Below are 57,671 nucleotides of genomic sequence, written 5' to 3' on the forward strand. Positions count from 1 at the left end.
ACCATTTCCTACCTTATTAAAAATGGTGCGCATATTGCCGAGGCACCGGTAAGCATCCATGAGAGGCAGGCAGGCGAATCCTATCTCCGCCCCATGAACGCAATCCGCTATATGCTGCGGATGCTTGTATCCATACTGTTTATACAAAATTTCAGACATGAATAAACAAAACCATATCAGACAGGATGTGATCTGGAATGCAGCCGGAAGCCTGATTTACGCGCTGGCGTCCATGGTGCTGGCATTTTCTGTGATCCGGCTTGCAGGTCCTCGGGATGGAGGAATCTTTGGATTTGGATTTTCCACGCTGGGGCAGCAGATGTTTATCATTGCCTACTTTGGCATACGGCCGTTCCACATCACCGATATGAAAAAAGAATACAGCTTTGGAGATTATCTCCTGGCACGGAGATGCACATCGCTGCTGGCAGCCGCGGCTTCCCTTTGCTTTGTCCTTATCATGCATCAGCTTGGACAGTATGAGAACGACAAGGCATGGGTACTGTTTCTTTTATGTGTGTATAAAATCATCGACGGATATGCGGATGTCTATGAATCAGAGCTGCAGCGGCAGGACCTTCTTTACCGTACCGGTCAGTCACTTGCGTTCCGGACAACCGCGTCTGTAGCAGCGCTGCTGATCACACTGGCGCTTACACATAACCTGCTCACGGCAGTGCTGGTGACCGATGGCATGCAGCTTTTAGGCACCTGGCTTTTTGCGGTCCGGATCCTTAAAGAGACCGATGCAGACTACACGGTGCACCCGGGAGCCTGGCAGAGGCTGATCCAAAATACCGGGCTTCTGTTTTTATCGGTATTTCTGGATTTTTATGTTTTTTCAGCATCCAAATATGCCGTCGACGGGAAACTGGGCTCGGAATTTTCCGGATTTTTTAATATCCTCTTTATGCCGACCTCCTTTATCTATCTGATTGCCAACTTCCTGATCCGTCCGCTCCTTACACGACTCGCGCTGGAGTATCAGAAGCCGGATCCTGACGACTTTCATAAAACCTGCCGGAGCATGCTGCTCTCGGTACTGGGACTGGGCGCAGGGATCTCGCTTCTTGCGGCGTTGTTTGGAAGGTTCGGACTGATGATTTTTGAACTGCTGCTCGGTCCCAGATACCGGGGCAGACTGATTTTTCAGTATGTACCATTCCTTTTACTGATTCTCGGCGGAGGCTTTTATGCACTTGCCAATGTGCAGTATTATATTCTTGTAACGATGCGGAAGCAGAAGCTGATTTTCTTTGGGTATCTTGCAGCGGCTGTTGTGGCATTTCTCACGACAGGCGGTATCGTCCGGGAGTATGGACTTTTTGGAGCGGCGGTGTCCTATCTTCTGCTTATGCTGCTATTGTTTCTGCTGTTTACATTCGCCGCACTCTATGCGTCGGGAAAGGCAAAAAAAAGATGAGCGTTGATGTGATCATCCCAACCTACCATCCGGGAAACAAATTCCGCGAGCTTGTCAGGAGGCTTGGCAGGCAGACCGTCCCGTACCATAAGCTCATCATCATTAATACCGAGGAAGCCGGTTTTGACGCAGCTCTCCTGGAGGGGGCCGCGAATGTTACGGTCCGCCATATTTCCCGTGCGGAGTTTGATCATGGCGCCACCCGGAATCTGGGAGTGTCGCTATCCGATGCAGAGTATTTCCTGATGATGACGGATGATGCGATACCGGCGGATATGCACCTTATCGAGCGGATGCTTAAGGCACTGGAAACGGATGCAGGAATTGCGGCAGTCTATGCCAGACAGCTTGCCTCCCGGGAGAGCTCCTTTGATGAGCAGTATGCCCGGCGCTTTAATTATCCGGAGAAGTCGCGTGTAAAGTCACTTGAGGATCTGCCGGAGCTTGGGATCAAGACCTACTTTATGTCAGATGTGTGCTGCATGTACCGGAGAGCTGTGTTCCGGGAGTTGGGCGGATTTATCCGGCATACGATATTTAATGAGGATATGATTTTCTGCGCCGAGGCGATGCGTGCAGGCTACAAGGTTATGTACTGTGCGGAGGCGCAGGTAATCCATGCACATCACTACAGCGGGATCCAGCAGCTGCACCGGAACTTTGATCTGGGGGTTTCCCAGGCGGATCATCCGGAGGTTTTTAAGGGCATCGCCTCTGAGGGAGAGGGTATCCGGCTTGTGAAGGGCAATGCCGTTTGGCTTTTCCGGTCCGGAAAGATCTGGCTGCTGCCTTCTCTTGTATGGAGATCCGGCTGTAAATTTATCGGATATCAGCTTGGAAAGCATTATCGCAGTCTGCCGCGTCCGCTTGTACGGAAGCTCAGCATGAATGTGAATTACTGGCAGAACGCTTGAAGCTGCCGGAGGACAGAGCATAATTTCAGGAGGAATGCATTATGATGACTCCATTGTTCCGCATTGTTCTCGTCATCGTCTGTGTCGGGACCTTTGCGGTTCTCATCAGTAAAATACGGAAATCCAAAGTGAGTATCGAGGAAGCGGTTTTCTGGATCCTGCTTTCGCTCATGTTTGTAATCTTTGCATTGTTTCCGGTGGTTCCGGATACACTTGCGGCACTGCTTGGCATATATTCCACAGCCAATTTTTTGTTCCTGTTTATCATTTTTATCCTGCTCATCAAGATGTTTGGTATGAGCATGCAGATCGGCATCCTGGAGGAGAAAATAAAATCCCTGGTGCAGGAGCTTGCCCTTAGAGATAAGGCGGAGAGAGATAAGGAGTTTGCGTCAGAAACGCAGAAAGAGGAGCGGACATGATCGGTATGCTGCACAGCTTCTCGGGTACAGAGGATGCCTTTCTTATTACCTGGGCAGTTTTTCTGGGGATCGCCCTTATCATTGTTATCGGATCGGGTATATATTTACTTCTGCGGGGGAAGCTGCGGATCCATCAGATCTTTTTTATTACCGTTTTCGGGATGGGCGTGATCTTTTCCTTTGTGCTGCCACCTCTGTCGGCACCGGATGAGGTACTGCATTATGTTGGAGCCTATCAGCTCTCAAGCCAAATCATGGGACACCCGCATCCGCTGCGGGACGAAAAAAACCAGCTTATGATCCGCAGAGAGGATGTCTTTATCGACGATCTCCCGGATGATAGAGATCCGGACAATGCGACCGTGGTGGGCATGCATCTGGAGAAATCAACCTATGAGGAGCTTCATAAGAGGGGACTGCTATCTACCGGGGAAAGCGGCTATACCTACACCCTGCAGCAGCCGGTGGTCACCATACCGTGCGCATATCTGTTCCCTGCCATCGGATTTACCATTGCAAGACTCCTTAAGCTCGGAGGCTTCGGCATGCTGTACCTCGGCAGATTTATGAATCTTTTGCTTTTTACACTGATGGGAATGCTGGCAGTCAGGAAAACGCCCATAGGTAAGGAACTTATCTTTGGAGTTTCCCTGTTTCCCATGGTACTGGAGCTGGTAAGCTCCCTGTCCTATGATACCTATATCCTGGCACTTGGCTTTTATCTTACCGCGACGATCCTGGAGCTTGCGTTGTCAGACCGGCAGATCCGCTGGCAGGATGCTGCGGAGATCGGTATACTTGCGGTGCTGCTGTCTCCGTGCAAGATGGTCTATTGTGTCCTTTTTGCCGCATGCCTGATCATTCCGGTCCGGAAATGGAAAAATCCGGGATATTATCTTGCTACAATCGCATTGATCGGGGGGCTGATCGTCCTGTCGATCGTTTTTGTCAATTTCAGTCAGTTCTTCCGCTATGTGGACTTGAGCGGTACTACGGCAACGGAAGCAGAGTGGGCAGGAGAAGGTGCTGCCGCGGAAACCTATTCTCTAATGGGAACGCTGAAGACGCCTGTGATTTTTCTTAAAATACTGAGAAATACCTTTCAGATCAAGGGCGTCGAATATCTCCTTACGATGGTAGGTCACTGGATGGGCGGATATGATCCCGGGCTTACGGTGTCTGTTCCGATTGTGATTTTCTTTATTGCGGCAGTTTTATTACTTTCGGTATCGGGAACCCGTGATGAGCCGAAGCTGGGAGCAGGTAAGAGGCTCTGGCTGTTTGTGACGGTGCTTCTGCTTATCGTACTGCTTTTGACCAGTATGCTCGTTGCATATACACCTAAGGGCACGGACTATGCACTGGGGGTACAGGGGCGATATTTCCTGCCGGCGCTTCCCATGCTGCTTATTGCCTTACGCGGAAGATGGATGAGCGCGTCCGGCAGCAAGAGTCTGAGCCGTCTCGTCCTGAGCCTTGAGCTCCTTATGAATGGTTATATTTTACTTAATCTTTATACCATCGTTTGTCAGAGAGTCTGATTCGGTGTTATACTGAGATTCTGATACGTTAAAAAAAATCTGGAAAACATATGAAAACTATGATTCATCTTATGAAAAGCATTACGGAACGGAGAAGGATGATCCTGGATCTTGCCAAGGCCGATTTCCGGAAACGATTTGTCGGTTCCTATTTCGGCATTGTATGGATGCTGGTTCAGCCGCTTGTTACGATTGCCATCTATGCCTTTATCTTTGGTCCCTATGGCTTTAAGTCGGCACCGCCGGTACCGGGGGTAAGCTATACAACCTGGCTGATTCCGGGTATTGTGCCATGGTTCTTCTTTTCCGAGGCACTCAATATGATTACCGGCATCCTGCAGGAGTATGCATATCTTGTAAAGAAAGTGGTATTTCCGGTGGAGCTTCTGCCGGTTATCAAGCTTGGATCCTGCAGCTTTGTGCATCTGTTTTTTGTGCTGGTGATGATTGTGTTCAGCATCATAAACGGACATATGCCGATGCTCTCATGGATTCAGATTCTGTACTACTCCTTTGCGGCAGCCGTGCTGGCGCTGGGACTCGGATATCTTACGAGCGCCATCAATGTGTTTTTTAAGGACATGCAGCAGATCGTAAGCATTCTCCTCCAGTTCGGAATCTGGATGTGTCCGATTATGTATGATGAGACACTGTTTACCTCCCGGGCTCCATGGGTTGCTGCAGCTCTTAAGATCAATCCGTTTTATTATATTGTTGCCGGTTATCGTGATTCTATGTTGACGGGTGACTGGTTCTGGATGCGCCCGAGGCTTACCGTGTATTTCTGGCTGGTTACTCTGGTGGTATTTTTTCTGGGTCTTAAATTTTTTATGAAGCTTCGTCCGCATTTCTCAGATGTCCTCTGATGCTGACGGATTAGGATTTGTGATGGATTATGACGATGCGTCATAGGGAGGATTGGTATGCTGCATACGCTTTGCGCCCTGCTCTCAGCGGGCTGGTTTCTGTCCTTTGGTGGTATATACCCAATGCATAGGTTAAAACGTATTTCAGATCCTGCTAAAAGGGATCAGTATGCGCTGGAAACGGTGCAGAAAGCCATGCACAGGCTTCTTAAGGTATCCGGAGTGACATTTGAGGTGCAGGGACTTGAGCATGTGCCGGAGGATGAACCGGTACTGTTTGTCGGAAACCACCGCTCATTTTTTGACGTGATTATCGGATATACACTGGTCAGGAAGCCGACCGGCTTCATCGCCAAGATTGAGCTTGCCAAGGTTAAGCCTCTGAAAAGATGGATGGAATACGTCAACTGCCTGTTTCTCGATCGGGATGATCTCAAGCAGAATCTTAAGGTTATCATTGATGCCATTAAAAATGTAAGAGCCGGCAGATGCTCCTACTGGATTTATCCGGAGGGCACCAGATCCAAGGGGACAGATCCGCGGGATATGCTTCCTTTTAAAGCCGGAAGCTTTAAGATCGCGGAAAAAACCGGATGCAAAATCATTCCCGTTGCCATGACCGGCACAAGAGAAATCCTGGAGGCGCACTTTCCTAAAATCGTACCGGGACATGTCAAGGTCAGCATCGGGGAGCCGATTGTGATTTCCGAGCTCCCGGAGGAGGAGCGGAAGCACCTTGGGGAGTATACGAGAAATGTACTGATCCGATTGATCGATGATATGGAAAAGGATTAAGACGATGAATTTACTGGAAATCAGAGATAAGCTGGATGTGATCGACCGGGAAATCGTGGAGCTTTACCAGAAGCGGATGGAGCTTTGCGGAGAAGTTGCAAGAGATAAAATCAGAACCGGAAAAAAGGTGTTTGATCCGGTGAGAGAGGCTCAGAAGCTGGACAGCGTTTCTGCTATGGTTAAGACGGATTTTGACAAGCAGGCGGTTCGGGAGCTGTATCAGCAGCTTATGACCTTGTCCCGCAGACTGCAGTTTGAGATTCTGACAGAATACGGCAAAACCTTTGATACGGGATATCGTAAGGTGGACCAGCTTAAGACGTCCGGCTGCAGAGTGGCTTACCAGGGAGTTGAGGGTGCATTTGCGCATCTCGCGGCAGTCCGCAGCTTTCATAGAGACTGCGGGTTTTATAATGTTCGTACCTGGAGAGATGCTATGGAGGAGGTCAAGAGCGGAAGGGCAGATTATGCGGTTCTGCCGATCGAGAACTCTTCACATGGAGCTGTTTCGGATAATTTCGACCTGCTTTTGGAGTATCCGGAGCTTGCGATTGTCGCGGAAACCGATCTCAAGGTAGACCATATGCTGATGGCAAGAGAAGGAGCAAGTCTTGACAGCCTCCGCAAGGTTTACTCTCATCCGCAGGCGCTGGGACAGTGCTCGCAGTTTTTCCGGAATCATCCGGAGATCGAGGCGGTGCCGACAATTAACACTGCTGTTGCTGCAAAGCTTGTGGCAGACTCTGAGGATCGAACTCTGGGCGCGCTGGCCAGTGAGCAGGCAGCGGAGCTTTACGGACTTACCATCCTGGAGCGTTCTGTCAATCAGGATAAAAATAATACGACAAGGTTCATTATCGTAGGTGCAGAAAAGATTTTCCAAAAGGATGCGCACAAAATCAGCCTGTGCTTTGAGACAGCGCATCAACCTGGTGCGCTCTACAATGTCCTTGGAAACTTTATCTTTAACAATGTCAATATGATTATGATTCAGTCACGGCCGATCCCGGAAAAGACATTTGAATATCGCTTTTTTGCCGATATCGAGGGACGTCTTGATGATGCCAATATCATCAATGCCTTAAATGGTGTGGAGGATCAGATTACCGAGCTTCGGATTCTGGGCTGCTACTGATTATTAAATTGGAAAAGGAGTGTGTACATGCCGCAGATCAATATACTGGTGGTAGATGACGAAAAGGAAATCGCCGAGCTTGTGGAGATTTATCTTGTAAGCGACGGCTATAAGGTATTTAAAGCATACAATGCAGAGGAGGGCTTAAAGATCCTGGAGGAGCAGGAGATTCATCTTGTGCTTCTGGATATCATGATGCCGGGCATGAATGGTCTTGAGATGTGCCGAAAGATCCGTACAAAGTCCAACATTCCGATCATCATGCTTTCCGCTAAATCTACGGATCTTGACAAAATCGTCGGACTTACCGGAGGAGCGGATGATTATGTGACAAAGCCTTTTAATCCGCTGGAGCTTACCGCGCGCGTTAAGTCACAGCTTCGGAGATATACACAGCTTAATCCCAATGCATCCAATCAGTTTACAAATAATGAGATTACGATCCGTAACATGACCATCAATAAGGATAACCACAAGGTCACAATTGATGGAGAGGATATCAAGCTTACACCGATTGAGTTTGATATTTTATTTCTGCTGGCTTCCCATCCGGGCAAGGTCTTTTCCACGGATGAGATTTTTGAGCAGGTGTGGCATGAAAAGGTCTATGAAGCCAACAATACCGTTATGGTGCATATCCGCCGCCTGCGCGGTAAGATGAAGGAGGACAGCCGGGAGGACAAGATCATCACGACCGTCTGGGGTGTTGGCTATAAGATTGAGAAGTAATCCGCAGTATGAAAAACGACACAGATAAACATCCGGTGGGACGGACCTCCGGCAGGGGATATATGCTGAAGCTCCTGATGAATATCGGCATCAGTACGGTGATCACGGTGATTCTCGAAATCCTGCTGGTTACCAATGTGACGGCATTTTCAGGATATCTGTATCAGACAGGAAATGACTCGCAGACCGTCGAACGCTTTGCGTTTGGATCGCTGGTCAGTGTCCTGCTGTTTGTGCTATTTGGAATTCTGATCTTTGCGATTACACTGTTTCTGATGGAGAGAAAAACTGCCCGCGATATTGAAAAAATCGCCGGAGCAGTGGAGCAGATTTCCGCGGGAGATCTTAGTACCCGGCTGGATATCGAGGGAGATGGAGAGCTCGCGGACATTGCCGACAGCATTACACGTATGGAGCGGGATATCCGGGATCTGATCGAGAGGGAGCGATCCTCCGAGCAGTCCAAAACGGATCTCATTACCAATGTGGCACATGATCTCCGGACACCGCTTACCTCCATACTGGGATATCTTGAGCTTCTTAAGACAAGAGAAAATCTCACTCCGGAGACCCGTCAGAAATATGTGGAAATTGCCTACTCCAAATCCAAAAGACTGCAAAAGCTGATTGAGGAGCTGTTTGGCTTTACCAAGCTCTCCTATGGCAAGCTTAATATGACGATTACGGATGTGGATATCGTCCGGCTGCTGGCGCAGCTTCTGGAGGAGAGCTATCCCAATTTTGAAAAAAATCATATGAGCTATGATTTTACAGCTAATGTGGATTCCAAGGTGATCCGGGCGGATGGAGATCTGCTGGCAAGGCTGTTTGACAATCTGATCAATAACGCCATCAAGTACGGAAAAGAGGGAAAACGGGTTACCGTCCGTCTCCGTGCAGATACGCAGTGGGTGCTTGTCCGGGTTATCAACTACGGCTATGTTATCCCAGAAAACGAGCTTCCGCTGATTTTTGACAAATTTTACCGTGTGGAACATTCCCGCTCATCCTCTACCGGTGGTACGGGACTGGGGCTTGCTATTGTTAAAAACATTGCGGAGATGCATCACGGTACGGTTTCGGTTTCCTCGAGTCTCGCAGGTACGGTTTTTACCGTGAAGCTTCCGGTGGAGTATCGTGAAACGCCCGCGGGTAAGAGCGCAGAGCATAAGGAAAGCAAAGGGTGAATATCAGGGAAAACACAATCGGATATAGAACAGGAGATAAAAAACAGCCAGTGGCATTTTTTATGCTGCTGTTTCTTTTTATGCTTCTCTTTACGCATACCGTATGGGCGGACACCATCAATCTGGATGTTACCTACGGATATCAGAACACAGCAAAGGCAGGCAGATTTCTGCCGCTGTCCGTGCACATTGAAAATACGATGGACGAAACCTTCTCGGGGCTGATTCATGTCTATATGGCGCAGTCCGACAGCAATATCGTGGAGTATCAGTATCAAAGTATTGTGGAAGGTCAGTCAGAGAGTGATATGAATATGACGGTATCCCTGGGAACCGGAGTCAACCAGCTCCTTGTTACCGCGGAAACCCGGGATGGAGAACTCCTGGGCAGCCGCAGGATCGGGCTGGATGTGGCAGGCTCCGACGCGGAGCTGATCCTTGGACTGCTCTCTGATCATGAGGAGAAGCTTTCCTACCTTAATGGAATCGGAATCAATGAAGGACTGCTCAAGACCCGGACGGTTAACCTGGATCCTGAGACGCTGCCAACAGATGAAACGAAGCTGGACCAGCTGGATGTACTGCTGATCTCCGACTATACCATGAGTCGTATGCGGGAAAATGAGGCGAATGTCATCCTGCGATGGGTAGACGGAGGAGGCATCCTGGTACTTGGAACCGGTGCTTTGGGAGAGGATGCTTTAAAACCATACTTTTCGGATCTTTTAAGCCAGCCGCTGGATCCGATGGAAATGTCGGTTAATATGGGCGAGGAGTACAACAATGGTACGCCGGGCAGCGGATCCGTGACGATGATGGCATCTCCCGTTTATCTCGCTTCCGGGCGGGAAGCACTGTTTTCCGATGTGATACCGATCATTTCTACCGTACCGCAGGGTGCAGGACTCATCGCAGTGAGCGGCTATAACTTCTGTGACATTCAGCGTTTTGCAACAGAGAACATCGGTTATGTGGATCAGCTGTTTACAGCGATTCTGGGACAAAACCGCCTGAATCAGCTCTCGGTTTCTGCTTCGGAAAAGGGCCTCGGTCAGTACTGGGATATCCAGAATCTCATGAATCAGTCGGATGTACGAAATCTCCCGGCGGTTCCACTGTATGCATTGGTGCTTGTTTTTTATGTATTTCTTGTCGGACCGGGCAGCTGGTACTTCTTAAGAAACCGGGGAGCAGCTGCATATTATCGTCCGGTGATCGTAATGTTATCTCTGCTTGCGACGATCGTGATCTGGGTGCTTGGTATGAATACACGCTTCAGCGGAACCTTTCTTACTTATGCAAGACTTGAGGATGTTTCCGAAGATTCCGTGGACGAGACGGATTTTATCAATCTGCGTTCTCCATACGCCAGCAACTACGGGATCAACATCCGGACGGAGTATTTTGTATACCCTGTGCTCAAGGGCTCCGATTATACCGGCGATATCACAGAGCTTCGTACCCGGGAAGATCTTGCCCGTACGACCATTGACTATGGCAGAGACCATACAACGGTAAGCCTTAAAAATACCAGACCGTTTCGCCCGGCGTATTTTGAGCTGCATAATAAAATTCCCAATTCCGGTGGCAGCTTTACAGCAGAGCTTTCTCTCACGGACGGAAAGCTGAGCGGCACCATCCATAATGGAACCGGAAGTTCTCTTACAGATGCCGCACTATTGATTTATGGAAAGCTTGTAAAGCTTGGAAAGCTGGATGCGGGACAGACCATTGACGTATCATCTCTTGAAATTCGTAATGTGGCTGTCGGAGATCATGCTGCGATTGCCGCGCTTGTGACCGGAAGCTCGGGCAGAGGCTTTTTGGATTACTATTTGAGACATAATCTCAGTGGATACTTCAGCGGGGCACGGCTGGTGGGCTTTGTCCGGGACAATAGTCTTGGATTTCTTGAGAATCAGAGTCTGGAGTCCTATGGAGTGACCATGATGGTGTCTTCTCTACCGGTCAATACCACGGCGGACGGTCTCTATACCTACAGTGCCTTGAGCACCAATCCGGAGGCGGACTCCGGAGATTATGACCTTGCAAGCAATACCATATCCGGATCTGTGCCGGCAGTTCTCACCTATCATCTCGGAGAGGATGAGAGCATTGTCCGGATCCGTGTGGAAAGTCTGGAAGTATCCGAACGTGCTGAAAACCAGGTTTCCGAGGTGAGCCCGTTCCGTGGTTCCATGAGCTTTTATAATTACAGCACGGGTGGATTTGATGTAATTGATGTGGGGAAGGATGGCATCCTGTCAGGAGAACAGCTGACACCATACCTTAATGCGGAAAATGTACTCAAGGTGCGGTTTGTATCAAGAGGCGACAACAGCGGATCACTGACCAGGGAATACCTCCCGATGCTGTATGTCACTGCGGAAGCAAAGCACGACCGGCCGCCAAGAATCGAGTATCCCCTGACAATCCTGGAGCAGGAAGACCCGGAGGATACTTCGGATCCATCGGAGACAGCGGAATCGGGAGAGAGCTCAGGAACATCGGAAACAGCAGAATCGGGAGACATCCCAGGAACATCGGAAACAGCAGAATCGGGAGACATCCCAGAAACATCGGAAATATTAGAATCGTCAGAAACAGCAGAAATAGCTGGAATGACAGAAGCCTCTGCAGCATCAGACATGTCGGAGGCATCCGATGCAGATCAGGTGATCAGAATCACGGGATAAGGAGAGAGGAGGACCGGATGATTACAATGGAGCATGTTGTCAAGCAGTACGAGCATGTGCTCGCTCTTGACAATTTCAGCATGACGATCCCGGACGGCTCTCTTTATGGATTTGTCGGACCCAATGGTGCTGGTAAAACAACGGCAATTCGGATCATGCTGGGACTGATTGCGCCGGATGCCGGTACTGTGAGGATCGATGATATGACAGCAGGCGCAAACCTCAGACGTCTTAAGCGGAGAGTGGGGTATGTGCCGGATTATGCAGGATCCTATCCTGACATGCGGGTGTCGGAATACATGGAGTTTTTTGCATCCTGCTATGATCTCAGCGGCGCAAGGATGAAGCGGCGGATCCAGATGCTTTTGGATATGGTAGGTCTTGGCGGTAAGGAAGGACAGATGGTGGATGCCTTGTCACAGGGCATGCAGCAGAAGCTTTCCATTGCCAGGGCATTGATACATGATCCCCGGATCCTGATCCTTGATGAGCCCACCAGCGGTCTGGACCCTGGCACACGTTATGAGGTCCGGCAGATTCTCTCGGAGCTTTGCAGTGAGGAGGAGAAGACGATTTTGATCTCCTCCCATATCCTTACAGAGATCTCGGAAATCTGCACGGATATTGGTATCATAAATCATGGACAAATGGTGATGGAGGGAAAGCTTACAGAAGTACTGAAAAAGGTCAATTCTTCTAATCCTGTTATTATTTCTGTCGAGGGTGGAATTGCACCGGCGATGCAGATCCTGAAGCAGGATCCTAAGGTACGTTCGATATCTATCCGTAATCATGAGCTTCTGATTAGCTATGATGGAAATCCGGAGGAGGAGGCAGGATTGCTTGAGGATCTGGTGATGGAGGGCATTCCCGTAAGGGGCTTCCATCGGGAAAAGGGAAATCTTGAGGCACTGTTTCTGCAGCTTACCGGTGCGATGGAGGAGAGGAGAGTTGCGAGCTATGAGGCTGAATCCGGTTTATAAAAAGGAAGCGCTGATTTCTGCACGAAGCTATACATTGCCGTTCTCGATCACGGCAGTCAATGCTGCGCTTACATTGCTGGTATTGATCAGCCTCTATGCAATTTCCAGCAATGCGGAGGATACAGGGGAGATCGCGTATACCAGCTTTTTGAGAGTCTACTACCTCATTGCCGGGATCGAATTTCTAATGATTCTTCTGCTCTCGCCCGCTCTTACGGCATCTTCCGTCACCAGTGAACGGGAACGAAAGACGCTTGGTATTTTACTGACCACACAGCTTACGCCCGCCGATATCATCCTCGGGAAGCTGATGAGTGCCATGAGCACGATGGCAGTGATTATTTTGAGCTCGGCACCGGTGCTTGCGACCGTCTTTATCTATGGTGGTGTTACCGTATGGCAGATTCTGCTTCTGCTGCTGATTTATTTTGTCACAGCGATTTATACGGCGTCCATCGGCATTCTGTCATCTACACTCGCAAGAAGCTCTGCCATTGCAACCGCCGCGGCCTACGCAGCGATCTTTGTAAGCTTTGGTCTGATGGGAGCACTGCTCTATTTCAGAGATAGCATGGGGCTGGAAACCGGGAAATTGATCAGTGGCATGCTGATCACAATGGCGTTTTTTTCTGTGCTTATGATTATGCTGAGTGAGCGTGGGATTCATTTGGAGAGACATAGCAGAAGGAAGAGAAAGCAATGAAACAGTGGAAAAGCATAGTATGCCTTTTACTGACGGTATGCTGGATGGGATTCATTTTTACCATGTCCGCGCAGCCTGCGGCAAAGTCCACGGAAACGTCGCTGCATGTCGGTATGATGGTGGGCGAAATCCTTGTTCCGGACTTTGAAAAGAAACCATTACTTGAGCAGCTTGCATTTGCGAGAATGATTGATCATCCGGTTCGGAAGTGCGCACACGCGTCGGAGTATGCTGTTCTTGGCATCCTGACGGGACTCTCTGCGGACAGCATTGGCGTCCGGAAGCAAAGATGGCGTAAGGCATTTCTTGCAGCCTCTGTGTATGCAATGACGGACGAATTTCATCAGCTCTTTGTGCCCGGGAGATCAGGACAGATCAGTGATGTGCTGCTGGATAGTGCAGGAGCATTGCTGGGTATAATTGTACTTTATGGCATTACCCGGCTTAATAACCTGAGAAATCAGGGCTGAGTGTTGAAATTCCAATCTGATTATGATTAAATGTTTCTGAAAATGCATAAGATAATAAATCAAGAAAGTAATTTTGCGCTGGAGGTTTAACAATGGCTGAGTGCATCATGATCGGCATTGCCGGAGGGTCAGGTTCGGGGAAGTCTACCTTTACCAACCGCCTCAAAAAGGAGTTTGGCGATCAAGTAACCGTCATTTATCATGATAACTATTACAAGTCTAATGACGGAGTGCCTTTTGAGATCCGCATGAAGGAAAACTATGATCATCCGGATGCGTTTGAAACAGATCTTCTGATCCGGCATTTAAAGGCGCTGCGGCGCGGAGAGACCATTCAGTGCCCGGTATATGATTATGCACAGCATAACCGTACAGACCGGACGATTGAGCTTAAGCCCTCCCGCATCATTATTGTGGAGGGGATCCTGGTTCTGGAAAATCCGGAGCTTCGGTCCCTGTTTGATATCAAGATTTATGTGGAGGCCGATGCCGACGAGCGCATTATCCGACGGATTATCCGGGATGTAAAAGAGCGCGGCAGACATGTGGAGGATATCTCGGAGCAGTATCTTACAACGGTAAAGCCAATGCATTATCTTTATGTGGAGCCGACAAAGGCTATGGCGGATATCGTCATCAACAGCGGTATGAATGACGTTGCCTTTGACCTTATGAAAACCAAGATTCAGAGTCTCCTGAATCAGCAGTAAATCTGATCTCTGAAGTACAGTTTATGTGCGGCAGAGCCCGGAATGGAGGACAGCTATGCTTTATAATTCAACTCGCGGCGGGGAAACCGGACGGACGGCTTCCCAGGCAATACTGGAGGGGCTTTCCCGGGACGGCGGACTTTTTATGCCGGAGGAGCTTCCAAAGCTTGACAAGGGTCTCAGAGAGCTCTCCGGACTTTCCTATCAGGAGCTTGCCTATGAGGTCATGAAGGAGTTCCTCACGGATTTTACGGAGGAGGAGCTGAGACACTGTATTAATTCTGCGTACGATAGCAAATTTGATACGCCCGCCATTGCACCGCTCGTAAAAAAGGACAATGCATATTTCCTTGAGCTCTTTCATGGTAAAACCATAGCGTTTAAAGATATGGCACTCTCAATTCTGCCATATCTTATGGTTACCAGCGCGAGAAAAAATCACGTGGAGGATAAGATTGTTATCCTGACAGCAACATCCGGTGATACCGGTAAGGCGGCAATGGCAGGCTTTCAGGATGTTCCGGGGACAGAAATCATTGTATTCTATCCTAAAGACGGAGTATCCCGCTTCCAGGAGCTGCAGATGCGTACCCAGCAGGGAGACAATACACATGTCGCGGCGATCATCGGAAATTTTGATGATGCGCAGACCGGCGTAAAGCAGATTTTCGGAGATCAGAATTTTGCAAAAGAGCTTAAGGAGCATGGCTGTGTCCTCTCCTCTGCCAACTCGATCAATATCGGACGTCTGGTGCCGCAGGTGGTGTACTATGTGTATGCGTACTGCCAGATGTTGGCGCAGGGAGAAATTACAGAGGGTGAGGAGATCAATGTCTGCGTGCCAACCGGAAATTTCGGTAATATCCTTGCGGCATATTTTGCAAAGCATATGGGTGTGCCGATTGCGAGACTCCTCTGTGCTTCTAATGAGAACCGTGTGCTGACGGACTTTTTCGGTTCCGGTACCTATGACAAAAACCGTGAGTTTATCCTGACGAGTTCTCCATCCATGGATATCCTGGTATCCTCCAATCTGGAGCGTCTGATTTATCTCTCAACAGGACGTAACGCGGAGGAGTGCAGAGATCTCATGCAGTCATTATATACGACCGGCAAATATCAGATCACCGATGCGATGAAGCAGTTTATTGCGGACTTCTATGGCGGCTCTGCAACAGAGGAGCAGGTATTTGCCACGATTCGGACCCTGAAGGATCGTACGGGATATGTGATTGATCCGCATACAGCAGTGGCTAAAACGGTATATGACCGCTACCTTGCGGAGACCGGAGATGCAAGGAAAACCGTTATTGCATCAACGGCAAGTCCGTTTAAATTTGCACCGGCAGTCATGGAGGCACTTGGACAGAAAGACGAGAAGTCTGACGTCTTTATGGTCATTGATGATCTGAGTCGGATTTCCGGTGTTTCTGAACCAAAAGCAATTCAGGATGTCCGGACTGCAGATATTCGGCATAATACCATATGTGAGATTCCGAAAATGGAAAATACGATCCGGGACTTTCTATTCTAAGCTTTTTATTAATAAGAGATATATTGATCCATGAACCATTTCACTTTTACTTGGGGAGTATAGTAAAGGAGAGTAATCCATGAGTGAAATTCTTAATATCACGGAGCTGTTTGGGGAAGACGTGTTCAGCGATAAGGTTATGCGGGAGCGTCTGCCCAAGACGGTTTACAAGAAGCTTCGTAAAACCATCAGCGAGGGCTATGAGCTGGATCCGACCATTGCCGATTCGGTTGCACAGGCTATGAAGGAGTGGGCAATTGAGCGTGGTGCCACACATTACACACACTGGTTCCAGCCGCTGACTGGTATCACAGCAGAGAAGCACGATTCCTTTATTTCCGCACAAGACGCGGAGGGAAAGGTCATGATGGAGTTTTCCGGCAAGGAGCTAGTAAGAAGTGAGACCGATGCTTCTTCGTTTCCGTCTGGCGGACTGCGGGCGACCTTTGAGGCAAGAGGATACACTGTATGGGACTGCACAAGTCCTGCTTTCCTACGGAGAGAGGGGGATGCCGTGACCTTATGCATCCCGACGGCATTCTGCTCATACACAGGTGAGGCACTGGATAAAAAGACACCTTTACTTCGCTCTATGCAGGCAATCAATGAACAGGCACTCAGAATCCTGCATCTTTTTGGCAATACCACGACAAAGTGGGTACGTCCATTTGTTGGAGCAGAGCAGGAGTATTTCTTAATTGACCGGGAGAAATATCTCAAGCGGAAGGATCTGATTTATACCGGCAGAACTCTCTTTGGCGTTATGCCTGCCAAGGGACAGGAGCTGGATGACCATTATTTCGGAGCCATCCGGCACAGGATCCAGGACTTCATGCGCGACGTAGACATTCAGCTCTGGAGACTGGGGGTTACAGCCAAGACAGAGCATAATGAGGTGGCGCCTGCGCAGCATGAGCTCGCGCCTGTATATGATGAGGCAAATCTGGCGGTTGACCACAATCAGCTCGTCATGGAGATCATGAAAAAGACAGCGCCGCGGCATGGTCTTGAATGTCTCCTGCACGAGAAGCCATTTGAGGGAATCAATGGCTCTGGTAAGCATAACAACTGGTCACTGACGACAGATGATGGCATCAACCTCACCAATCCGGGGGATACGCCACATGAAAATGTTCAGTTTCTTCTTGTACTTGCCTGCATCCTGGCAGCGGTGGACAAGCACGCGGACCTGCTTCGTTTAAGTGCGGCAGATGTTGGAAATGAACATCGTCTTGGCGCGGATGAAGCACCGCCTGCCATTGTTTCCTGCTTTATCGGCACACAGCTGCAGGATGTGGTGGATCAGCTGATCGGCACGGGCTATGCCACAAGCTCCAAGCAGGGACGGAGTCTGAATACCGGTGTCAACACATTGCCAAACCTTTACGCTGACGTGACGGACCGTAACAGAACGTCTCCCTTTGCTTTTACCGGCAATAAGTTTGAGTTTCGTATGGTCGGTTCGCAGGACTCGATTGCAAGTGCCAACATTATTTTAAATACGATTGTGGCGGAGCAGTTTAAGGAAGCGGCAGACCGGCTGGAAAAGGCGGAGAACTTTAATCTTGCAGTTCATGATCTTATTAAGGAGCTGCTGACAGAGCATCAGCGCATTATCTTTAATGGTAACGGCTATGCGCCGGAGTGGGTGGAGGAAGCCAAGCGCAGAGGACTGCCCAACCTTCCATCTATGGTGGATGCGATTCCATCTCTCACGACGGAAAAGGCGGTCAAGCTGTTTGAAACCTTTGGCATCTATACACGGACCGAGCTTGAGAGCCGGACGCAGGTTGAGTATGAGCAGTATGCCAAGGTCATCAATATTGAAGCGCGTGCGATGATCAATATCACCGGCAAACAGATCATCCCGGCGGTCATCCATTACAATACCCGTCTTGCGGACTCTATCAATAAGGTGCGCGAGGCGTGCAGCGAAGCGGATGTCACCGTGCAGACCGAGCTTCTGGTCAAGTCCTCCAAGCTGCTCCGCGATATGAAGGATGCCAGAACCATCCTCTATGATCATGTCGAGGAAGGCATCAGGATTAAGGATGCGGAACAGAGAGCGCATTTCTATCATGATGTGATTGTTCCCGATATGCGGGCACTGCGTTCACCTTCGGATTTACTTGAGACGGTAATTGATAAAAACCTCTGGCCGTTCCCAAGCTACGGCGATATCATTTTTGAGGTTTCGGAGCCGTAAACGTAAGGTGTAAGCATGGCATCACATTATTTATTGCTATTATTTTTTGAAATTTTCCCCTGTCTGTTCTAGGCAGGGGATTTTTTATGTGCATGAGCATTGAGAATGCTTTACAACGAAGCATTCTCATGCTATTATGTTCATAATAATCTATAATTTTGATTTATTGAACAGAAAGGTCGGCACTATGGATGAATATATCATTATTTTGCGAATGCTTCTGGAAAGTCGTGATGTCACACAGCGGGATGTATCAGAGGCGCTTGGGGTATCGCTCGGTAAAACCAATCAGCTGATTCATGCATGTGCGGAGGAAGGCTATCTCAAAGAGGAGGAGAATCTGGATGGCGGCCGCGGTAGAAATGTATCCTATGCGGTGACCGATCGCGGACGGAAGCTTTTAGAGGAGCATCGGGTGGATGCGGCACTGATCCTTGCTTCCGGATTTGGCTCCCGTTTTGTTCCGCTCACCTATGAAACGCCAAAGGGACTTCTGGAGGTATTTGGAGAACGGATGGTGGAGAGACAGATTCGCCAGCTCCACGAGGTCGGGATTACAGATATCACGCTGATGGTGGGGTATCTCAAGGAAAAGTTTGACTATCTGATCGATAAGTATGGTGTAAAGCTCATATATAATCCGGAGTATATTGATAAAAACACACTGGCAACGCTATATCACGCGGCTCCTGTGCTGCAGGGAAAGAACTGTTATATTCTCTCCTCGGATAACTGGATGCGGAGAAATATGTATCATACGTATGAGCCGCACAGCTGGTATGCCGCGACCTACATGACGGGAGATACCCGGGAGTGGGCGATGAGCGTTGGCAGAAACGGCGTGATCAAGGAGGTTTCTGTTGGCGGACGGGATGCCTGGTGTATGTATGGACCGGTGTATTTTACCAGGGAGTTTTCCGAACGCTTCCTGCCGCTCGTTGCGTCATATTACCGGATGCCGGGTACGGAGCAGTATTATTGGGAGGATGTGCTTATCCGTAATTTAAAAACACTTCCCCCGATGTATATCAACCGTCAGCCGGAAAATCAGGTATATGAGTTTGAGAATCTTGAGGAGCTCCGGCGCTTTGATGAGAAATATGTCGAGAACTCGGGTTCTGCTGCCATGCGGCTGGTTTCCGATGTCTTTAAGATCCCGGAATCGGATATTGTCAACATCAAGTGTCTTAAAGCTGGCATGACCAATAAGTCCTGGCTGTTTTCTGTACAGGCTTCCGCGCCCAATCCGCAATATGCCGGGAAATCCTATATCTGCCGGATCCCGGGACCTGGTACGGAAAAGATGATCAGCCGCAAAGAGGAGGGAGATGTTTACAAGGCAGTCGGGACACTTGGTATCACGGAGGAGCTGATCTATTTTAATCCGGACAACGGATATAAAATCTCCCGCTATTATCATGGCGCAAGGAATGCGGATTTTACCAAGGATGCTGAGCTTCAGCAGTGCATGAGCCTTTTGAAAACGCTGCATAATTCCGGAGTTACGGTTTCACATGATTTTAATCTCCGGGAGAGACTCAATGTATATGAAGCGTTGTGCCTAGCTGACGGACACGAAATCCCCTTTGAGGATTATCCGGAAATCCGGATGCAGGCGGAAAAGCTTATGAACTGGCTTGACACTCTGTCCCGCCCCAGAACCATCTGCCATATTGATAGCGTGAGCGATAATTTTATTTTTACGGATGAGGGACTTAAGATGATCGACTGGGAGTACTGCGGTATGGCGGACCCGCTGATTGATCTTGGTATGGCAGCGATTTATTCCTATATGAATTATGATGAGGCAAAGCATCTGATTGGGATTTACCGGGAGGCATCCTTTCAGGATACAATGACAGAGGCAGATCCCGGTATTGCGCTGCGTGGTCTCAGTGATCAGGAGGCATTCGCCATTGTTACCGCGTACATGGGACTGGGCGGATTGCTCTGGTCTCTCTGGTGCGTTTATAAAATTTCTCTTGGGGAGAATTTTGGAGATTACACGCTTAAAATGTACCGATATTTTAAGAATTCCTATCAGATCTTACAAAAGCTCGGAAAAATTTAAACGGATTTTACAGGACATAAGGTTCCCGGTGTGATATTATGGAGTGCAGAGTATAAGAGTTCGGAGGTGGAATGGATGAGACTTGGCACAAAAATCGGTGCAGTTTCCCTGATTCTCACGATGAGTGTGGCAGCAATCGCTCCTGCAGCTTTTGCCGGCTGGGGACAGGAGAATGGAAAATATTACTACGTTGATGATTCAACAAATACAAGGATAACCGGAAAGTGGATTCATACATCCTCCGGATATTACTATATCGGCTCCGACGGATTTATGGTTACCGGGTGGAAAAAGATCAATAATAACTGGCATTATTTTAAGGAAAACGGTCTGATGGCCACCGGCTGGAAGCAGGTTGATAATCTATGGTATTATCTTAAATCCGATGGTGTGATGCAGACCGGGTGGCTGAAGCTTACCAATGGCAATACCACATCCTGGTACTATTTAAAGAGCAGCGGTGCGATGGCTACAGGCTGGCGGCAGATCAATAATAAGTGGTACTATTTCCAGCCGGGAGATGGCACTCTTATCATGGATACCTGGGCTAAGATTGACAATAAGTGGTATCATTTCGGTACCGATGGTGCCATGGTGACCGGTTGGTTCAAGCAGGATGATGCCTATTATTATCTCAATGCGACCAACGGAAATATGGAGACCGGATGGAAGACGGATTCCGAGAACAATAAGTATTACCTTAATCCATCTAATGGCAAAATGTCGACCGGATGGACGGAGATTGATAAGGTATGGTATTATTTCGGATCTAACGGAAAGATGGTACGTGGATGGCTGAATGACGGCGGCACCTACTATTACCTTAATGATGGCAAGATGACAGCCAATACGACGTTGTCTATTAATGGTACAAACTATAGCTTTAATGCAAGCGGCGCATGTACCTCTAATACGAGTGGGATCACAGCGACCAATGCCAGCGCAAGATCTGCCGAGGCATCCAAGTCCACCTCGTCCGGAAGTACCAGTGCTTCCGGCAATGGCCCGGGATCAGGCAGCAGTACGCAGAGTCCTGGAACATCGACGTCAGCAACACCGTCTTCGGGTACAAACAGCGGCTCTACAAGCAGCAGCTCTGCAGGTGCGAGCGGTACCAACCCGACAACATCCTCCGGCGTAAGCTCGGTTTCTGTAAACGCGCAGCTGGATGCAGAGTATGAAGCCAACAAATCCAAGTCTTCATCCGTAAAACCTTCCGGTACCAGCTCCTCTGGTACGCTGACTATCGGCAGTACAACAGGACCGTCATGAGGATAGAGACCATGTGTTAAAGAGCATGTGTTTAGCGGAGTTCCCCGGAACTCCGCTTTATTTATGAAAGGAAACAATATGATTGACAATGACTGGCTGGAGCCGATGAAGCCGGAGTTCGGGAAGCCCTATTACAGGAAACTGTATGAAACTGTGCTTAAGGAATACAGGACACGGAAAATATATCCGGATCCCGCGGATATTTTTAATGCATTTGCATTTACACCATTAGCCAAGGTCAAGGTTGTGATTCTTGGGCAGGATCCTTATCATGAGCCGGGGCAGGCACATGGACTCAGCTTTTCCGTGAAACCAGGCGTGGATATCCCCCCGTCGCTTCAAAATATCTATCAGGAGCTGCATGAGGACCTTGGCTGCTATATCCCTAATAACGGGTATCTTAAAAAATGGGCAGATCAGGGAGTTATGCTGCTTAACACAGTGCTTACGGTACGGGCACATGAAGCCAATTCTCATCGTGGGATCGGGTGGGAGGAGTTTACGGATGCCGCCATCCGGGTACTTAATGAGCAAGACCGACCGATGGTATTTATTCTGTGGGGGAGACCGGCTCAGAATAAGGCACCTATGCTTACCAATCCCAGATTTCTCATTTTAAAATCTCCGCATCCGAGCCCGCTCAGTGCATATCGCGGCTTTTTTGGATCAAAACCTTTTTCCAAAACCAATGAATTTTTACGAAAAAACGGTATAGAACCTATTGACTGGCAGATAGAAAATATATAGGCAGGCAGATGTAAACTATGGTATTATGGTACATGCATCATTTTAATAGGAGATTTTATGTATGAGTTTTGTTGAAATGTTGAAGGTCATTGTCCTGGGCATGGTAGAGGGCTTTACAGAGTGGCTGCCGATTTCCTCGACCGGACATATGATTCTTGTGAACGATATTATCAAGCTGCAGCAACCGGATGACTTTTACGAGGTTTTTGAGGTGGTGATCCAGCTTGGTGCTATCATGGCTGTGGTGCTGCGCTTTTTTTATCAGCTCTGGCCGTTTGGCAGAAATCGACGCACAGGAAAAACCGGACTGATCCCCTCCAGAGTCAGCCTCTGGATCATGATTATTGCTGCATGCCTTCCGGCAGCTGTCATTGGCTTTTTGCTGGATGATCTTTTAAATACGTACCTCTATAACGGATTTGTGGTTGCACTGATGCTTATCCTCTACGGCGTGTTTTTTATCTGGATTGAGCGCCGCAACGAGCATACAGAGTTCCGGATCAATACGCTGCGGGAGATGGATCTGCGTACGGCAGTGTATATTGGTTTATTTCAGTGTCTTGCAATGATTCCCGGTACATCCCGTTCCGGTGCGACAATTCTCGGAGCAATGCTTGTAGGCGTTGCACGTACACCGGCTGCGGAATTTTCTTTTTTCCTGAGCGTTCCGGTCATGTTTGGCGCAAGTCTGCTTAAGCTTGTAAAGCATGGACTTGGCTTCTCCGGGTCCCAGTGGTTTTATATGATACTGGGTATGGTAGTGGCATTTCTTGTGAGCGTATACTGCATTAATTTTCTGATGCGGTATATCCGGAAGCATTCCTTTGCAATATTTGGATATTACCGGATTGTACTAGGCGGTATTGTACTGATCTGGTACATCGTATCTGCACTTGTGCGATAAGGTTTCAAAAGCTTTCACGGTGTAAGAAAGTCTTAAGGGGTATGTAATCAGATGTCGGTTGCATGCCCCTTTAAATTGCGCTAGACTTCTTTTACGATAAGGATACAAGAATGTATCCTAAATGAGTAGCAAAAAAGGGAGTTCCAATGAAAAAGTTACGTCTGTTTGTTGCAGCATGTGTACTTGCGCTCGGGATGAGCACGCAGGCTTTTGCTGCTACCAGTATTGGTTTAAATCTGGACTGGAAATATGCGGAAAATTCTAAAATAAATACCGGTAAAGCCGTACTGTATACCACGGATGCGTCAAAGTCTAAGGATATTACGGTTGCGGTCAATGCAGGACACGGCACCAAGGGCGGCGAGTCAGTTAAGACCTTGTGCCATCCGGATGGGACACGCAAGGTGACGGGTGGTTCTACTGCGGCAGGTGCCATCAAGGCAACCGCAGTATCCTCTGGGATGACGTTTGCAGATGGGACACCGGAGGCGACGGTTACGCTGGAGATGGCGCACATCCTCGGGCGGAAACTCCTTAAAGATGGATATAATGTGCTGATGATCCGGACAGACTCGGATGTGCAGCTTGACAACATTGCAAGAACAGTCATTGCAAACAATAAAGCAGACTGCCATATTGCGCTGCACTGGGACTCTACTAATAAGGATAAGGGCGCATTTTATATGTCTACTCCGGATGGGCTTAAAAATATGGAACCGGTGGCAAGCTACTGGAAAAAGCACGAGAAGTTGGGAGAGAGCCTGATTTCCGGCTTAAAGGCTGAGGGAGTAGCGATTTTTTCCGGGGGCTCCATGGACATGGACCTGACCCAGACATCCTACTCTACGATTCCTTCTGTGGATATAGAGCTTGGAGATAAGGCATCCAGTCACTCGGAAGCAACCTTGGATAAGCTTGCGGATGGGCTTGTGAAGGGCATAAATACCTATTATGGCTTTACAAAATGACAGAAGCCTCGGGATAAAGGTCCCACGATAAAGGTTTTATGCTAAGAGCTTTATATTAAAGATAGAAGAAGTATGCGATGATATAGATTTTAAGAGAACTGTCGCTGGCACGAAACAAGTGCTCCTGCGACAGTTCTTTTTTCTTTTTGATGAAATCGGGAGAGTGAAAGCACAGTCTGGCAGCCGACAGAAACTTAGGCTAAAAGATTGTATGAAAATTAACGTGAAATCTTTAACAAAATTTCTGCGGTTGTACTTGCAAAAAGACATTCCATGGAATAGAATATAACCGTACTAAATAGAAAAAACTATTTACGCTATCACAAGCAGGAGGATTTTACTATGGCAGTAAGAGTTGCTATTAATGGTTTTGGACGTATCGGCCGTCTTGCTTTCCGTCAGATGTTTGACGCTGAGGGATACGAGGTTGTTGCCATTAACGATCTGACAAGCCCGGAGATGCTTGCATATCTCCTTAAGTATGATACAACTCATGGCAGATACAACGGAACCGTTGAAGCTGGTGAGGATTCCATCACAGTAAATGGAAAGAAGATCACAATTTACAAGGAGAAGGATGCTGCAAATCTTCCTTGGAAGGAGCTTGATATTGATGTAGTTCTTGAGTGCACAGGCTTCTATACATCCAAGGACAAGGCAATGGCACACATCAATGCTGGTGCTAAGCATGTTGTTATTTCCGCTCCGGCAGGCAATGATTTAAAGACTATTGTATATAATGTAAACCACGAGACACTGACAAAGGATGATCAGATCATTTCCGCTGCATCCTGCACCACCAACTGTCTTGCACCTATGGCTAAGGGACTTAACGACCTGGCTCCGGTTATTTCCGGATTTATGACAACCGTTCACGCTTATACCGGTGATCAGATGATCCTTGATGGACCGCAGAGAAAGGGCAACCTTCGTCGTTCCAGAGCCGGCGCTATGAACATTACTCCGGCTTCCTCCGGTGCTGCAAAGGCAATCGGTCTTGTACTTCCGGAGCTTGCTGGCAAGCTTAACGGTGCTGCACAGCGTGTTCCGACCGCTACAGGATCCACCACAATCCTTGATGCCGTTGTAAAGGGAACCGTTACTGTAGATCAGGTTAACGCACAGATGAAGGCTGAGGAGACAGAGTCCTTTGAGTATAATACGGATGAAATCGTTTCTTCCGATATCATCAATTCTACTGCAGGTTCTATCTTTGATGCGACACAGACCAAGGTTCTTCCGATGCCGGATGGCAACACTCTGGTTCAGGTTGTTTCATGGTATGACAATGAGAACTCCTATACTTCTCAGATGGTACGTACAATCAAGTATTTCGGAACTCTGATTGAGAAATAATCAAAAGAACATTGCAACTGTATAAGACTTTACAAAAAGGTCCGGCCTGCTTGGGCCTGACCTTTTTGTTTGCTATAACAGATGTATTTTTTTCCGGGAGCAGTTCTTTAAACTGCCCGCCGTCAGGCTAGAAGGGAGATTACGCAATGGCCGGTTTAAATAAAAAAACAGTAGATGATATCAATGTCAAGGGTAAGAGAGTCCTTGTAAGATGCGATTTCAATGTTCCTCTTAAGGATGGAAAAATCACAGATGAAAACAGACTTGTAGCTGCGCTGCCAACGATTAAAAAGCTGATCAATGATGGTGGTAAGGTAATCCTCTGCTCTCACCTGGGCAAGATTAAAACCGAAGCTGACAAGCCATCCAAAACGCTTGCTCCGGTCGCTGTACGACTTTCCGAGCTGCTTGGCAAGAAGGTTACTTTTGCAGCCGATCCTGAAGTCGTAGGTCCTAATGCAAGAGCTGCTGTCGCTGCTATGCAGGATGGTGATGTGGTACTGCTGGAGAATACCCGTTACAGAGCCGAGGAGACCAAAAACGGAGATGAGTTTTCCAAGGATCTGGCTTCTCTGGCGGATGTATATGTCAATGATGCCTTTGGTTCTGCGCACAGAGCACATTGTTCCACGGTAGGTGTTACCAAGTATATCAAGGGAGACTGTGTTGTAGGATATCTCATGCAGAAGGAAATCAAATTCCTTGGACAGGCAGTGGAAAATCCGGTACGTCCATTTGTCGCGATTCTTGGCGGAGCCAAGGTTGCTGATAAGCTTAATGTTATTTCCAATCTGCTCGAGAAGTGTGATACGCTGATTATCGGCGGTGGTATGGCGTTTACCTTTGTTAAGGCTCAGGGGCATGAGATTGGCAAGTCTCTCTGTGATGATACAAAGCTTGATTACTGCAAGGAGATGATTGCCAAGGCGGATCAGCTTGGCAAGAAGCTGCTTCTGCCTGTAGATGCCGTCGTTACCGATCATTTCCCGGATCCGATTGATGCACCGATTGATACCGAGGTTGTAGATATTGACAAGATCCCTGCAGATAAGATGGGTATGGATATCGGACCTAAGACACAGGCTCTTTATGCAGATGCAGCTAAAAATGCCAAAACGGTTGTATGGAACGGACCTATGGGCGTGTTTGAAAATCCGACGCTTGCTGCCGGAACCAAGGCAGTTGCCAAAGCACTGGCTGAGACAGATGCTGTAACAATCATCGGTGGCGGTGATTCTGCGGCAGCAGTAAATCAGCTTGGCTATGGTGATAAGATGACACACATCTCCACAGGTGGCGGCGCATCTCTTGAGTTCCTTGAGGGTAAGGAGCTTCCCGGTGTAGCGGCAGTGGATGACAAAGAGTAATTCTGATTACAACCTACCGGTCCGGGCAATCCCGGGCCGGCTTTATGATGAAATCAGACGAGATGACGGATTGTAAAGGAGTTTTCTAAAATGAGAAAAAAAATTATTGCAGGCAACTGGAAGATGAATATGACACCGTCCGAGGCGTTGAAGCTTGTTGAGCTTCTGAAGCCGCTGGTTCAGAATCCGGATGTGGATGTAGTTTACTGTGTTCCGGCAATCGACATCGTTCCGGTTGTAGAGGCCGTCAAGGGTACTAATGTTGCTGTTGGTGCCGAGAATCTGTATTTTGAAGACAAGGGAGCCTATACCGGAGAGATTTCGGCGGATATGCTGCTGGACGCTGGTGTACAGTATGTGATCATGGGCCACTCTGAGAGGAGAGGCTATTTCCATGAAACAGATGCTGATATCAACAAGAAGCTTAAAAAAGCCCTGGAAAAAGGACTGAAGCCGATCGTATGCTGTGGTGAATCTCTGGAACAGAGAGAGCAGGGTATTACCGAGGACTGGATCCGGATGCAGATCAAGATTGCATTCCAGGGTGTAACGGCAGAGCAGGCAAAGGGCGTTGTCATTGCCTATGAGCCAATCTGGGCTATTGGTACCGGAAAGACAGCTACTGCAGCACAGGCGGAAGAAGTATGCAAGGCAATCCGTGATACTATCGCTGCGATCTATGGTACAGATACTGCAGAGGCAATCCGTATCCAGTATGGCGGTTCTATGAATGCCGGTAACTGCAAGGAGCTGCTCGCTCAGCCGGACATTGATGGCGGTCTGATTGGCGGTGCTTCTCTGAAAGCAGATTTTGGAACGATTGTAAATTATAATAAGTAAGTAGCGCAAGAAAAACGAGGGGATAAGTAGTTTGTAAGATACAGATACTTGTCCCCTTTTTTGTCGTTCATTTTCGGATGCGAAAGGACGCAGAATAGATGACCCGGCGAAACTGACGGTCCATGGTAATATGGATTTCGATTCCCTGCTTGTCGATGGTATCAAGCATCAGAATAGTATCATCGGAGCTTCTATCGGCATCTGCGAGTACAGGCAGGGCCTGTACTCTGTCTGCTTCGGATTGGAATGCTTCCGCATCCATCGTAACACTGAGCGAGAGGTGGAGCGTTTCCTCAAGTGCGCTTTCGTATTTATAGTACTGATAGTTTACATCCATGGCAGTTTGTGGGATTTTTGATGGAAAGATCTCTCGAAGCTCATGCTCCATCTCGGTATTCATTTTGTCAAAATACAGATACTGCTTCGGGTTTCTGGTAGCAGAACAGTATGGCGGCAGCAGGCATAGAGTAATGGCTGAAATGATGCCGATGAGCTGTGCCGGGAGAGAGAGCCGGATAAGAGCCCGAACCCATGCTCCCCTTGCAAAGCTTCTTGCCGCAATACCAAAAAATCCAACGAGGAATGGGAGCATCAGTAATAAATACATTGCATTCAGAAACCATGATCTTGAAAATGTGAGTCTCGGATAGCGTATATGGAAGGCAAGCAGTGAGACCAGAAGGACGAGAGCTTCCAGCAGCAGTCCTGAAAGGAGATCCAGCTTCAGCATGTCATGCCAGATCGGCCTGGTCTTCATCATTTTGTGGTCCGTGCGTTTTTTACAATCGGGATGCTTCAATTTCCATACCTCATACTAACGTATTTATGTAACAAAAATGCAGCCACAGTTTTCTGTGACTGCATTATTTTAGCATAGGCGTTTCGTGAAACCAAGTGCCTATGCTGGAGACCCTTTGCACTTTATGTAAGGTACCGGAGCGTACAAAGATCCGGACCTCACAGGTCATATCATAGATGGCATTTATTTCTCCCAGGGAAGATCCGGTTTGCCAAAGTGACCATAGGAGGAAACCAGATTGTAATCCACATCAAGGAGGTGCAGGGAACGGATAATGCCCTTGGGGGTCAGATCGTAGTTCTTGCGGATGGATTCCCAGATCTGATTCCGGTCCTCATGCTCTGTGCCAAAGCAGTCCACATATACGGATACCGGCTCTGCAACGCCGATAGCATAGGCAAGCTGTACCTCGCAGCGGTCCGCCTTGCCGGCATTCACGATATCACGTGCGATCTTACGTGCCATATAGGCTGCGGAGCGATCCACCTTGGAAGGATCCTTGCCGGAAAATGCTCCACCACCATGATGCGCAGCTCCGCCATAGGTATCGGCGATAATCTTTCTGCCGGTGAGACCGGAATCTGCAAAGGAGGAACCGAGCACAAAACGACCTGTCGGATTAACAAGTACGCGGAAATCTGTATTGAGCTCCATCTCCTGTGCGGTTTCCATCATGATGCCGGTGACAATTTCCCGCACTTCTGTAAGGGAGGTTTCCTCGGCATGCTGCGTGGAGATCAGGAAGGTATCAATTCTTCCGGCAGCATAGTCATAGCTGACCTGCGCTTTGGCATCCGGACGCAGTTTCCTAAATCCGTCACGCAGATTAAAATCCCGGAGCTTAAGCAGTGCCTTTGTAGACAGGACATAAGGGATCGGAAGCATCTCCCTGGTTTCATTGGTGGCATATCCAAACATCATGCCCTGATCGCCCGCACCCTCGCGGTCAACACCCATCGCAATGTCCGGAGACTGCTTGGAGATCAGCAGGCGAATGTTATATTTATCGACGTTTTCAAGTCCGATTTTGGTAAGGACAGCTCTTGTCAAGGTATCGTAGTCCGGATCGTAGTTGGTGGTTACCTCGCCAAGGATCGTGATTTCGTAGTCCTTGATGACGGTTTCCGCAGCAATACGGCCGTTGGGATCATGCTGCAGAATGTCAGTTACGATTGCGTCAGAAATCTGGTCGCAGATCTTGTCAGGATGTCCATTGGATACCTGCTCAGATGAAAATAGCATAATGGTTCCTTTCTGCCATAACAGGCATATGATAATGTAAGCAAAAGAAAAGGACTGCCGAACAAATCGACAGTCCGTAACATTCTTCCGTCTTATTGCTCGAAACAAAATTGTTCGCTCAGGTTAGCACCTTCCGTTTCCGGGGTTGCTGCGGTTTCATCGCTCCTATGTAGCTCCGCCGTCTCTGAATAAGTATAGGTTTGTGCAACATATTGTAACAGATCATGGATATATGTCAAGCGCTGTTTTCGCCCTGTTTTTATGAATGACAGTCAGCCGACAGTCAGGCGTGCTGTCTTTGATCATGACAGTCAGGTGCTCTTTACGTTAATGCTCTTGACCGGTCAAATGCGGATTCAATCCGGTAAAGCGGGGCGAACTCTGTAAATCTCTGCATTCTCCGAATTGCCAAAACTATTGTGCATGGTATATACTGATAGCATTCCTGTTAAATATTATACAATTTACCGGAGGTGAAGTTCATGCCAATCAAGGTACAGAATGATTTACCTGCAAAGCATATACTGGAATCTGAAAATATTTTTGTCATGGATGAAGCCCGTGCGATCTCACAGCAGATCCGTCCGCTGAGGATTGCGATTCTTAATCTCATGCCTCTCAAGGAGGATACAGAGCTGGATATTCTGAGGGTGCTTTCCAACTTCCCGATCCAGACGGAGATCACGCTGATGAAGGTAGCCAGCCATCGGGCTACGCATACGGATGCATCTCATTTAAACAAATTTTATGTAACGCTGGATCAGATTGAAAATGAAGCCTTTGATGGTTTGATCATTACCGGCGCACCGGTGGAAAAAATGCCATTTGAGGAGGTGGAATACTGGCAGGAACTGACAGAGATTATGAAATGGTCGGAGACACATGTGTTTTCCACGTTTCATATCTGCTGGGGTGCACAGGCTGGACTTTACTATCATTATGGGATACAAAAGGTCCTGCTGCCAAAGAAGCTGAGCGGTATTTACCGACAAAAAGTGGTTCATCGTAAAAAGATGATTATGCGTGGCATGGATGACTATTTTATGGTTCCGATTTCACGTTATACCGGCATCGATGAGGCGGCGGTCCGCAGCAATCCGGAGCTTTATATGGTTGCAGAAGCCGACAATCCGGAGGAGGGCGGCAGCTATATGATCCTGGCATGTTCTTCACGCCAGATTTTTATCACCGGTCACTCCGAGTATGATAAATATGATCTGGATAAGGAATATAAGAGGGACGTTGCCAAGGGTCTGAACCCGGACATCCCGGTAAACTATTATAGAGACAATGACCCGTCAAAGGAGCCGATCCTCTCCTGGAGATCCACATCTAACTGTACCTATACCAACTGGCTGAACTTTGTGTATCAGGAAACTCCGTATGATCTTAAGGAGCTGAAGCCGGTGCAGTATGACAGCTATCTTAAGGGAGACCATGTCGGCGAACGGGATACTATTATGGGGGCAAACTAATGGATGTATTAGACAGAATCATGAATTACGTAAAGGTGGACACCCAGTCCTCGGAGAGCTCCGGGACGACACCGTCTACCATGAAGCAGTTTGATCTTGGTCGGATGCTTGTCGAGGAGCTTAAGAACCTGGGCGCAGAACGGGTCAAGATCACAGAGCAGTGCTATGTTTATGCAAGGATCCCATCCAATCTGGATCCGGAGATGAATGCCGTCACTCCGCGACTTGGATTTATCGCGCATATGGATACCTCACCATCTGCTTCCGGGGCCAATGTCAATCCCCGCGTTGTTAAAAATTATGATGGAGGAGATATTACACTTGGTCATGGCGTTGTATTGTCGCCGAAGACATTCCCGCACCTTCTAGATGCGCGGGGAGCGGATCTCCTTGTGACGGATGGTTCTACACTGCTGGGAGCAGATGACAAGGCGGGCGTTGCAGAGATCATGCAGATGGCGGAGTATTTCCTCACGCATCCGGAAGTTAAGCATGGAGAGCTTGAGATCGGCTTTACACCGGATGAGGAGATCGGAAGCGGAGCAGAGCTGCTTGATCTTGCTGATTTTGGCGCGGAAGTCGCCTATACTGTGGATGGCGGAACCTTGGGAGAGATCGAATATGAAAACTTCAATGCGGCCTCCGGCACCGTGCATATTCACGGGGTCAATGTACATCCTGGCTCTGCCAAGGATAAGATGATCAACGCATCTCTGGTAGCGATGGAATTTGATAGACTGCTTCCGCCGTGCCGCCCATCCAATACAGAGGGCTATGAGGGATTTTTCCATCTTTGTTCGATTGAGGGAGATGAGACGGATTGTGTAATGAAGTATATTATCCGGGATCATGACCGTGAGAAATTTGAGGCAAAGAAGCAGCAGTTCCAGGCAGCAGCAGATCAGTTGAATGAAAAATATGCCGGGACAGACGCGGAAGTGCAGGTTATGGTTAAGGACTCTTACTATAATATGAAGGAGAAGATCCTGCCCCATATGTACCTGATTGACCAGGCCAAGGAAGCCTTTGCCAAAGCTGGCGTGGAGGCACGCACGGTTCCAATCCGCGGCGGCACAGATGGCGCGCGGCTTTCCTTCCGCGGACTGCCTTGCCCCAATCTCTCGACCGGGGGCGAGAACTACCATGGCATCTATGAGTATCTTAACATTAATTCCATGCGGACCATGGTGGAGGTACTGAAGAACCTTACAACCGGTATGGTAGGTGTCCGGAAATAATATCAGACATCAGGCAAACAGCAGAATGAAAAGAAAAAGAGAGAACCCAATTGTGAGGGCTCTCTCTTTTATTTACCTTATTAAGTTTTTGGTTTATCTGTGCATCGGACTGGTACCATCCTTTGTAGATTTTATATTGCTTAAGGATCCTTCTTGTCCTGTGATAAGTATATTTAAAATATTATCTAAAATAGCTTTGCGCTATGTTTATCTTTTAAATCTTAGGATTATCACATTTACATATGCTTACGAGTTATTATTATTTACGCGATAATATCTCTCAGACTTTGTAAAGGATAAATCGAAGTGGCACTTCGTGGAATTAAGCTTACATGACCATCGGATACTCTTTCCGATGCTGCTGCTTTAAAAAATTACCTTTGACGCTGTCCCGAGATATTATCGACTGACTGTGCTGGAATCATCGCTTTATACCTCGCTTTCTGCAGTTTCGTTCGATGGCTTACCGCCACCACTTTGTTAACGCCCGATCTTATCCTTTCTCGTCAGATAAGATTTGTTAACGTTGAACTTTTTCTTTGTGTCTTAATACTAGCACAAGAATTATTTTTTGTAAATGATAAATAAATAAAAATATTATTTTTATTTATTTGATAAATCTACGGAAATTATGAAAAACGGCTTCCGGAAATGCTATAATCAGGACATGGAAAAGAAAGAGCTGCGGGCTATGATCCGTGAAAAATCAAAAACATTAACAAATGAATATCGCCAGAAGGCAAATGCCGGCATTGAGTCAAGAATCATGATGCATCCGATCTTCCAGCAGGTGGAGACGATTTTCTGCTATGTCAGCATGCCGGAGGAGCCGGATACCCGTGAAATCATTGAGACCGCATGGTCTATGGGTAAGAAGGTTTCTGTCCCGAGGTGCATCCCGGGACCGGAGCACAGGATGGAGGCTGTGATCATCCGCTCCTGGGAGGATCTGGAACCGGGCACGCTGGGGATCCTGGAGCCGAAGCAGGGACTGCCTGTGATCGACGGCTATAAGATTGATCTTGCGTTGATCCCATGTGTGTCGGCGGACCGTTTTGGAGGCAGACTTGGCCATGGAGCCGGATATTATGACCGTTTTCTGCATGGGCAAAGCATGTATAAGTATTGCCTCTGCTTTGAAGAACTGATGGCGGAGCAGATTGCGGGAGCGGATCGGGTTCCGATGGATCCGTATGATATTGTGATGGACCGGATCTTTACAGAAGATAAGGTTTATAATCCAAGGATGGCATCGGAGAACGATGGAGACGATTCGGTGAGAGAAGCATTACGAGGCTCCTCCGGTTTGTTAGGAAAGCTTCTGCGCCGTATGCTGCCGGATCCCGAAAATCGTGGATAAGGCAGGGATATATTGGAGATCAGAGTGGGATGCCCTTGCGTAGGGAAACGGAAATAGAACCGGCATTGAGCTTAAGCAGAATCGAGGAAAATAAAAATATATGGATGATACAAAGCTTGAAACCTTAAAAGAGTGGATGGATGACAGCCACGATATTGTGTTTTTTGGAGGCGCTGGTGTTTCTACAGAGAGCGGAGTACCGGATTTCCGCAGTAAGGATGGACTCTATAACCAGCATGATGTACAGTTTGACCGGTACCGCCCGGAGTATCTTCTGAGCCACAGCTGCCTTATGAATGAGCCGAAGGTCTATTTTGAGTTTCACCGGCAGAAGATGGATACCTGCAGGGTCCAGCCCGACAATGCCCATAAGTATCTTGCGGCACTGGAAAGGACCGGAAAATTAAAGGCAGTAGTGACACAAAATATCGATGGACTGCATCAGAAGGCAGGCAGCCGTGTAGTCTATGAAATTCATGGCAGCGCACTGCGGAATTACTGTATGAAATGCGGCAAGACTTATCCGCCGGATTATATTTTTGATTCCAAGGAAGCGGTTCCGCACTGCACCTGCGGAGGTGTGATCCGTCCGGACATTACGCTGTATGAGGAGAGCCTCCCGGAGGCTGCGGTGAGAGGCGCTGTTAGAAGCATTGCACAGGCGGATATGCTGATCATCGGTGGAACCTCGCTTACGGTTTATCCGGCGGCATCCTATATCCATTATTTTGAAGGTAAGTATCTTGTCATTATCAACCGGGATGAGCTTAATGTACGTATGGATGCACATACGCTAGTAATAAAGGATAAGATCGGTGAGGTGTTTACACGCCTTGCAGAGCTGCAGGGGCTCCGGCTGGATTAAGCGTGCATCCTTCCTTGATCCGTGCTTTAAGGCATTGGATTTATAGAGGGAAAGAGCTGCTTCATGTCCTCCGGCAGGTCACTTTGAAAGGTCAGATCTCTACCAGTGATCGGATGTCGGAAACGCAGGCGCCAGCTGTGCAGCGCCTGCCGCTGCATGTCCTGATACTCCGGATGATAGAGGAAATCTCCGATCAGAGGATGCCCCACATAGTTAAGGTGCACCCGGATTTGATGTGTCCGTCCGGTTTCCAGCTTAAGAGACAGGAGACTCAAGTCCTTGTCGGGACGATACTGCAGCTGCCGGAGATGTGTTACACTGTACTCTCCGTTTTTAAAGTCGATGCAGCGCTCGATGACAGAATCCTGTTTCCGCCCGATCGGAGCATTGATGGTCATGTGAAAGCAGGAGCCTGCCGGATATACGCAATTGGTATCTATCGTATCGGCATCTTGAGAGCGGTGGCTTACGTAGAGACCAGAGCATTCGCATCCGCTGAGTGAGGAGACATCACCATCGGCAATGGCAAGATACTCCCGGTGAATTTCCCGGCGTTTTACCATATCTCCCAGGAGCGCGGCGCTCAACATGTTTTTGGCACTGATCAGGAGCCCACTTGTATCCCGGTCCAGCCGGTTGATGATGCGGTTTACATATTGTGGATATCCGAGGACATGGTGTGTATACCAGCAGAGCGCGTTTCCAAGTGTATCCTTGTAATGCCCCATGGAAGGATGGACCGGCATGCCGGCGGGCTTATTGATCACAAGGAGGTCGTCATCCTCATAGATGATGTTAAGGGGAATGCAGCTTTCCTCGACATGTTCGCTTATCTCTGTTTCGAGGATATTAATCTTGAGTCTGTCACCGTCGGAAAGGATGCATTTTGCCCAGGTCTTACTTCCGTTAAGCAGCATGCCAAAAATGGACTCGCCTGTTTCCGGATGGATGGCAGATGTGTTCCGGAGATGATAGATGATGTGCCGGGAGTATCCCAGGGAACGCAGAAAAGCTCCCACGGTCTCACCGCGGAAGCTTTCCGGTATGGTATACTCCAGTGTGCGTAGATTTACAGCCATAGGAGTCTTTTATGCAAAGTGGAAGGTATCCTTGAGACCGAGCCACTTCTGATCCTTCTCACTCAGATTGAGGGGAGTTCCGTCGTCCAGTGTATACCCCTCGGCGGAAGCATTCCCCTGGTATGTACCGTTTACATGAGGCCAGGTAATGTTGATCTCAGGGTCGTTCCACGCAAGACCGGACTCATCTCCCGGATGCCAAAAATCGGTTACCTTATAGCAGAACTCGGCTACATCCGACAGTACCAGAAATCCGTGTGCAAAGCCTTCGGAAATGTAGAACTGCTTCTTATTTTCCTCAGTCAGCTCGACGCCGAACCATTTGCCGTAGGTTTTACTTCCCTCACGGAGGTCTACAGCAACATCAAATACAGAACCCCTGATTACACGTACCAGCTTGCCCTGTGGATACTGCTTCTGGAAATGCAGACCGCGCAGTACACCCTTTGTGGACATACTCTGATTGTCCTGTACAAATACCATGTCAAGACCTGCAGCATGCATATCGTTTTGATTATAGGTTTCCATAAAATATCCACGGTCGTCGCCATGCACGGTTGGTTCAATAATATAGAGGCCTTCAATCGGCGCTTTGGTTACTTTAATCTGTCCCATTGTAAACTCCTTATGTATAATATGTAGATGCTTCTGCACCCAGTGGCTTTATTATAGATGGCTTTTCCGGAAAAAACCAGTGGAGAGCAGCATTCGCATGGAAAACCTCTGAAAGACATGTAAAGCAGACATGAAAATATGCTTAAATCAGAAGATTTTTACAAAAAACAGTTGACATTGCTGGAATGAAGGACTATTATAGCATTAAATTAATAATAATTATTAATTTCATGTTTGAAGTATTTTTACTCTCGCCGAGGGAGTGGAGATATGTAACGGACGAATGAAGGTAAAAGTACAGATGAAAGGATAGGAGATGAACTATAGCAGACAGCGAGAGGAAGTGATGGATCAGCTTAAACTGCATCATGACCATCCGACAGCGGACATCATCTTTGCGGAGTTAAGAGAAAGAGATCCGAATATCAGTCTTGCCACCGTTTATCGAAACCTGAAGCTTCTTTCCGAGCATGGCGCGATCAAAAAGCTCACCTTTGTTTCAGGGGCGGACCATTTTGATCCTAATACCGAGCTTCATTACCATTTTGTTTGTAATGAATGCGGCAGAGTGTTTGATGTTCCGATGAAAGTTGCCGAGCATCTGGACCAGGATGCCGAGGCGTTTGTGCCTGGCGAGGTCACCGGTCATGAACTCGTTTTTTATGGAGTCTGCGACGAATGCGCGCGGAAATCCTGAGGAAACGGCAGTATCTCAGAATCCGGGAAAACATGTGAGCAAGTTGATTTTAGCAGAAGGCCTAATGGCAGAAAAGGAGATACGTTTATGAAAACTTGGGTATGTTCAGTATGTGGTTATGTATTTGAAGGTGAGAATCCGCCAGAGCAGTGTCCTGTATGTAAGGCACCAGCGTCCAAGTTTGTGGAGCAGACTGGTGAGCTTACCTGGGCAGCAGAGCATGTAATCGGCGTTGCCAAGGATGTTCCGGAAGATATCAAAGCAGACCTCAGAGCAAACTTTGAGGGTGAGTGCTCCGAAGTCGGCATGTATCTTGCAATGGCAAGGGCTGCGTACAGAGAAGGTTATCCGGAGATTGGCGATTATTATAAAATTGCAGCTTACGAGGAGGCTGATCACGCTTCCAGATTTGCCGAGATGCTTGGAGAGGTTGTATCTCCTTCCACGAAGGAAAATCTTACTGTACGTGTTCAGGCTGAGAATGGTGCTACCGCTGGTAAAACCGATCTCGCCAAGAGAGCAAAGGCACTGAATCTGGATGCTATTCATGATTCTGTACATGAGATGGCTCGTGACGAGGCAAGACATGGCAAGGCATTTGCTGGTCTCCTCAAGAGATATTTTGGTTAATTTAAACGATAAGATCGCCTGGTTTGGTGCCAGGCGGTCTTTTTGTATTGCAGCATATGGTAATCTGAACCACGTGCCGAAATATGTTTATTTTTTAACAAATGAATCTGTACGCAATTGACTGCATTCCATTTTTGTTATATAGTACAAAAAGCTATAGGCTTTTATAACTTGCTGAAGTTATGCATAAAATAAACGTTTGTGATCGCTGGCATGCAGAGATCACTTCAGATCATGCAGCGATTTTAAACGCAATGGTAAAAGATAAGAAAGAGCAGAGGTAGATATGACAGATAAAAGACCAGTTGTGCTCCTGATTCTGGATGGGTATGGTATTAATCCTAATCCGGTAGGTAATGCAATTGCAATGGCAGATACTCCGGTCATGGACCGGCTGGAGAAGGAATGTCCTTTTGTAGAGGGGCAGGCGTCAGGACTGTATGTAGGCCTTCCGGATGGACAGATGGGTAACTCCGAGGTTGGACATATGAATATGGGCGCCGGCAGAATCGTATATCAGGAGCTTACCAGAATTACTAAGTCCATAGAGGATGGAGACTTCTATAAAAATACAGAGCTTCTGAGAGCCGTAAATAACTGTAAGGCTAAGGACTCCGCACTGCATCTTTTTGGACTCGTTTCCAATGGAGGCGTGCATTCTCACATTGAACATATATACGGACTTCTGGAGCTTGCAAGACGCAATGGGCTGAAAAAGGTTTATCTGCATGCATTCCTGGATGGTCGTGATACACCGCCGGATTCCGGTAAGGAATTTTTAAATGAAGTTCAGGCTAGGATGGCGGAGCTTGGTGTAGGAGAAATCGCAACGATTTCCGGACGGTATTATGCCATGGACCGGGACAAAAACTATGACCGTGTTTCTAAGGCATATGAAGCGATGACACAGGGAACCGGCAAAACTGCAGCAAGCGTTGCGGAGGCCATCCAGTCCTCATATGATCATAAGGTGTTTGATGAGTTTGTTGAGCCATGCGTGATCCTCAAGGATGGTAAGCCTACTGCGATCATACAGGATGGGGACTCCTGCATATTCTTTAATTTCCGTCCGGACCGTGCACGAGAACTTACACATTGCTTCTGTGACGAGGATTTCAGCTTCTTTGAGAGAGGCAGACGGATTGCGACGACCTTTGTGTGCTTTACGGACTATGATCCGACCATTCCAAATAAATACATCGCATTTCCAAAGCAGTCGGTAACAAAAACACTTGGTGAATATGTCTCCTCTCTGGGACTTCATCAGCTTCGTATTGCGGAGACCGAGAAATATGCGCATGTAACATTTTTCTTTAATGGTGGTGTTGAGGAGCCAAATCCCAATGAGGACCGGATCCTTGTACCAAGCCCTAAGGATGTTCCAACTTATGATCTCAAACCGCAAATGTCATGTCCGGAGGTTTGCGATAAGCTGGTTGCTGCCATCGGCTCCGGAAAATATGACCTGATCATCTGCAACTTTGCGAACCCAGATATGGTAGGCCATACAGGCGTGATCCCTGCGGCGGTTAAGGCAATTGAGGTAGTGGATCAGGCAGTCGGCAGAGTTACAGAGGCGGTGAAAGCGGTCGGAGGTCAGATGATGATCGTCGCGGATCATGGCAATGCGGACATGATGATCAACTATGAGACCGGTGAGCCATGGACTGCACATACAACCAACCCGGTACCGTTTATCCTGGTAAATTCCAATCCGAATTGGAAACTAAGAGAAGGTGGAGCACTTTGTGATGTTGCGCCGACTTTGCTTGAGATGATGGAACTTCCACAGCCGGAGGAAATGACCGGAAAGTCACTGATTATAAGCAAGTAAGTTGCGGGAGACAGAAAATGAAGATAGGAGTTTCAACCGATTCCGGCAGCGGAATTACCCAGGCAGCAGGCAAAGAGCTGGGAATCCGTGTTGTTCCGATGCCTTTCCGGATTGATGGAGAGGAATATTTTGAGGATATCAATATTACGAGAGAGGAATTTTTTGATAAGCTCCAGCATGACGCCGAAGTTTCTACATCTCAGCCGGGCATGGAGGATCTCATGCGGGTCTGGGATGAGCTGCTAGAGGACAATGATCAGGTCGTGCATATCCCGCTTACCTCCGGACTATCCGGAGCTACGCAGACGGCAATCATGCTCTCGCATGATGAGAAGTATGAGGGGAGAGTCTTTGTTCCGGATGACCGTGGGGTTTCTGTCACGCAGCGCCAGGCGGCTGTTAATGCCACCTTACTGGCGGCCCGTGGGTATGATGGAGCCAGGATCATGGAGATCCTGAACCGGGATCATGACCGGAATCAGATTTATATCGGTGTGGATACCTTGAAATATCTTAAGAAGGGCGGCAGGATTACACCGATGGCTGCAGCAATAGGAACACTTCTGCACATAAAGCCTGTGCTGGGGATTACCAACGGAGGTAAGCTGGACTCCTATACCAAGGTACGGACGAGCAAGATGGTCCGGGATGCGATCATCAAGGGACTGAAAACCGAGCTTGCCGGTCGTCTCCAGGATCCGGAGGGCAGGAACTGTTATGTATGCTCCGCCTATACGGATAATCCGGAACAGGCAGCAGAATTTGCCGAGGAGCTTAAGGAGGCATTTCCAAATCGCCTCAATGACGAGATTATTGTAAATCCGTTGTCGCTTCTGATCAGCTGCCATATCGGACAAAATGGTCTTGGAGCGGCTGTGATTGAGCGTACACCGGAGCTTATGGAGTAATTTCTTACATTATAGAGGTTTACAATTGAATTATCGCAGACCATGTTTACTGATGGCAGTGATGTTTGTACTTGGAGAGTGTATCAGTGCAGAGGAAACAGGTCCGCTTTTGCATGCTTTGTCGGGAGCAGCAGTGTTGTTTTTGACAGGAGCAGGTCTATTACGGAAAAAAGTAAGGAGGGGTGCAGCCGCACTTCTCCTTTTTGTGTTTTTACTGGGATTCTGCCGGTATCATATTGCAGAGCAGGGTTTTAAGAAAAATCAAAGCCGCATTTTATATTTTGGAGAGCTCAACGTAGCTCTTACGGGGAAGGTCGTCGCATATTACGGCAGCAAGGATACATATCGTGTGATTTTATCCGGGAGTATGCTGTCCAGTGCCTATGGCAGTCTCCGGGAGCTTCCGGAGACTGCAACGGAAATGCAGCGTAAGAGATATGACCAGCCGGTAGGCAGGATCATGGTATATCTGGATGCGCCGGCGGATGTCTATCCCGGGCATGAGGTCAGGATTACCGGTAAAATGGCACAGGAGGAGCAACCGCAGAATGAAGGTCAGTTTGATTACGGCCGTTACCTCCGTTCACAGGGAATCAGCGGAAGCATGTATGGGAAACGTATGGAAATCGTCGGAGGAGATGTACTTCCGTTATGGAAGATTTTGCAGCGTTTCCGGGAGTGGTGTCAGGAAGCATTCCGCACAATTTGTACCGAGAGTGGCAGTGGCATCTATCAGGCAGTTCTGCTCGGGGAGAGGGGAGAAATGCCGGAAGAGATCAGCAGGCTGTTTCAGGAGAGCGGCATTTCCCATATTCTTGCGGTCTCCGGTCTGCACCTCAGCATCCTTGGTATGGGTTTTTATAATATCCTGAGGAAGGGAAGGCTGCATCAGAAGGCAGCGGGAATTTTTGCCGGGATTCTGATTTTATTGTACGGGACTTTTACCGGCTGCTCCGGCTCTGCCATGCGTGCCGTGATTATGCTGCTCCTCCAGTTCCTGGCGCGTTCTATGGGGAGAACCTATGACATGCTCTCGGCAGTCGGAGTGGCAGCGGTTCTTTTACTTTTACGGAGTCCGTATCTGCTTTTTACCGGAGGCTTCCAGCTGAGCTTTGCTGCGGTGCTATCGATCGGACTTGCCATGGATCTGCCAAAACTCAAGTGGCAGATCGTAGAAACCATCCGCATTGCGCTGCTCCTGCAACTGGGAATGCTCCCGATTGTTTTGTATCATTACTTTAAGCTCCCTTTATATAGCCTGCTTTTGAATCTTCTGGTTCTTCCGCTCATGGGATATGTACTTGGAGGAGGCATACTCGCATTGGCTTTGTATCCGTTTTCAACGTTGCTTGCCAGAGTGGCAATCGGCGGGGGTCATATGATCATTGCATTTTACAAGTGGCTGTGTGAGGCAGTCAGCACCTGGCAATATGCAAGCCTTGTCCTCGGGAGACCAGGCATGGGAGATATACTGGTGTATTATGGCGTTTTGCTTCTGCTGTTCTGTATCCTCGAGAGACGCGGACGCAGACAGGAGAGGACCCCATATCTTGAAAGAGCTATTATACTGCTTATCATGTTTATACAGATATGGAACCTGATCCCAGATAAGCCACAGAAAACAGAAATAACAGCGCTATATGTGGGACAGGGTGACGGATTTATAATCAGAAACAGAGATATAGTGGTTACAATGGATCAAGGATCGACATCTGACAAGCATTTCGGGGAGAATGTTCTCGAACCATATCTTTTGTCACAGGGGATCTCCTGCATTGACGCAAGCATGATCAGTCACTGTGACAGCGATCATTACTCCGGAATCCTGTATCTGCTTACGGAAACCAGTGCAGTTCGGATCAGGAGGATGATCCTACCGGCAGCGGCAAAGCTTGACTCCAGGTATGATACGCTGAGACAGGCGGCAGCACAGCGAAATACGGAAATCAAGTATATGCAATCCGGAGATGAGATGACAGTTACGGAAGAGAAAGAAAAGGAAGAGGAGAAGCTGGCATTTCAATGCATTTATCCTGTAGACGATACACACATTGAGGATGCCAATACGCAGTCATTGGGGATCATGCTCACGGCAGGTCGTTTCCATATGCTGTTTACGGGAGATATGCCAAAGGAAGCGGAGGAAGTGATGCTTCAGGAGATGCAGCGGCGGAGGCTTGTGGAAGATATCGATGTGCTTAAGGTAGGGCACCATGGCAGTGCTACCAGTACATCGGAGCTGCTCCTTGAGACATTATCTCCGACATACGCTCTCATCAGCTATGGACGAAACAACGACTACGGACATCCCCATCAGGAAACGATGGAGAGGCTCCGGCAACGTGGAATCAGGCTTCTGGAGACGGCCAGGCTTGGAGAGATCCGCATAATTCCAGAACAGGACGGAAGTATCCGGCTTTATCATTATCGTAAGGCAGCAGGATAAAGCCGGATGCATAAGACGGAAAAGACAGTAAAAGTATTACGTCAGGATTTATGTGTCAGGACATAGAGTAAAATAATAAAAGTAATAAAAAGGACCTTCGGCGGGTTAGTCCGAAGGTCCTCATGAGTAACATATGATTAAAAACGTTCCAGGTACGGCCTGAAATCAAACCTTGTAAAAAACGATGTTAGGTAAAATAAATGTGAAATGCCGGATGAAGCATTATGCCATAGCAGAAACTGCCTTGGACATATGTGCAACCTTTCTGGATGCGTTGTTAGCCTTAAGGATGCCCTTGCTGTGTGCCATAGCAACCTTCTTCTGCGCTCTTCTGAGAGCTTCCTGTGCAGCTGCCTTATCACCAGCCTCCACTGCTGCGTAAACCTTTTTAATATAGGTCTTTACCTCGGAACGAATTGCCTTATTGCGCTCGTTCCGGTCATTGCCGATTAATACTCTCTTTTTTGCGGATTTAATATTTGCCATTTTGATGCCACCTTTCTATAATTTGAGGTGTTTTCAAATACCTGGACACGGACAGTTTGAAAACATGCTCAATTATCATATATAAAGGTATTTCACTTGTCAAGAACAATTCCCGGGCAAAATCAAGGGAAATCAGGGGATGCAGCGGTTTTTTATGGCAAAACCGGTCAGGGTATGTTAGGATTACTAGCGAGCTTTCACAAATAATAGGAAACAATTTTTGGACAGCAATATTCAGAAAGTAAAATCGAGTCAGTAATTTTCGTTTTCATTTCATTTATTTATATAGGAGAAAAATTTAAGAAAGATGACAACAATAGATCAGAGCAAAATCCGGAATTTCTGTATTATTGCCCATATCGATCACGGCAAGAGCACGCTGGCGGATCGGATTATTGAGATGACCGGCACATTGACACAGCGGGAGATGCAGGAACAGGTGCTTGACAATATGGAGATCGAGAGGGAACGTGGCATCACGATTAAATCCCAGACAACCCGTGTCATTTATAAGGCAAAGGATGGGGAAGAGTATATTTTTAATCTGATCGATACCCCGGGGCATGTGGATTTTAACTATGAGGTTTCCAGAGCCCTGGCAGCCTGTGATGGGGCAGTCCTGATTGTTGATGCGACACAGGGCATCCAGGCGCAGACGCTTGCCAATACCTATCTTGCTCTGGACCATAATCTGGAAATCATGCCGGTAATTAACAAGATCGATCTTCCATCGGCAGATCCGGACCGGGTTGCCGAGGAGATTGAGGATGTTATTGGCATTGAAGCCATGGATGCTCCTAGGATTTCCGCAAAGACAGGACAAAATGTGGAGGAAGTACTGGAAGACATTGTAAAAAAGATTCCGGCACCGGGCGGCAGTCCGGATCATCCTCTGCAGGCGCTGATTTTCGATTCGGTTTATGACAATTACCGGGGCGTTATCATTTTCTGCAGAATCCGTGAGGGTAGAGTCAAGGTGGGGACCAGGATCCGACTGATGGCTACCAGTGCGGAATTTGACGTAACCGAGGTGGGATATTTCCGCCCTGGTCAGTTTACGCCATGCGATGAGCTGTCTGCTGGTATGGTTGGCTATATTACCGCATCTATTAAGGATATCCGTGATACAAGAGTTGGTGATACGGTGACAGACGCAGCCAATCCCGCGGAGAAACCACTGCCCGGATATAAAAAGGTGCAGTCGATGGTCTTCTGCGGTATTTATCCTGCGGATACTATGAGATATCCGGACTTACGAGATGCGCTGGAAAAGCTGCAGCTTAACGATGCGGCGCTCCAGTATGAGCCGGAAACATCCCAGGCACTGGGCTTCGGCTTCCGTTGCGGATTCCTGGGTCTTCTGCACCTGGATGTTGTACAGGAGAGACTGGAACGCGAATATAACCTGGATCTTGTAACCACGGCGCCCTCAGTAGTGTATCATGTCTATAAGACGGATGGCACTATGATGGAACTCTCCAATCCGGCAAATCTCCCGGATCCAGCGGAAATTGATCACATTGAGGAGCCGATTGTCGAAGCGGAAATTATGGTGACGCCGGACTTTATGGGATCGATTATGACGCTTTGTCAGGAGCGTCGCGGCGTGTACAAGGGTACCGAATATATTGAAGCCAACCGGGCAATTCTGAAATATGATATGCCGTTAAACGAAATTATTTATGATTTTTTTGATGCCATTAAGTCCCGGTCCAAAGGCTATGCTTCTTTTGACTATGACCTTAAGGGATATGCCACCAGCAAGATGGTAAAGCTGGACATCCTGGTGAACCATGAAACAATAGATGCGCTTTCCTTTATTGTACATGCGGATTCTGCTTACGAGCGCGGTAAGAAGATGTGCGAGAAGCTGAAAAATGAAATCCCGAGACAGCTTTTTGAAATCCCGATTCAAGCTGCGATCGGTGGGCATATTATGGCGAGAGAAACCATCAAGGCGCTTCGCAAGGATGTGCTGGCAAAATGCTATGGTGGTGATGTTTCCCGTAAAAAGAAGCTTCTGGAAAAGCAGAAGGAGGGCAAGCGCAGGATGCGTCAGTTCGGAAATGTAGAGATTCCACAGTCGGCGTTTATGAGCGTGCTGAAGCTGGATTCGGATTAATATAACTTGCGGTATGGAATGACAGAAATTCCATAGCTTAGAGTTATATGAAATATGACGATTCGTTTTATGGCATATATTGAAATCCTTTTTTTCTGAGACTATACTAAGTGCGTTAAGTGAAAGGAGATTTACCATGGCAAAGAAAAATCTTGACTGGGGTAACATTGGTTTTGCATACCATGTTACAGATAAAAGATATGTTTCCAACTGGAAGGACGGTAAATGGGATGAGGGAGCACTGATTTCCAACCCGGAAGTCACATTAAACGAGTCAGCAGGTATGCTGCAGTACTGCCAGCAGGTATTTGAAGGTATGAAAGCTTATACCTGGGAGGATGGTTCTGTTGTGTGCTTCCGCCCGGATCTCAATGCAGACCGTATGTACGAGTCAGCACAGCGGATTGAGATGCCACCATTTCCTAAGGATCAATTCCTGGATGCTATTGATCAGGTTGTCAAGGGAAATCTGGATTGGGTTCCTCCATATGGATCCGGTGCATCTCTTTATCTGCGCCCGTATGAGTTTGCAACAGGCGTAGTGATCGGTGTGAAGCCTGCAGATGAGTACCAGTTCAGAGTTTTCTGTACACCAGTTGGACCGTATTACAAAGGCGGCGCAACTCCGATTGCCATTCAGGTCTCCGATTTTGACCGTGCAGCACCTCGTGGAACCGGTGCTGTCAAGGCAGGACTGAATTATGCGATGAGTCTGCATTCCTCTGTACTTGCGCATAAGGCAGGGTTTGCCGAGAATTTGTATCTTGATCCGGCAACCAGAACCTATGTAGAGGAGACTGGCGGTTCTAACGCAATTTTTGTAGATAAGGCAGGAAATCTTGTAGTGCCGAAGTCTCCGTCCATTCTGCCTTCTATCACAAGACGCTCGATCGTTTACCTGGCAGAGCATTATCTTCATATCCATGTTGATGAGAGGCCTGTGAAGTATGAGGAGATCAAGAACTTCCAGGAGTGCGGTCTTTGCGGAACGGCTGCGGTTATTTCTCCGGTTGGACGTATTGTAAATCATGATGATGTTATCAATCTTCCGTCCGGTATGGAGAAAGCCGGCCCTGTGATCGGTGAGCTTTACGATACCATTACCGGTATCCAGAGCGGCAGAATTGAGGGCCCAGAGGGCTGGATCCGTCATATCTGCTGATTGCGATCCGGGCGCAGCTCCAGCATGAGTAAAACAAGATAAGATAATTTAAGTAGAATAATTTAGGTAAATTTCAGTAAAATAAAAGTATCGGAAATGGTGTTTTATGCCATTTCCGATACTTTTTTAGTCCGGGATGGAAACTTAAGTCAGTAAAAAGTCACTGAGGATTGCATTGCTGACATTCATACCATGCTCGGAAAAGCGATAATGATAATTCTCATGGATCAGCAGCCCCTCCCGTGTATACTGCTCGAGCTGCCGCCCAAATACGGTGTGGATATCCACGGAGAAGCGGCGAATGAACTCGAGCTCGGAGATCCCCTCGATCCGCCGTAGGCCTAGAAACATAAATTCTTCCATCTGATTTTCCCGGGAGAGAATTTGCATATTCTGATGCAGCCTTACAAAGCCATGTGCAGCATCTTCCGGGAGATCCATATCCAGATATGCCCGGTAATCCCGGATATTGCTCCAGCGTATACCATTAAAATAAGAGGACGCGCCAAGCCCAAATCCCAGATAGGGAACATTGGACCAGTAGCCGTAGTTATGACGACATTCGTAACCGGGTTTTGCGTAATTGCTGACTTCATAGCGGCGATAGCCATATCGGTTGGTCAATTCCTTTGTGATCTCATCCATCGCGACATCCTCATCCTCTGATGGCAGTGACAGCGTCCCGGCAGCCTGCATTCGCTGAAATACGGTGCCCTCCTCGATAATCAGATTGTAGATGGAGACATGCTCCGGCTTCAACATCAGGACATTGCGCAGGGTTTTGCGCCAGCTGGCCGTGGTCTGTCCCGGGATTTCATTCATAAGATCGATGTTGATGTTTTGAAAACCCTCCATGCGGGCATCCTGGTAGCATTTCAGGAAGTCCTCAAAGATATGCAGCCGTCCGAGGGTTTTGAGCTCAGTGTTGTTTGCGGACTGCAGTCCGATGGAGATCCGGTTGATGCCGGAGTCCCGGTAGGAGGCAAACTTATAACGTAATGTGGAGGCTGGATTCAGCTCAATGGTGATTTCCGCGCTTTTTCTTACATTATAATGACGTCGGATGGTATACATGATGCGGGAGATGCATTTCGGCTCCAGTATAGATGGCGTGCCGCCTCCTATAAATATAGTAGAGATTTCATAGGCAGCTGCGGATGGAGCAGACAGAGTGATTTCCTGACAGAGCCTGTTGATATAGGCGTCGTGCTCCTTCGCGTTTACGGGGAAGGACAGAAAGTCGCAGTAGTTGCATTTGCGTGCGCAGAATGGGATGTGAATGTATAGTTCCAGCTGTTTTGTATCGTTTACATTGATGATTTCATCTGACATGAAGCTATCTCCTTGAATGCTATTAAATGTAGCATAGCTTTTACAAATCCTCAAGCCGGACGGGGGATTTACCATTGCATTTACTCTTGCATAAAAATTTGTTATGGGGTACGATTACTGATAATTTCTGATATTAAAGCAATAAAGTAAAAAGAGGGGTAAGGATATGACACTTTCTACAATCGGCATGGCTGCAGCCATGATATTTTATCTGGCATTCATGCTATGGATCGGCTTTCAGCTCTCGGACAAAAATGATACAGCCGGAAATTTCTATCTTGGCGGCCGTCAGCTTGGACCGTTTGTGACGGCAATGAGTGCCGAGGCATCGGATATGTCCAGCTGGCTTCTTATGGGTCTGCCGGGGCTTGCGTATCTCAGCGGTATTGCGGATCCGGGATGGACAGCAATTGGTCTTGCGTTTGGCACGTATCTTAACTGGCTGCTTGTTGCCAAGAGGATTCGCGTCTATACCGAGGTGAATGATTCCATTACGATACCGGGGTTTTTTTCCAACCGGTATGGAGATAAGCGCAGGATTCTGACACTGATTTCCGCGGTGATCATTGTAGTATTTTTTATTCCGTATACCGGCTCCGGCTTTGCCGCCTGCGGCAAGCTTTTCAGCAGTCTATTTGGCATTGACTATCATCTTGCCATGATTGCAAGTGCCTTTGTCATCATGGGATATACGTCTCTCGGAGGATTTCTCGCGGCAAGTACGACCGATTTCATTCAGAGCATCATCATGTCGCTGGCACTGATCATCGTGCTGGTCTTTGGATTTAGCAAGGCGGGAGGCGTCGGTGCGGTACTGGATAACGCGAGATCACTCCCGGGATATCTCAGCATGCTCCAAAGTTATAATGCGGAGACAAACAGTGCTGCGCCCTATGGATTTCTTAATGTCATTTCCATGTTTGCATGGGGACTTGGCTACTTTGGTATGCCACACATTCTGCTTCGATTTATGGCGATCCATGATAAGGAAAAGCTGGTGCTGTCCCGCAGGATTGCTTCTGTCTGGGTTGTGATCTCCATGGGCGTTGCCGTACTGATCGGTATGGTAGGACTTGGCATGACAAAGACAGGTGCGATTGCGTCTTTGCATGGCTCTGCTTCGGAGACAATTATTGTAAAAACGGCGAGTCTGCTTGCAACACATGGGCTGCTTGCAGCATTGATTGCAGGCATTGTACTCTCTGGTATCCTGGCGTCCACCATGTCTACAGCAGATTCGCAGCTGCTTGCGGCGTCCTCTTCTATCACCAATGATATCCTGGTGGATTTTTTCCACGTCAAGCTGGATGAGAAGCAGATGCTGTATATCGCGAGGGCAAGCCTCCTGATTATTGCGGTTCTGTCCATCTCGATTGCCTGGAATCCGGATAGCTCTGTATTTCAGATTGTATCCTTTGCATGGGCAGGCTTCGGAGCTTCCTTTGGACCGGTTGTACTGCTGGCACTTTTCTGGAGACGTTCTAATCTGCAGGGTGCGATTGCAGGGATGCTGGCAGGCGGAATCATGGTATTTGTATGGAAGTATCTTGTGCGCCCGATGGGAGGCGCCTGGGGGATTTATGAGCTGCTTCCGGCATTCATTACCGCGATTCTTGTAAATGTTCTGGTCAGCCTGCTGACACCGGCACCCAATGTGACGATTACGGCGGACTTTGATGAAGTTAAGAAGATTATGAAGGAATCCTGATGGCGTATAAGAAAAACGAGGATCAGACCAGATACCTTAAACTTAATGAGGATCTGAAATCCGGACAGTATCAGCCGGTATATCTCTTGTACGGAGAGGAAAATTATCTGAAGCTCTCCTATAAAAAGATGTTTCGTAAGGCGATCGGCGGTGAAGATGAACTGAATTATACCTATTATGATGGTGCTCCGGAGCTGGATACACTGATCGGATCACTGGAAACCATGCCGTTTATGCTTTCCACGGACCGTCTTGTAGTGGTAAGCGGCTCCGGCTATTGCATGAAAAGCGCTCCGGAGCGTCTTATTGAATATCTGCCTACGATGCCGTCCTCCAGTCATCTTATGCTGATTGAGGATGATGTGGACAAACGGAATAAGCTGTATAAGCTCATTCAGAAGCTTGGCTTTGTCTGTGAGCTCGGTGAGCAGGATCCTCGGATGCTTGCAGGCTGGGCGGCAAGGTATCTTGACAGGGCAGGGAAAAAGATCCGGAGCTCCACGATGACCTATCTCCTTACAAAAACCGGCAGCAGCATGGATAACATCGTGAGTGAGCTGGAAAAGCTGATCGCCTATACAGGAGAGCGGGATGTGATAGAGGACGCCGATGTGACGGAAATCTGCTCTCAGAATGTTGAGGACCGGGTGTTTGACATGATCTCGGAGCTGAGTCTTGGAAATACCGGCAAGGCAATGCAGTACTATAGTGACCTGCTGACGCTGCAGGAAGCACCGATGAAAATTCTTGCGCTCATGCGCCGTAACTTTAATCAGCTGCTTCTCACCAAGGAGAGCATGATGCAGGGGATGAACCGTAAGGATGCTGCAGAGTATGTGCATGTCAGTCCCTGGGTGGTGCAGAAGCTGATGGATCAGGCAAGACATTATACGCTGGAGAGCCTTGTTAAGTACATCTCCCGCTGTATGGATTATGATGAAGCCATTAAAAACGGAAATCTCACGGATCAGCTTGCGGTCGAGCTGCTGCTTACGAGTTGATGGCAGCAGATGATAAAATTGAAAGAAATTGTAAATTGACTTTTTACTTCCTGTACATTATCTTTTTACTATTATTATTTGATGCCATAATTTCTGGGAGGCTATTATGAACTTAAAAAAAGCAGCGGTATGTTTTATTACGATGGCTCTGACGGGGCTTGTGAGCGTACCGGCATTCGCAGATGAGCTTGGACCTGCCTTTAAAAATGGAACACAGATTACAATGCAGCAGGGTGCTCTGATCGCGTCGGGCGCAGAGGATCGTAAGACTTCCGCAGAGGCTTCCGATCAGAATGCGCAGAAATCCGCGCTTCCTGCAGAGGTGAAGTCAAAAGATGCTGACACCACGACAGTCGCAGCTAAGAAAAATCAGAATAGAGCGGGAGAGACACCGGTAGGTGTAGTTGTTACCGAGGAATCCAAGGCTTATAGTAAGGGGGCCGCTCTTGGAAACTTCCAGATTGTTGGATATTACGGAGAGGGCAAAACCTACTCCGGCGCGTATACCAGGGCAAACCACACCGTTGCTGCAGATACGGATGTTCTGCCGCTTGGCACAAAGATCTTTATCGGAGATACGGTCTATACGGTTGAGGATATCGGAAGTGCGGTCAAGGGCAATATGATCGATATTTACTTTGACAGCTATGAGGAAGCGGCGAATGTTACCCGCCTGGGGAGACGCTATGCTGATGTGTATGCCGCAGTTAAAAAATGAGATTACGTGCACTGGTTTAAGCAATTTGTGACATTTCAGTAAAAACGTCCTCGTATTTATGGAATCGTAAGTTTCCGGTAATAATTAAAAGGAAAGAATCACCATATTCTGGTGGTTCTTTTTTTTATATCTTTGTGCAATGTTGCAGAAATATATAAAAACTGCACAGAGGAAAAATCCGCTTCGCAGCTTCTCTCCTGCAAAATGCCTATCGCAGATTACTTGACAGACTCGTAAAATCCGCTTATCATGCGACGAAGTCGGGCTGAAATGATTCAGCTCGTATTTTTTTAGAGTGTAACGAATCGGATTCCGGATTTCCGGAGGAAAAGGAGGACATTTTTTGGGTCGTCGAGAACATAGCTTTTTATACATACGTGAGCTGCTTTTAGTGATTGCACTGATGCTTTTTCTGGGAGGCTGCATGAGCTTCACAGCATCTGCAGGTACCATCAAAGGAACCAAGGCGCTGTTTATCACAGCCGGTGCGGATGCAGAGGCGGAAGCAAAGGAAGCAGAGGAAAAGGCAAAGGCAGAAGCGCTCGCCAAGGCGGAGGCAGAAAAAAAGGCACAGGAGGAAGCGGCGGCAGCAGCACGGCTGACACTCCCGGATGGCAGAACATTGACGCCGCTGGGTTCATTTAGAATCACCGGATATTGTCCATGCTATCAGTGCTCGGAGGGACATGGCTCTGTGACAGCCATCGGGACCCGCGCGAGATCCGGACGTACCGTCGCCGTGGATCCGAGGGTGATTCCCTACGGTACCCATCTTCTGATTAACGGGCATGAATATGTTGCGGAGGACTGCGGCGGCGCCGTCAAGAGAAATCATATTGATGTGTATTTTGACAGCCATCGGGAGGCTGCCAATATCCTTTACTATACAGAAGTCTATATTATCCGGTGATATATGTTTCCGGACCTAAGGCGCGAAATGTCATTTAAAAAGGGCATGAGCGCCTTTTTTCATACTTTTTTCACAGTTCTTTTTTGGGAAATCCCTTGACACCCTTTCGGACCTAGAGTATTATAACCAATAGAAATTAGCACTCTGCATTTTTGAGTGCTAACAAATCATTAAGAAGGAGGCAGTCAGATGGAATTGGACAATCGTAAAGTCGTGATTCTGACAACGATTATCAAAAACTATCTTGAGACCGGAGAGCCGGTCGGATCAAGAACAATCAGTAAGTATTCCGGACTGAATCTGAGCTCTGCCACCATTCGGAATGAAATGAGCGATCTGGAGGAAATGGGCTATATTGTGCAGCCGCATACTTCAGCCGGCAGGATTCCCTCTGATAAAGGGTACCGGTTTTATGTGGATCAGCTGATGCAGACGCAGCGGGATGAGCTTGATGATGTGAGATCCGAGATGTTCCAGAAGGTTGATAAGCTGGAAAATACACTTAAGACCCTGGTGAAGGCTCTTGCGGAGGATACCCATTACGCAGCCATGGTTTCCGGACCGACAGTACATACCAATAAGATCAAGTTTATTCAGGTATCGATCGTTGATGCAAGACGACTGCTTCTCGTGATCATGCTGGAGGGAAATCTTGTTCGAACTGCGACAGTGAGCCTGGATGGTTGCGAGGAACTGGATTTCAACCGTATGCTGAGCATCAATATGCTGCTTAACGACGAGCTGGACGGGCTGACCGGCTCGGATATCACGGAGGGGCGGATCGCGCAGATTTACGCACGGACGAGTTTTAAGAAAACCGTGGGATCGATACTTGCAGCTATTCACAATATACTTAGTGTTAATGGCAGCAATGTCCAGATCTATACGTCCGGAGCAACCAATATTTTTAAATATCCGGAGCTTTCCGAGTCGGACAAGGCCTCCAAGCTGATTTCCGCGCTGGAGCAGAAGGATGAGCTGATTGAGCTTGTTCATGATGCCAGTGAGGATGCAGAGGAGAGCAGAAATCCGATTCAGGTATATATCGGTAACGAGTCACCGCTACAGAATATGGCGGATTGTTCTGTGATCACTGCCAACTATGAGCTTGGCAATGGTCTGAGAGGAACCATAGGAGTGATTGGTCCGAAACGGATGGACTATGAAAAGGTCCTTGAGGTTTTAAACAAGGTCATGAATGAAATGGACCAGGCGTTTCGGAAGTAGACATATATAGACAGGAAACGGGAAAGGAGCACATCTTGCAGGAAGAAGAAAAAAAGACTTCCCCGGAGCAGGGCACAGAAGAAGCCAGAGCCGGAGAAGCACAGGATACAGTAACAAAGGAAACAGATGAAGCAAAGGCAGCAGAGCATGTCGAAGCTTCTCAAAAGGAGGACGCTTCGGATGCCGAAGCTTCGGAAGCTGCAGAGTCCGGAGACCAGAAAACAGAGTCCAAGGTAAGAGATCTCCAGAAGGAAAAATACGAAAAGGAAATTGCGGAGTGCAAGGAGAAGTACTTAAGACTCTATGCAGAATTTGACAATTTCCGGAAACGATCGGAAAAGGAAAAGTCCCAGATGTTTGATATGGGAGCACGGGACGTTATAGAAAAAATCCTTCCGATTGTTGATAACTTTGAGAGAGCGCTGGGAACTGTGGAAAAAGAGGATGAGGACGATGCCTTTACCAAGGGCGTCCGCGGAATCTATAAGCAGATCCGTAAAATGTTTGAGGATCTGGATGTAAAGCCGATCGAAGCAGAAGGCGCAAAATTTGACCCTAATCTTCACAATGCCGTGATGACTGATACCGAGAGTGATGCCGAGGAGGATACCATTACACAGGACCTCCAGAAGGGATACACCTATAAGGGACAGGTTGTCCGTCATTCCATGGTGAAGGTAAAAAAATAAAGAATCATCATTTAACTGTTTTTAATAAAGGAGATATGAATTATGGGAAAGATTATTGGTATTGACTTAGGTACAACAAACAGCTGTGTGGCAGTTATGGAAGGTGGTAAGCCCACTGTTATCGCCAATGCTGAGGGTATGAGAACCACACCGTCCGTTGTGGCATTTACCAAAAACGGCGAGCGTCTTGTGGGTGAGCCTGCAAAGCGTCAGGCAGTAACCAATGCGGACAGAACGATTTCCTCCATCAAGAGACATATGGGATCTGATTACAAGGTTACCATTGACGGCAAGAGCTATACACCGCAGGAGATTTCCGCAATGATCCTTCAGAAGCTCAAGGCTGATGCAGAGGCATATCTTGGCGAGAAGGTTACCGAGGCGGTTATCACGGTTCCGGCATATTTCAACGATGCCCAGAGACAGGCAACAAAGGATGCCGGTAAGATCGCAGGTCTGGATGTAAAGCGTATCATCAATGAGCCGACAGCCGCAGCACTCGCTTATGGTCTTGATGAGGGCGATGAGCAGAAGATCATGGTTTATGATCTTGGCGGTGGTACCTTTGATGTATCGATCATCGATATCGGTGATGGCGTAATCGAGGTTCTGTCTACCAACGGTGATACACACCTTGGCGGTGATGACTATGATGCAAGAATCCAGAACTGGATGGTAGAGGAGTTTAAGAAGGCAGAGGGCGTTGATCTTTCTCAGGATAAGATGGCAATGCAGAGACTTAAGGAAGCTGCTGAAAAGGCCAAGAAGGAGCTTTCTGCTTCTACTACAACAGAAATCAACCTTCCGTTTATTACAGCAACTGCCGAAGGTCCGAAGCACCTGGATATGACGCTGACAAGAGCTAAGTTTGAGGAGCTGACTGCAGATCTCACCGAGAGAACCGCAGTTCCGGTACAGAACGCACTGCGTGATGCAGGACTTACGGCTGCAGACCTTTCCAAGGTACTGCTGGTTGGTGGTTCCACACGTATGCCGGTTGCACAGGAGAAGGTAAAGCAGCTGACCGGTAAGGAGCCGTCCAAGACGCTTAACCCGGATGAGTGTGTTGCAATCGGCGCAGCAATCCAGGGTGGTAAGCTCGCAGGCGATGCCGGTGCAGGTGATGTGCTTCTGCTGGATGTAACACCGCTTACACTTTCTATCGAGACACTTGGCGGTGTGGCAACTCCTCTGATCAAGAGAAATACAACCATTCCTACCAGAGCATCTCAGGTTTTCTCCACTGCCGAGGATAATCAGACTGCTGTAGATATCCACGTTGTACAGGGCGAGCGTGAGTTTGCAAGAGACAACAAGACACTCGGACAGTTCCGCCTGGATGGTATTTTACCTGCTCGTCGTGGTGTACCTAAGATCGAGGTTACCTTTGATATCGATGCCAACGGTATCGTTAATGTATCCGCAAAGGATCAGGGTACCGGCAAGGAGCAGCATATTACAATTACCTCCGGATCTAATATGTCCAAGGAGGATATTGATAAGGCAGTAAAGGAAGCAGCACAGTATGAGGCTGCCGATAAGGAAAAGAAGGAAGCCATCGAGGTACGAAACGGTGCAGATTCCATCGTATTCCAGACCAAGAAGGCACTTGAGGATGTCGGAGACAAGGTTTCCGCACAGGATAAGGCACAGGTAGAGGCTGATCTTAAGGCTCTTGAGGATGTGCTTCAGGCAAATCCGCTGGAAGGTATCACCAAGGATGGTGCCGAGAAGATCAAGGCTGCACAGGAAACTCTGATGAAGTCCTCACAGTCTCTTTTCTCCAAGGTATATGAGCAGGCACAGGCTGCACAGGGTGCGGCTGGTCAGGCAGGAGCTCAGAGCACTGCCGGTGCTGAGAACCAGACACATGAGAGCAATGGCGGCAATGACGATAATGTCGTTGACGGTGACTTTAAGGAAGTATAATATATAAAAGCAAATGTAAAGCAGCCAGAATAGGAAGCGGCAACGCTTCCTATTCGGTTGTATTCAGGATATTAGAGGAGATAAAACCAGATGGCAGAACAAAAGCGGGATTATTATGAGGTCCTTGGCGTAGACAAAAATGCCGATGACGCGACCATCAAGCGGGCTTTCCGAAAGCTTGCCAAGAAGTATCATCCAGATGCCAATCCGGGAGACGCGACTGCCGCTGAAAAATTCCGGGAGGCCAATGAGGCTTATGCTGTACTCTCAGATCCGCAGAAGCGTAAAGCATATGATACCTATGGACATGCCGCATTTGACCCGAATTCCGCAGCAGGCCAGAGTACCGGTTTTGGCGGCTTTGACTTTAATGATATGGATTTCTCGGATATCTTTGGAGATCTCTTTGGCTTTGGCGGTAACAGAGGCGGCGGATTTTATTCCAGTGGCTTTGGCGGAGCGCAGGCCAATCAGGCAGTCAAAGGAGCCAGCATCCGTACCGGCATCCGGATCACCTTTGATGAAGCCATTAAAGGATGCAAAAAGGATATTAAAATACGGTATAAAGACACCTGTAAAACCTGTAACGGTACCGGCGCAAAGCCCGGAACACAGCCGGAAACCTGTCCTCGCTGCGGCGGCCGTGGTCAGGTGGTAATGTCCCAGAGAAGTATGTTCGGTACGATTCAGCAGGTAACGACCTGTCCGGACTGTCATGGTACCGGCAAGATTATCAAGGAGAAGTGTCCAGACTGCCGCGGTGAGGGATATATCTCAACGCAGAAGACATTTGAGATCAATATCCCGGCAGGTATTGACGATGGACAGACGCTGCGTCGTTCCGGTGCGGGAGACCCGGGTGTCAACGGAGGACCGAGAGGAGATCTGCTGGTCGATATTACTGTGACGCAGCACCCATTCTTTAAGCGTCAGGGTACCAATATCTATTCTACAGAGGCGATCAGCTTTGCCAAGGCGGCGCTTGGAGGCAAGACCATCGTAAAGACGGTGGACGGGCCTGTAGAGCTTACCATCCGTCCGGGCACCCAATCGGATACCAGGACGAGGCTTCGCGGTAAGGGTGTGCCAAGCCTGCAGAACCCAAATGTTCGTGGCGACCAGTATGTTACAATTGTTGTGACAGTACCGGAGAGACTCACAGCAAAGCAGAAGGAGGCGCTCCGTGCGTATGCAGAGGCATGCGGAGAGCAGGTTTAATATTATATGTTCACAGGCTTCCTGCCGGACAGTAAGCATCCGGTGGCAGCCGACGCGTATAAGATCGACAGGCATTTGACCGGCGGTGCAGTTACTTGCATCGCCGGTTTCTTTGTTATATAGTACTTTAAGATTAAAACAT

At 48.1% G+C, this 57,671-nt stretch carries 50 protein-coding genes and 1 riboswitch (1 of these 51 only partly in view); of the genes, 44 read left to right on the plus strand and 6 right to left on the minus strand.

All coding sequences use genetic code 11. The annotated features are described in order from the left end of the window. From ACTNEN_RS10245 to tpiA, 25 genes are all read left to right on the plus strand, one after another. A protein-coding gene (locus tag ACTNEN_RS10245) for a glycosyltransferase family 2 protein (protein ID WP_441206275.1) crosses the window boundary here: on the plus strand, window positions 1-165 show its final stretch. The gene continues 561 nt to the left of window position 1, outside the view; only the last 165 of its 726 coding nucleotides appear in the window; its start codon lies beyond the left edge, outside the window; the stop codon is at window positions 163-165. Then, entirely contained in the window at window positions 158-1,423 is a 1,266-nt protein-coding gene (locus tag ACTNEN_RS10250; RefSeq protein WP_441206276.1) for a lipopolysaccharide biosynthesis protein, read from the plus strand. Before ACTNEN_RS10245 ends, ACTNEN_RS10250 begins: the two co-directional genes overlap by 8 nt. Continuing rightward, complete coding sequence (locus ACTNEN_RS10255) at window positions 1,420-2,337, plus strand: glycosyltransferase family 2 protein (protein ID WP_441206277.1); 918 nt, start codon at window positions 1,420-1,422, stop codon at window positions 2,335-2,337. The genes ACTNEN_RS10250 and ACTNEN_RS10255 overlap by 4 nt, the downstream gene beginning before the upstream one ends. Before the next feature lie 41 nt (window positions 2,338-2,378). After that, window positions 2,379-2,759: a DUF2304 domain-containing protein gene (locus ACTNEN_RS10260; RefSeq protein ID WP_441206278.1), complete on the plus strand. Its 381-nt coding sequence runs from the start codon at window positions 2,379-2,381 to the stop codon at window positions 2,757-2,759. Next, on the plus strand, window positions 2,756-4,300 hold the full coding sequence (locus tag ACTNEN_RS10265) for a DUF2142 domain-containing protein (protein ID WP_441206280.1): 1,545 nt from the start codon (window positions 2,756-2,758) through the stop codon (window positions 4,298-4,300). Before ACTNEN_RS10260 ends, ACTNEN_RS10265 begins: the two co-directional genes overlap by 4 nt. A 50-nt stretch (window positions 4,301-4,350) precedes the next feature. Next, on the plus strand, window positions 4,351-5,166 hold the full coding sequence (locus tag ACTNEN_RS10270; RefSeq protein ID WP_441206282.1) for an ABC transporter permease: 816 nt from the start codon (window positions 4,351-4,353) through the stop codon (window positions 5,164-5,166). A 57-nt stretch (window positions 5,167-5,223) separates the two neighbouring features. Further along, window positions 5,224-5,961 (plus strand): lysophospholipid acyltransferase family protein, encoded by a 738-nt coding sequence (locus ACTNEN_RS10275; RefSeq protein WP_441206283.1) that lies wholly within the window; start codon window positions 5,224-5,226, stop codon window positions 5,959-5,961. 4 nt (window positions 5,962-5,965) lie between these two features. Then, window positions 5,966-7,096: a prephenate dehydratase gene (gene pheA / locus ACTNEN_RS10280; protein ID WP_441206284.1), complete on the plus strand. Its 1,131-nt coding sequence runs from the start codon at window positions 5,966-5,968 to the stop codon at window positions 7,094-7,096. Window positions 7,097-7,123: 27 nt separating this feature from the next. Further along, complete coding sequence (locus ACTNEN_RS10285; protein ID WP_441206285.1) at window positions 7,124-7,825, plus strand: response regulator; 702 nt, start codon at window positions 7,124-7,126, stop codon at window positions 7,823-7,825. An 8-nt stretch (window positions 7,826-7,833) separates the two neighbouring features. After that, on the plus strand, window positions 7,834-9,012 hold the full coding sequence (locus ACTNEN_RS10290; protein ID WP_441206286.1) for a sensor histidine kinase: 1,179 nt from the start codon (window positions 7,834-7,836) through the stop codon (window positions 9,010-9,012). A 50-nt stretch (window positions 9,013-9,062) separates the two neighbouring features. Further along, on the plus strand, window positions 9,063-11,708 hold the full coding sequence (locus ACTNEN_RS10295; RefSeq protein WP_441206288.1) for a hypothetical protein: 2,646 nt from the start codon (window positions 9,063-9,065) through the stop codon (window positions 11,706-11,708). A 17-nt stretch (window positions 11,709-11,725) separates the two neighbouring features. Next, window positions 11,726-12,691, plus strand: a complete 966-nt coding sequence (locus ACTNEN_RS10300) for an ABC transporter ATP-binding protein (RefSeq protein WP_441206289.1) — start codon at window positions 11,726-11,728, stop codon at window positions 12,689-12,691. Next, complete coding sequence (locus ACTNEN_RS10305) at window positions 12,669-13,394, plus strand: ABC transporter permease (protein ID WP_441206290.1); 726 nt, start codon at window positions 12,669-12,671, stop codon at window positions 13,392-13,394. The genes ACTNEN_RS10300 and ACTNEN_RS10305 overlap by 23 nt, the downstream gene beginning before the upstream one ends. Continuing rightward, window positions 13,391-13,864 (plus strand): VanZ family protein, encoded by a 474-nt coding sequence (locus tag ACTNEN_RS10310; protein WP_441206291.1) that lies wholly within the window; start codon window positions 13,391-13,393, stop codon window positions 13,862-13,864. Before ACTNEN_RS10305 ends, ACTNEN_RS10310 begins: the two co-directional genes overlap by 4 nt. Before the next feature lie 92 nt (window positions 13,865-13,956). Next, a complete protein-coding gene (gene udk / locus ACTNEN_RS10315; protein WP_441206292.1) occupies window positions 13,957-14,574 on the plus strand; it encodes a uridine kinase in 618 nt (205 codons plus the stop codon). Window positions 14,575-14,629: 55 nt separating this feature from the next. After that, window positions 14,630-16,108 (plus strand): threonine synthase, encoded by a 1,479-nt coding sequence (thrC, locus tag ACTNEN_RS10320; protein ID WP_441206294.1) that lies wholly within the window; start codon window positions 14,630-14,632, stop codon window positions 16,106-16,108. Between the two features lie 79 nt (window positions 16,109-16,187). Then, window positions 16,188-18,314, plus strand: coding sequence for a glutamine synthetase III family protein (locus ACTNEN_RS10325; RefSeq protein WP_441206296.1), 2,127 nt, complete (start codon window positions 16,188-16,190; stop codon window positions 18,312-18,314). Between the two features lie 187 nt (window positions 18,315-18,501). Then, window positions 18,502-20,385 carry a sugar phosphate nucleotidyltransferase gene (locus ACTNEN_RS10330; protein ID WP_441206297.1) on the plus strand — a complete coding sequence of 628 codons (1,884 nt, stop codon included), beginning with the start codon at window positions 18,502-18,504 and terminating at the stop codon, window positions 20,383-20,385. Window positions 20,386-20,460: 75 nt separating this feature from the next. Continuing rightward, a complete protein-coding gene (locus ACTNEN_RS10335) occupies window positions 20,461-21,657 on the plus strand; it encodes an N-acetylmuramoyl-L-alanine amidase family protein (protein ID WP_441206298.1) in 1,197 nt (398 codons plus the stop codon). A gap of 63 nt (window positions 21,658-21,720) precedes the next feature. Next, a complete protein-coding gene (locus ACTNEN_RS10340) occupies window positions 21,721-22,404 on the plus strand; it encodes a uracil-DNA glycosylase (RefSeq protein WP_441206300.1) in 684 nt (227 codons plus the stop codon). A 61-nt stretch (window positions 22,405-22,465) separates the two neighbouring features. Then, window positions 22,466-23,308 (plus strand): undecaprenyl-diphosphate phosphatase, encoded by an 843-nt coding sequence (locus tag ACTNEN_RS10345; protein WP_441206302.1) that lies wholly within the window; start codon window positions 22,466-22,468, stop codon window positions 23,306-23,308. Between the two features lie 146 nt (window positions 23,309-23,454). Continuing rightward, a complete protein-coding gene (locus ACTNEN_RS10350) occupies window positions 23,455-24,276 on the plus strand; it encodes an N-acetylmuramoyl-L-alanine amidase family protein (protein ID WP_441206304.1) in 822 nt (273 codons plus the stop codon). 342 nt (window positions 24,277-24,618) lie between these two features. Continuing rightward, window positions 24,619-25,632 carry a type I glyceraldehyde-3-phosphate dehydrogenase gene (gap, locus tag ACTNEN_RS10355; RefSeq protein ID WP_441206306.1) on the plus strand — a complete coding sequence of 338 codons (1,014 nt, stop codon included), beginning with the start codon at window positions 24,619-24,621 and terminating at the stop codon, window positions 25,630-25,632. A 146-nt stretch (window positions 25,633-25,778) separates the two neighbouring features. Next, complete coding sequence (locus tag ACTNEN_RS10360) at window positions 25,779-26,999, plus strand: phosphoglycerate kinase (protein ID WP_441206307.1); 1,221 nt, start codon at window positions 25,779-25,781, stop codon at window positions 26,997-26,999. A 90-nt stretch (window positions 27,000-27,089) separates the two neighbouring features. After that, window positions 27,090-27,839, plus strand: coding sequence for a triose-phosphate isomerase (gene tpiA / locus ACTNEN_RS10365; protein ID WP_441206309.1), 750 nt, complete (start codon window positions 27,090-27,092; stop codon window positions 27,837-27,839). A 67-nt stretch (window positions 27,840-27,906) separates the two neighbouring features. On the opposite strand, the gene ACTNEN_RS10370 is transcribed toward tpiA, so the two are convergent. Beyond that, window positions 27,907-28,599 carry a hypothetical protein gene (locus tag ACTNEN_RS10370; protein ID WP_441206310.1) on the minus strand — a complete coding sequence of 231 codons (693 nt, stop codon included), beginning with the start codon at window positions 28,597-28,599 and terminating at the stop codon, window positions 27,907-27,909. Window positions 28,600-28,821: 222 nt separating this feature from the next. Further along, entirely contained in the window at window positions 28,822-29,880 is a 1,059-nt protein-coding gene (gene metK / locus ACTNEN_RS10375) for a methionine adenosyltransferase (RefSeq protein ID WP_441206312.1), read from the minus strand. Between the two features lie 89 nt (window positions 29,881-29,969). Continuing rightward, window positions 29,970-30,075: riboswitch (SAM riboswitch) on the minus strand. A gap of 287 nt (window positions 30,076-30,362) precedes the next feature. Here metK and ACTNEN_RS10380 point away from each other — a divergent pair. From ACTNEN_RS10380 to ACTNEN_RS10395, 4 genes are all read left to right on the plus strand, one after another. After that, window positions 30,363-31,355 carry a homoserine O-succinyltransferase gene (locus tag ACTNEN_RS10380; RefSeq protein WP_441206314.1) on the plus strand — a complete coding sequence of 331 codons (993 nt, stop codon included), beginning with the start codon at window positions 30,363-30,365 and terminating at the stop codon, window positions 31,353-31,355. Beyond that, entirely contained in the window at window positions 31,355-32,593 is a 1,239-nt protein-coding gene (gene pepT, locus ACTNEN_RS10385) for a peptidase T (RefSeq protein WP_441206315.1), read from the plus strand. Before ACTNEN_RS10380 ends, pepT begins: the two co-directional genes overlap by 1 nt. A gap of 667 nt (window positions 32,594-33,260) precedes the next feature. Beyond that, window positions 33,261-33,953, plus strand: coding sequence for a 5-formyltetrahydrofolate cyclo-ligase (locus ACTNEN_RS10390; RefSeq protein ID WP_441206316.1), 693 nt, complete (start codon window positions 33,261-33,263; stop codon window positions 33,951-33,953). A gap of 100 nt (window positions 33,954-34,053) precedes the next feature. Next, the gene (locus tag ACTNEN_RS10395; RefSeq protein ID WP_441206317.1) at window positions 34,054-34,818 is read left to right on the plus strand and encodes an NAD-dependent protein deacylase; all 765 of its coding nucleotides are present in this window, start codon (window positions 34,054-34,056) and stop codon (window positions 34,816-34,818) included. A gap of 26 nt (window positions 34,819-34,844) precedes the next feature. Here ACTNEN_RS10395 and ACTNEN_RS10400 read toward each other — a convergent pair whose 3' ends face one another. Together ACTNEN_RS10400 and rfbC are read right to left on the minus strand one after the other, a co-directional pair. Then, window positions 34,845-35,897 (minus strand): RluA family pseudouridine synthase, encoded by a 1,053-nt coding sequence (locus tag ACTNEN_RS10400; protein WP_441206319.1) that lies wholly within the window; start codon window positions 35,895-35,897, stop codon window positions 34,845-34,847. A gap of 9 nt (window positions 35,898-35,906) precedes the next feature. Next, a complete protein-coding gene (gene rfbC, locus ACTNEN_RS10405) occupies window positions 35,907-36,512 on the minus strand; it encodes a dTDP-4-dehydrorhamnose 3,5-epimerase (RefSeq protein ID WP_441206321.1) in 606 nt (201 codons plus the stop codon). A gap of 316 nt (window positions 36,513-36,828) precedes the next feature. Between rfbC and ACTNEN_RS10410 the strand changes: the two genes are divergently transcribed. From ACTNEN_RS10410 to ACTNEN_RS10430, 5 genes are all read left to right on the plus strand, one after another. Further along, the gene (locus ACTNEN_RS10410) at window positions 36,829-37,209 is read left to right on the plus strand and encodes a Fur family transcriptional regulator (RefSeq protein WP_441206323.1); all 381 of its coding nucleotides are present in this window, start codon (window positions 36,829-36,831) and stop codon (window positions 37,207-37,209) included. Window positions 37,210-37,296: 87 nt separating this feature from the next. Further along, window positions 37,297-37,839, plus strand: coding sequence for an NADH peroxidase (locus tag ACTNEN_RS10415; protein WP_441206324.1), 543 nt, complete (start codon window positions 37,297-37,299; stop codon window positions 37,837-37,839). Window positions 37,840-38,125: 286 nt separating this feature from the next. Beyond that, the gene (gpmI, locus tag ACTNEN_RS10420) at window positions 38,126-39,673 is read left to right on the plus strand and encodes a 2,3-bisphosphoglycerate-independent phosphoglycerate mutase (RefSeq protein WP_441206326.1); all 1,548 of its coding nucleotides are present in this window, start codon (window positions 38,126-38,128) and stop codon (window positions 39,671-39,673) included. Between the two features lie 17 nt (window positions 39,674-39,690). Further along, window positions 39,691-40,581 carry a DegV family protein gene (locus ACTNEN_RS10425; protein ID WP_441206328.1) on the plus strand — a complete coding sequence of 297 codons (891 nt, stop codon included), beginning with the start codon at window positions 39,691-39,693 and terminating at the stop codon, window positions 40,579-40,581. A gap of 25 nt (window positions 40,582-40,606) precedes the next feature. Continuing rightward, on the plus strand, window positions 40,607-43,027 hold the full coding sequence (locus tag ACTNEN_RS10430) for a DNA internalization-related competence protein ComEC/Rec2 (RefSeq protein WP_441206329.1): 2,421 nt from the start codon (window positions 40,607-40,609) through the stop codon (window positions 43,025-43,027). Window positions 43,028-43,249: 222 nt separating this feature from the next. On the opposite strand, the gene rpsT is transcribed toward ACTNEN_RS10430, so the two are convergent. Beyond that, on the minus strand, window positions 43,250-43,513 hold the full coding sequence (rpsT, locus tag ACTNEN_RS10435) for a 30S ribosomal protein S20 (RefSeq protein ID WP_441206331.1): 264 nt from the start codon (window positions 43,511-43,513) through the stop codon (window positions 43,250-43,252). Between the two features lie 307 nt (window positions 43,514-43,820). Here rpsT and lepA point away from each other — a divergent pair, with 307 nt between their 5' ends. Further along, window positions 43,821-45,635 carry a translation elongation factor 4 gene (gene lepA / locus ACTNEN_RS10440; RefSeq protein ID WP_441206332.1) on the plus strand — a complete coding sequence of 605 codons (1,815 nt, stop codon included), beginning with the start codon at window positions 43,821-43,823 and terminating at the stop codon, window positions 45,633-45,635. A 103-nt stretch (window positions 45,636-45,738) separates the two neighbouring features. Further along, window positions 45,739-46,797 (plus strand): branched-chain amino acid aminotransferase, encoded by a 1,059-nt coding sequence (locus ACTNEN_RS10445; protein ID WP_441206418.1) that lies wholly within the window; start codon window positions 45,739-45,741, stop codon window positions 46,795-46,797. A gap of 144 nt (window positions 46,798-46,941) precedes the next feature. On the opposite strand, the gene hemW is transcribed toward ACTNEN_RS10445, so the two are convergent. After that, window positions 46,942-48,129 (minus strand): radical SAM family heme chaperone HemW, encoded by a 1,188-nt coding sequence (hemW, locus tag ACTNEN_RS10450; protein WP_441206334.1) that lies wholly within the window; start codon window positions 48,127-48,129, stop codon window positions 46,942-46,944. 166 nt (window positions 48,130-48,295) lie between these two features. On the opposite strand from hemW, the gene ACTNEN_RS10455 reads away from it, so the two are divergent. From ACTNEN_RS10455 to dnaJ, 8 genes are all read left to right on the plus strand, one after another. After that, entirely contained in the window at window positions 48,296-49,837 is a 1,542-nt protein-coding gene (locus ACTNEN_RS10455; protein ID WP_441206336.1) for a sodium/proline symporter, read from the plus strand. Then, a complete protein-coding gene (holA, locus tag ACTNEN_RS10460) occupies window positions 49,837-50,838 on the plus strand; it encodes a DNA polymerase III subunit delta (protein ID WP_441206338.1) in 1,002 nt (333 codons plus the stop codon). Before ACTNEN_RS10455 ends, holA begins: the two co-directional genes overlap by 1 nt. A 106-nt stretch (window positions 50,839-50,944) precedes the next feature. Further along, complete coding sequence (locus ACTNEN_RS10465; protein ID WP_441206340.1) at window positions 50,945-51,556, plus strand: 3D domain-containing protein; 612 nt, start codon at window positions 50,945-50,947, stop codon at window positions 51,554-51,556. A gap of 343 nt (window positions 51,557-51,899) precedes the next feature. Further along, window positions 51,900-52,466, plus strand: coding sequence for a 3D domain-containing protein (locus ACTNEN_RS10470; protein WP_441206341.1), 567 nt, complete (start codon window positions 51,900-51,902; stop codon window positions 52,464-52,466). A gap of 189 nt (window positions 52,467-52,655) precedes the next feature. Continuing rightward, window positions 52,656-53,693 carry a heat-inducible transcriptional repressor HrcA gene (gene hrcA, locus ACTNEN_RS10475; protein WP_441206342.1) on the plus strand — a complete coding sequence of 346 codons (1,038 nt, stop codon included), beginning with the start codon at window positions 52,656-52,658 and terminating at the stop codon, window positions 53,691-53,693. A 35-nt stretch (window positions 53,694-53,728) separates the two neighbouring features. Then, on the plus strand, window positions 53,729-54,382 hold the full coding sequence (gene grpE, locus ACTNEN_RS10480; protein ID WP_441206343.1) for a nucleotide exchange factor GrpE: 654 nt from the start codon (window positions 53,729-53,731) through the stop codon (window positions 54,380-54,382). Window positions 54,383-54,424: 42 nt separating this feature from the next. Then, on the plus strand, window positions 54,425-56,311 hold the full coding sequence (gene dnaK, locus ACTNEN_RS10485) for a molecular chaperone DnaK (protein WP_441206344.1): 1,887 nt from the start codon (window positions 54,425-54,427) through the stop codon (window positions 56,309-56,311). Between the two features lie 90 nt (window positions 56,312-56,401). Beyond that, complete coding sequence (dnaJ, locus tag ACTNEN_RS10490) at window positions 56,402-57,529, plus strand: molecular chaperone DnaJ (protein WP_441206345.1); 1,128 nt, start codon at window positions 56,402-56,404, stop codon at window positions 57,527-57,529. The last annotated feature ends 142 nt before the right edge of the window (window positions 57,530-57,671 follow it).

Source organism: Oribacterium sp. HCP28S3_H8, assembly GCF_052064775.1.
In the GTDB taxonomy this organism is placed as follows: Bacteria; Bacillota; Clostridia; order Lachnospirales; family Lachnospiraceae; genus Oribacterium.

Excerpts from the sequence above, each read along its gene's own strand:
- ACTNEN_RS10250 (WP_441206276.1), top strand. The coding sequence starts at position 158 with ATGAATAAACAAAACCATATCAGACAGGATGTGATCTGGAATGCAGCC.
- ACTNEN_RS10255 (WP_441206277.1), top strand. The coding sequence starts at position 1,420 with ATGAGCGTTGATGTGATCATCCCAACCTACCATCCGGGAAACAAATTC.
- ACTNEN_RS10260 (WP_441206278.1), top strand. The coding sequence starts at position 2,379 with ATGATGACTCCATTGTTCCGCATTGTTCTCGTCATCGTCTGTGTCGGG.
- ACTNEN_RS10265 (WP_441206280.1), top strand. The coding sequence starts at position 2,756 with ATGATCGGTATGCTGCACAGCTTCTCGGGTACAGAGGATGCCTTTCTT.
- ACTNEN_RS10270 (WP_441206282.1), top strand. The coding sequence starts at position 4,351 with ATGAAAACTATGATTCATCTTATGAAAAGCATTACGGAACGGAGAAGG.
- ACTNEN_RS10275 (WP_441206283.1), top strand. The coding sequence starts at position 5,224 with ATGCTGCATACGCTTTGCGCCCTGCTCTCAGCGGGCTGGTTTCTGTCC.
- pheA (WP_441206284.1), top strand. The coding sequence starts at position 5,966 with ATGAATTTACTGGAAATCAGAGATAAGCTGGATGTGATCGACCGGGAA.
- ACTNEN_RS10285 (WP_441206285.1), top strand. The coding sequence starts at position 7,124 with ATGCCGCAGATCAATATACTGGTGGTAGATGACGAAAAGGAAATCGCC.
- ACTNEN_RS10290 (WP_441206286.1), top strand. The coding sequence starts at position 7,834 with ATGAAAAACGACACAGATAAACATCCGGTGGGACGGACCTCCGGCAGG.
- ACTNEN_RS10300 (WP_441206289.1), top strand. The coding sequence starts at position 11,726 with ATGATTACAATGGAGCATGTTGTCAAGCAGTACGAGCATGTGCTCGCT.
- ACTNEN_RS10305 (WP_441206290.1), top strand. The coding sequence starts at position 12,669 with ATGAGGCTGAATCCGGTTTATAAAAAGGAAGCGCTGATTTCTGCACGA.
- ACTNEN_RS10310 (WP_441206291.1), top strand. The coding sequence starts at position 13,391 with ATGAAACAGTGGAAAAGCATAGTATGCCTTTTACTGACGGTATGCTGG.
- udk (WP_441206292.1), top strand. The coding sequence starts at position 13,957 with ATGGCTGAGTGCATCATGATCGGCATTGCCGGAGGGTCAGGTTCGGGG.
- thrC (WP_441206294.1), top strand. The coding sequence starts at position 14,630 with ATGCTTTATAATTCAACTCGCGGCGGGGAAACCGGACGGACGGCTTCC.
- ACTNEN_RS10325 (WP_441206296.1), top strand. The coding sequence starts at position 16,188 with ATGAGTGAAATTCTTAATATCACGGAGCTGTTTGGGGAAGACGTGTTC.
- ACTNEN_RS10330 (WP_441206297.1), top strand. The coding sequence starts at position 18,502 with ATGGATGAATATATCATTATTTTGCGAATGCTTCTGGAAAGTCGTGAT.
- ACTNEN_RS10335 (WP_441206298.1), top strand. The coding sequence starts at position 20,461 with ATGAGACTTGGCACAAAAATCGGTGCAGTTTCCCTGATTCTCACGATG.
- ACTNEN_RS10340 (WP_441206300.1), top strand. The coding sequence starts at position 21,721 with ATGAAAGGAAACAATATGATTGACAATGACTGGCTGGAGCCGATGAAG.
- ACTNEN_RS10345 (WP_441206302.1), top strand. The coding sequence starts at position 22,466 with ATGAGTTTTGTTGAAATGTTGAAGGTCATTGTCCTGGGCATGGTAGAG.
- ACTNEN_RS10350 (WP_441206304.1), top strand. The coding sequence starts at position 23,455 with ATGAAAAAGTTACGTCTGTTTGTTGCAGCATGTGTACTTGCGCTCGGG.
- gap (WP_441206306.1), top strand. The coding sequence starts at position 24,619 with ATGGCAGTAAGAGTTGCTATTAATGGTTTTGGACGTATCGGCCGTCTT.
- ACTNEN_RS10360 (WP_441206307.1), top strand. The coding sequence starts at position 25,779 with ATGGCCGGTTTAAATAAAAAAACAGTAGATGATATCAATGTCAAGGGT.
- tpiA (WP_441206309.1), top strand. The coding sequence starts at position 27,090 with ATGAGAAAAAAAATTATTGCAGGCAACTGGAAGATGAATATGACACCG.
- ACTNEN_RS10370 (WP_441206310.1), bottom strand. The coding sequence starts at position 28,599 with ATGATGAAGACCAGGCCGATCTGGCATGACATGCTGAAGCTGGATCTC.
- metK (WP_441206312.1), bottom strand. The coding sequence starts at position 29,880 with ATGCTATTTTCATCTGAGCAGGTATCCAATGGACATCCTGACAAGATC.
- ACTNEN_RS10380 (WP_441206314.1), top strand. The coding sequence starts at position 30,363 with ATGCCAATCAAGGTACAGAATGATTTACCTGCAAAGCATATACTGGAA.
- pepT (WP_441206315.1), top strand. The coding sequence starts at position 31,355 with ATGGATGTATTAGACAGAATCATGAATTACGTAAAGGTGGACACCCAG.
- ACTNEN_RS10390 (WP_441206316.1), top strand. The coding sequence starts at position 33,261 with ATGGAAAAGAAAGAGCTGCGGGCTATGATCCGTGAAAAATCAAAAACA.
- ACTNEN_RS10395 (WP_441206317.1), top strand. The coding sequence starts at position 34,054 with ATGGATGATACAAAGCTTGAAACCTTAAAAGAGTGGATGGATGACAGC.
- ACTNEN_RS10400 (WP_441206319.1), bottom strand. The coding sequence starts at position 35,897 with ATGGCTGTAAATCTACGCACACTGGAGTATACCATACCGGAAAGCTTC.
- rfbC (WP_441206321.1), bottom strand. The coding sequence starts at position 36,512 with ATGGGACAGATTAAAGTAACCAAAGCGCCGATTGAAGGCCTCTATATT.
- ACTNEN_RS10410 (WP_441206323.1), top strand. The coding sequence starts at position 36,829 with ATGAACTATAGCAGACAGCGAGAGGAAGTGATGGATCAGCTTAAACTG.
- ACTNEN_RS10415 (WP_441206324.1), top strand. The coding sequence starts at position 37,297 with ATGAAAACTTGGGTATGTTCAGTATGTGGTTATGTATTTGAAGGTGAG.
- gpmI (WP_441206326.1), top strand. The coding sequence starts at position 38,126 with ATGACAGATAAAAGACCAGTTGTGCTCCTGATTCTGGATGGGTATGGT.
- ACTNEN_RS10425 (WP_441206328.1), top strand. The coding sequence starts at position 39,691 with ATGAAGATAGGAGTTTCAACCGATTCCGGCAGCGGAATTACCCAGGCA.
- rpsT (WP_441206331.1), bottom strand. The coding sequence starts at position 43,513 with ATGGCAAATATTAAATCCGCAAAAAAGAGAGTATTAATCGGCAATGAC.
- lepA (WP_441206332.1), top strand. The coding sequence starts at position 43,821 with ATGACAACAATAGATCAGAGCAAAATCCGGAATTTCTGTATTATTGCC.
- hemW (WP_441206334.1), bottom strand. The coding sequence starts at position 48,129 with ATGTCAGATGAAATCATCAATGTAAACGATACAAAACAGCTGGAACTA.
- ACTNEN_RS10455 (WP_441206336.1), top strand. The coding sequence starts at position 48,296 with ATGACACTTTCTACAATCGGCATGGCTGCAGCCATGATATTTTATCTG.
- holA (WP_441206338.1), top strand. The coding sequence starts at position 49,837 with ATGGCGTATAAGAAAAACGAGGATCAGACCAGATACCTTAAACTTAAT.
- ACTNEN_RS10465 (WP_441206340.1), top strand. The coding sequence starts at position 50,945 with ATGAACTTAAAAAAAGCAGCGGTATGTTTTATTACGATGGCTCTGACG.
- hrcA (WP_441206342.1), top strand. The coding sequence starts at position 52,656 with ATGGAATTGGACAATCGTAAAGTCGTGATTCTGACAACGATTATCAAA.
- dnaK (WP_441206344.1), top strand. The coding sequence starts at position 54,425 with ATGGGAAAGATTATTGGTATTGACTTAGGTACAACAAACAGCTGTGTG.
- dnaJ (WP_441206345.1), top strand. The coding sequence starts at position 56,402 with ATGGCAGAACAAAAGCGGGATTATTATGAGGTCCTTGGCGTAGACAAA.